Below are 52,680 nucleotides of genomic sequence, written 5' to 3' on the forward strand. Positions count from 1 at the left end.
CTCCCAGAACAGCGCTGGTTATCAAACTCACTCGCCCCTACGAACGTGGTCGTTTCTACTCACTTTTATTGATGCAAGACAGCGCCGGTGCTGTTATTGGTGCCCTAATTGGTAGCTGGCTGCTGCAATATGATTTCCACTATGTCTGCTGGGCTGGTGCCGCCGTATTTATCATTGCCGCTATCTGCAATGCATGGCTACTCCCCGCTTATCGGATCTCAACAGTGAGAACGCCAATCAAAGAGGGTATGAACCGCGTTTTAAAGGACAAACGGTTTGTCACCTATGTTGTCACCTTAGCGGGTTACTTTATGCTTTCCGTTCAAGTGATGTTGATGTTCCCAATTGTTGTCAATGAATTAGCGGGAACACCGACGGCGGTGAAATGGATGTATGCCATTGAAGCAGCTATTTCCCTCACCTTGCTTTACCCCATTGCACGCTGGAGTGAAAAACATTTTCGTCTCGAACAACGGTTGATGGCAGGCTTATTTTTAATGAGTTTAAGCATGTTCCCGATTGGGATGACAACCTCCCTGAATATGTTATTTGCGCTGATTTGCCTGTTCTACTTAGGCACCGTGACAGCTGACCCAGCAAGGGAAACACTCAGCGCATCACTTGCCGACCCTCGTGCACGTGGCAGTTATATGGGCTTTAGCCGCCTCGGCCTCGCCCTAGGTGGTGCCGTCGGTTATACCGGTGGCGGTTGGATGTACGACATTGGTCATCAATGGAATATGCCACAATTACCTTGGTTTTTATTGGGGATTATCGGTTTTATCACGCTGTGGGCATTGCATAAGCAATTTAACCGTAAAAAAATTGAAACAGTCATGTTGAGTGGGCAGTAATGCGCTAAACTAGCGGTATTACTGTAAAAGGAGTCATTATGAAAAAGTTTTTATTGGCCACAATGATTGGTTTCATCACTCTAATAACGGGCTGTAGTCAATTATCTGAATTCAGTATTAGTGAGTCACAAATCAATAGTTACCTTGCTAATAAAGTGAAGTATGACCACAAAGTTGGTATTTCTGGGCTTGCTGATGCTGATATCCAACTGGTGAATTTAAAATCTGAAATCGGCCGCAGTGAACCGGGGAAAATCGCCTTAAATGGGGACGCAACGGTTAAGTTAGACTCATTAATCGGCAAAGCTGAAGCACAAATTAGCTTAACCTTAACAGCTCGCCCTATTTTTGATGCTAAAACTGGGTCTATTTACTTAAAAGAGCTGAATATTAGCAACTATAAAGTCACTCCAGAAAATATGGATACCGCTATGTCAGCTGTGATCCCTTATCTGAATAGCTCCCTTGAAACTTTCTTCGAAACGCAACCAGTATATGTCCTCAATCCAGATAACGGCGCCGCTGAAGCGACCGCTAAAAAATTGGCCAAAGGACTAGAGATTAAACCGGGCAAACTGGTCATCCCATTAGTGGATTAATTTTCACCATAAATTTTTTCGATTAAGAAAAGCATTAAAGGCAACAGGGAAATCTGTTGCCTTTTTAATTCAATCAGAAATATTAATCGACACAGTTTATTACTGCATCAAAGCAAGCGTGACAGCATCACTTTTGTATTATCTACCTAACTTTCACATCAAATCCGTCTTTAACTCAGACTATTGATGAAATGATCCATCTGTACAACCGCTGCCTTGTGTTTTTCATCAATTAGCTCAGGCTGTGTTGCTACACCATCAATGGTTATTGTCGTCGTATCTGTGATGCCAATAAAATCGAGTAATGTGATTAAATAAGGTAGCGCAAAATCATTCTCCCCTGAGCGGTATACACCACCACTTGTATTAATGATAATGGCTTTCTTACCTTGAATAGCACCTACACGCCCTGTTTCTGTATAGGAAAAGGTTAACCCTGCTCGAATGATTAGATCAAAATAATTCTTTAGCTGATTAGGCAAAGAGAAATTATACATCGGCGCAGCAATGACGATAATATCACTGCTTTTTATTTCATCGATTAACGTATCCGATACCGCAATAGCCTCTATTTGCTTGCCGGTCATCTCATGAGCAGGAACTGTGTAATAGGCCGCAAAAATATCTTGATCCATGAGTGGCAAAGCATCTTGAGCGAGATTTCTTTCTTTTATTGTGTCCAATCTAAATTTTTTTGCCCATACATCTTTAATCACATCTGCAACACGGGAAGAATGGGATTGGTCACCATTTATCGATGATTTTAAAACTAATAACTTTTTCACTCAGAGCCCCTCTTATTCTACGGCTGAAACAACAATAATTAGCAATCTACATGATTAAACGGCTCTATATTATCTGGGAGAACTGACAGTTTTTGGCAGGAGTATGTTGAGATATTAAAAGAAGTTGGCAATCTTAGGTAAATCAGTGGCCTTAAAAGCCACTGATTATATGTTCATCATACTAACGAATTAATTTTCTTTAGTATCGGAGTCTAATTCATCTCGCAGTGCAATAACTGCATCACGGGCGATTTGGGCTAATGTGCGATAAAAAGCTGTCGTTGCATGGGCTTCAACTTTCCCTAAAAATGCGCCATACCAGCTAAGAATGTAGCTATCAAATAATTCTTCTTGCGCCGCGGTTTCATCTTCTGCGGCTTGGTCTTCTAACCAAGACGCCGCCAGCAATAACGCACCAAATGTGCTTACTGGCGCATCCGTTAAGGTCATTCCTCTCACCGTTAAAAACTCACGGATTTCGGCTTCAGTGACTTCTTCGTCATAATCATTGGCAAGCATGGATACTGTTGCATTTTCACCGACAAACATGGCTTGGTAGTCAGCGCTAAGCGCATTGATATCCATCCCTTTCGCCATACGTGCCCACAATTCATCCTGTTCCAGTGGCCAAGACGCTTTCAATTTATCCTGCGCTATCAATTCCATCAGTGGTTTGACGAGATCATCATTAGCGCTGCGTTGGAACAATGTCCCTAAAATACGGCAGACGATTGAGAATTCGTTCATATGAGTTTTCCTATTTAATATTCAGTTGCGGCTCAGCTCTTAAGCTAAGTATACCGAAAAAACAGGAAACGTATTAGAGAAGAAAAACACAAGGAAATTGCAAGCTAACAAAAAGCGGGTAGCTTGCAATCAATTTAGAGGTGATTAATAACCACGTTCCATATCAACCACTCCAGCAGGGGCTTCCCCCGCTTCAATGCGTTTGATATTACTGACAATCATATCCATAGCTTCTTTGGGTTGCGTAAATGCAGCCACATGTGGCGTAATCGCAATACGCGGATGCGTCCAAAACGGGTGCATTTGGGATAAAGGCTCGCTCGCAAATACATCTAACGCAGCACCCGCGATTTGCCCTGCATCCAGCGCAGAAAGTAAGTCTTGCTCAATTAAGTGCGCACCGCGGGCTAAGTTAATCACATAAGCACCTTGTTGCAATTGGTTGAACAGCTGTTGATTTAAAATCCCAACCGTTTCTGGTGTGCTCGGCAATAGGTTTATGACCACGCGCGTCCCCGAAAGGAATGCTGACAACTGGTCATTACCATAATAACTTTTTACGTCAGGGATTTGTTTCTCGGAGCGGCTCCACGTTCTGACATGAAAACCAAAGCTAACTAAGCGCTTCGCAACAGCTTGACCCAAAGCGCCAGCCCCCATCACACCAATCACAAACTCTTCGTGTTGATATGCTGGCAGTTGCTTCCATTGGCGCTGCGATTGCAATTGGCGGTATTCATCCATACGGCGAAAGTATGCAAGGGCCTTAGCACAGGCATATTCTTCCATTTGAATCGCCATCCCCGTGTCCTCCAAGCGCATGACAGGCACACCCGCTGGCAATGTTCCTGGCTTATCTTGTTCTTGCTTTAAGATAGCATCCACACCTGCACCTAATGCAAAAATACCTTTTAAATCATTGCGCCCTGCAAGGCATTCATAGGGTGGCAGCCACACCATGGCGTAATCTGCGCTTTGGTTGTCCCCTTTTTCCCATTGGCGAATATTAGCTTGTGGTAATCTAGCACGCATGCCTTCAATCCATTGTTCTGAATTAAAGAATGGATGGTAAAATAAAATATTCATGGCAACTCCTCTTAGGTTTCTAACAGAGTGTGCGCAATGGCGTTTATTTTCAAGTCCATACCGCAACCAAGATCACATTCATTGAGGATTTTGTTAACTGGCTAACGATTTTTATGATTAATACTTGCAGTTCTTATTAACATTAAAAAAATGATTTGCCTTAGCCAGCAACAATTAAGATTAGATATTAATCAAATTGATTTTTATTTAGCTAAACGGTAATAAAAGTAAGAAAAAGAATAAATAGGGAGTTGACGCAAGGCGCTATTTTCCCTATAGTAGCGCCCCGTTGCACAGCAGGATTTATCTCTGGTATGCAACGGATTTAGAAAAAACGGTGAGGTGTCCGAGAGGCTGAAGGAGCACGCCTGGAAAGTGTGTATACGGCAACGTATCGAGGGTTCGAATCCCTCCCTCACCGCCATTTTTTTTTCTAGTTTTCCTCTTCTTTTATCTGTAACTTCCCATTGTTTTGACCATTCTTTTGTTCAATACCGATGCCTTTCTCATGATACTCACGACTAATATCGTTCCATAACTCTGCATTTTCGACTCCAGCCACTTTTGGATCGAACACTGGATCTACACCTAATTTTTCCTGTCTTTCATAATCTCGTAGTGCTCTTAGTGCGGGTTTAGAAAGAAACACTATCGCGATTAGATTTAGGTAACTCATGCTGCCAAACCCAATATCGCCTAGACTCCACATCAAACTCACTGATTGCACGCTGCCCATAAAGACAATAATTAGGAAAACAAATTTAAGTACCAGTTTTAGTACGGGGTACGCTAATTTGCGGTCAAGGTAAACAATAGTGGTTTCAGCGATATAGTAATAAGCCATTAGTGTGGTGAATGCGAATAAGAACACGGCTATCGATACAAACCCTGAACCTGCAGAGGTAAATACGGTAGAAACTGCCATTTGTGTCCATGCCGTTCCCGCTGCAACACCCGGTATATACTCCACCAGCGCCGTTGCTGAACCATCAGGGAACACATTGTACATATTAGTGACGAGGATCATTAAGCCTGAGGCGGTACACACAACAACGGTATCGATATAGATTGAGAATGCTTGAATAAGCCCTTGTTTGACAGGATGACTCACTTCTGCGGCAGCCGAACTGAATGTTGCCTCACCCGCCCCCGCCACATTGGAAAATACCGCACGTCGAACACCCCACGATACCGCAGTTCCAACAATCCCACCAAAGACCGCATCCATACCTAATGCACTTTGGAAAATTAAATTAAACATCGCGGGTACTTTTTCATAGTGGCTGCCCAAAATAATCACCATCATCACCAGATAAGCTATCGCCATCAAGGGAACAATTTTATCCGCCGCACTCGCGATACGTTTTACGCCGCCAAAGATAAGCCATGCCATTAATACCGTGACAATCGCCCCTGTCGCCATAGGAGGAAGATTAAATGAAGTTTGGAAAGAATCCGCAATCGTATTAGCCTGAATACCCGGCACTAAGACACCATAAGATAAGCAAATCACAGCGGCAACAATAATGGCAAATGGCTTAAGCTTTAACCCTTTTTCAATATAATAAGGAGAACCACCGCGATATTGCCCATCTGAACGCTGTTTATAGATTTGGGCAAGTGTAGATTCAATAAAGGCACTCGCACCACCTAATAGCCCCATGACCACCATCCAAAAGATAGCCCCTGGGCCGCCGGCGGCAATTGCTGTTGCAACCCCTGCAATATTACCAACCCCAACACGGCCTGATAATGCTAAGCAGAAGGCTTGGAAGGATGATATTCCCTCTTTTGATGCTTTATTTTCCTTTAATAAACAAACCATTTTGATGAGATAGCGAAATTGCACGCCACGTGTTGCTAAAGTGAAGTAGAGTCCTACGCCCAGTGATAAGAACACCAGTGCATTACCCCAGATGTAACCAACGATGGTATTAACGATGGCTTCCATTTTGTACTCCTTCGTTATTGTAATTGTTTATTGTGTGTTTGCAGGGTAAAAAAAACCTGAGCTTTTTAGACTCAGGTCAACGTAATTTATTGATGAACAAACCAGATAACTTTGGTTTGGCTATACTGCTCAAAAGCCTCTAATCCATTGTCTTTCCCGCCAAAACCAGATTGACGAAAACCACCAAATGGTGTGGTAATATTGCCTTCACTAAAGCCATTAACCGAAACGGTTCCCGCATTGATTTGGCGAGCAACCCGCATGGCTCGGTGAATATTTTGGCTATAAAATGAAGCGGCTAATCCATATTGTGTATCATTTGCGAGCGAGATAGCCTCTTCTTCCGTTTCAAATGACGTCACTGCTAAGATAGGGCCGAAGACTTCCTGTTGAAACAACGTCATATCTGGCGTCACATTATCGAAAATAGTCGGTTCGATATACCAACCAGAACCTATCTCATGGTGAATTGTGCCCCCAATAACAACCTTTCCCCCCTCTTGTAGAGTGGTCGCTAAAAACGATTTCACTTTATCAAAGTGTGCTTTTTCGACCATTGGCCCGATTGATACATCAGACTGCCTCGGGTCTCCTACTTTCCATTCTTTTGCTGCAACTGCCAGTTTATCCAGCAGTGCTTGTTTAATATTTTCATGCACAATTAAGCGAGAACCACAGCTACAGTTTTCACTCATATTCCAAAAAGCGGCGGCCATGATATGGGGAACGGCCGCATCAAGGTTGGCATCCTCAAAGACAACCTGCGGGCTTTTCCCACCACATTCGAGGACAATTTCTTTTAAGTTGCTTTCCGCTGAATATTTTAAAAATAAGCGCCCCACTTCGGTTGACCCTGTGAATGACACCACATCCACATCAGGGTGACGACCCAATGCTTCACCCACTTTTTCGCCCAATCCGCAAACTAAACTTAATGCACCTTTAGGTACACCTGCTTCATAGGCCAGCTCAACCATTCGGTACGCGCTCAATGAGGTAAGCTCCGCAGGTTTAACAATTACTGAGTTGCCAATCGCAAGGGCAGGTGCAACTTTCCATGCAAACATTTGAGCAGGAAAATTCCATGGTAAAACCGCACCTACAACCCCAATGGGTTCCTTTACTATGAGCCCTAATTCTTGTTGGCTTGTTGGCGCTATTTTGCCAAACAGCTTATCAACAGCTTCGGCGTACCAATAAAAGGTTTCAACCGTTGCGGGCATATCGGTATTGATACACTCGGTAATGGGTTTACCCGCATCAACGCAATCGAGAGCAGCGAGTTCTTCACTGTGTTCAGAAATTAAATCAGCCCACTTGAGCATTATCTCTTTGCGTTCTTGGGGGGAAAGAGCACTCCATTCACCACTTTTAAACGCATCCCGCGCCACTTTCACAGCCGCATCAATATCTTGTGCCTCACCATCAGCGATATATCCGATAAGGCTATTATCAATTGGTGTGCGGTTTTCTAATTTAGCTTGAGAAGCCTTCACTCCATCAATTAAATTACCCGCCCACAACTTCCCTTGTTTGGCGAGGTCAAAAACCTGCTGTTGATTTAGTCTCATTTCATACCCTTACCGTTTGATTAATTTGACAAATTCATCTTTAGCTTCAGCAGCTAAATTGGTTAATGGCAAACGCACAGGGCCTGCGTTAAACGTGCCATTTAAACAACCTGCTTTGGCTTTTTGGTTATAATCACCGGATTCCATGGAATAAATTCCTGAGTATATTTCATTCATGATTTGTTTCGCTTCTTGCCAGTCTCCCTTTTGGGTTGCCTTAAAAATAGCGACTTGCTCGGCAGGGAACACATTACCCGCACCTGCTATCCAGCTTTTTGAACCCCAAAAAAAGAAATCAACGGGTTGGTCATCACAACCACAAATCACCTCAAAGTTGTTAAACGGTGTCTGTAATAGCCGTAAGGCACGGCTAAAATCTCCACTACTTTCTTTAATGGCAACGATGTTGTCGATTTCCGCCAGTTTAACCACTGTTTCATATTCAATTTCGATACCAATACGTGCAGGGAAGTTATACATAATGATCGGTAACGTTGTGGCCTCTGCGACTTTTTTATAATGGCCATACACCCCTTGTTGATCAGGTAAACTATACGGCGGTGGTGATAGCATTAAACCTTCATATCCAAGGTCTTTAGCTTGTTTTGCGCGGGCGATCGCACCTTCCGTTGATAAATCATTAATCCCTGCAATCAACGTTACGCGCCCCTTCGCAATTTTGCTCACGGTTGATAAAACGGTTTTGCGCTCCTCTTCATTTAACGCGTAGTATTCCCCTGTCGTGCCACAGACCACTAACCCCGTGACACCTCGCTCAATAAGTTTTTCAGTTAAATCAGCTAATGCACTAATATTTAATGAGTAATCATCATGAAAAGGGGTAACTAAAGGGACCAGAATGCCATGAAAATTCATTTGAATTCTCCTTAGAATTATAAAAATCGCTCAATGGAAAAAGGGGTGCAGTCGATAGCTGTCGGCTGCTCGTGAATAAAACTATTGACAAGATCAGCGGTGATTGCCGCCTGTGTGAGCCCTAAGTGTTGGTGACCAAAGGCAAAAATATATGGGCCTTTATTATCAATGACAGGCAATGAATCGGATGTTGACGGGCGAAACCCCATCCACGGTGACGATTGTGCGTCATTTAACGGAGCCTTTAACATGGGGGCCGCCAATGGCAAAAAGTGGCGAGCTCGCTGCATATTTGCAGGGCGCTTTAACCCTGCATATTCAACAGTACCAGCAAGGCGTAAACCGCCCGCCATTGGTGTCATAATGAAACGCCTGTCCATACTGGATACAGGAATGCTTAGCCGCCCTTGTTCTTGGGGTAGCATTAAATGGTAGCCTCGCTCTGTTTCAAGTGGCACATTAATACGGCTGACCATTTTGACTAATGACTTAGAAAATGCGCCGCCTGCGATAACCACTTTTTGCCCTATAAATTTCCCTTGGGTTGTGGTGATAGAGGCTTCTTTATTTGATGTCGAGGATATCGCAGTAACTTCACAGTCAGTCAGAATATCTCCACCCAACTCAACAAATGATTGAGCAAGTTTTGAGTGTAACTCTGCTAAATCAACCACATGCCCTGTATTGGGGAAAAATAGCCCCCCAAGTTGATTCGTCGCAAGTGCAGGTTCGCGCTCAAGCAACTCCGACTGATTGATGACTGAGTTGTGTACGTTAATTTTTTGTAAATACTCGCCATGCTGATGGAGCTTTTCAAGCGTTTCCTTTTTTTCAGCCACTAATAATGACCCCTTCATTTTAACGAGGTCATCAAGTTGCCATTTTTGAATGAATGCTTGCCATGAGCCAAAAGCCGCACTATTTAACGACATTAATGTTTGGTGAATATGGGTAAACGGCTTATGACGCATATTACCTAATAGCTTTAACATCCAAGGCGTGAGAGGCAATAAGTAACGCCAATCCAGACGCAATGGGCCAAGTGGATCGAACAACATTTTTGGAATCGATTTCAAAACAGAAGGGTCTGCAATGGGGAAAACTTGCTCTGTCGCAATGTGCCCTGCGTTACCAAACGATGCCCCTGAGCCAATGTCATTTTTATCCACCAGCAGTACGTCAGTACCATTCGCTTGAACGGTAAGCGCAATGCTTAGGCCAATCATTCCACCGCCGACAACAATCACTGAATATTGACGCTTCATCGCCATCCCCTTACGCAACCGAAATACCGAAACGGAATGGGTCTTGCTCATCAATAAGCAGAGTATTTTGCCCGCTAATGTAGGCATTTCCGCGAATGGTTGGGATAATGCCGTTTTCATCCGCAGGCTGGAAGCTCCCTTGAAACTCACTACCAATCACACTGGCCTGATGCCAAATTTCACCTGCTGCAAGTTTTTTATCCGCGGCTAAACAAGCTAATTTGGCACTGGTACCTGTGCCGCACGGAGAGCGGTCATAAGCACCACCGGGGCATAACACAAAGCTTTGGCTATTTGCTGTTGGGTGTGAACCAAATAATTCGATGTGATCAATTTCTTGCCCGTCTTTACCGAATATTCTTTGGTCAATAAGTGCTTGTTTAATTTTCAGGCTCACTTCCGTTAACGATTTAACCTCTTTAAAATCAATCTTAACGGGTGAATTCTCCACAAGGAAAAACCAATTCCCGCCCCACGCAATATCCCCTGTGACCATGCCAATATCAGGTACATCAACCTGCACCGCTTTACGGTAACGATATGAATACACGTTCTGGATGCTTACACTGCCATCTCTGTGCAGTTCCGCCGTGACCTCCCCTACAGGGGTTTCAATCAAATGCTTTCCGTATGAAATTTTCCCAAGAAAATGTAAAGAGGCGACTAAGCCTATCGTTCCATGTCCGCACATCCCAAGATAGCCTTCGTTATTAAAAAAAATCACGCCTGCCGCGGCTTGTGGGTTTTGTGGTTTACACAACAGTGCGCCGACCAATATGTCATTACCACGCGGCTCTAGAATGATTGTTCTTCGCCATTCATCATGCCTATCACGAAGTATCGCTAAGCGTGCTGCCATGCTTTCATCACCTAACGGTGGAAACCCAGCAATCACTAAGCGTGTTGGTTCCCCTGCGGTATGGGAATCTATTACTTCAATTTTAGAATATTTAGATTGCATTGATTAACACCCTATTAATTATAATTTGTTAATAGATTGCTTGATTTTTGTTAATCAATCTTGATATCTTTCCATCGAACTTATGCGTTTTTCTGCACAATCTAAAAATATTTAAGAAAATTAGTAACAATAATTTAATATTTGGGAGCGCAGCATGATCAATTTAAATAAGTTATTATTAATTAGTCAGGAAAACATGCTTTTTCCTGTTGATAACATTGACGTTTTACTCAACTATCTTGGTTTAGTCATGCCGCTAATTAATACTCTCCCCAATGTGACTTTTTTTGTGAAAGACCATAATGCACGGTACTTACTCGCCAATGATAATTTGGCAACCCGCTGTAAAATGAAGGGAATTAATGATGTGATTGGTAAAAGTGCAGAAGAGTTATTTCACGCAGAATTAGGGCAAAGCTATAGTTCACAAGATTACCTTGTGATGGAAAAGAAAATCAGTGTGATAAATAAGCTTGAGTTACATCTTTATAAAGCGGGGTTACTTGGTTGGTGTTTAACGACAAAAGTACCGATATTTAACACGCGCAATCAAGTGATTGGTGTAGCTGGGATTTCTGTCGATTTACAGGATATTAAATCCGTCAGTCCAAAACTGAATAACCAGCTCAACCTAGTCGAACGTTATATTAGTGATCATTTTGATACCGCAATTAAAATCACGGAACTTGCCGATATTTCAGGGCTTTCACTTTCACAATTAAATCGCCAATTTAAAGCTATTTTTTTAATTACCCCTCAACAATATATCCAGAAAAAACGCCTCGAACATGCCATTGAGTTATTAGAAGATGACTTTTCAATCACCGATATTTCGATAAAGTGTGCTTATACCGATCACAGCGCTTTTTGCCGAAAATTTAAAGAAATGACCACCATGACACCCAGTCAGTTTAAACGCATGCGTTCATCGATTGATAAACAAAAAATAATCGCGTGATCGGGCATCTTATTGTTCATTTACCATTTTTACTTAATATTAAACTTACTTGGTTTAAGTTTTGTTGATATATTATTTTTCTTTTTATTTCAATGTGTTAGGAGATAAAATCACCATTTTACCTTCGCTATATTCCTACGTGAAATATCTTAACTTAAGATAGCTCTTATTGCGGCTGTTGATGAATAGCGTATTGATATGTCACAAAGAAAAGCACTCTTGCATGGCATATAAAAGGAAAAAAAATGACCATTTATGATCTGAAACCAAAATTTCAAGATCTGCTTCGCCCGATAGTCAGTAAATTATTTAATGCTGGAGTCACGGCTAATCAGGTGACGTTGGCTGCACTAATACTCTCTGTGACTGTCGGATTAGTTTTGTTTTTCTTCCCAAACCCACATCTGTTTATTTTATTGCCATTTGTGTTGTTTATCCGTATGGCACTCAACGCGATTGATGGCATGCTAGCGCGAGAACATCACCAAAAAAGCCACTTAGGCGCGATACTCAATGAGTTAGGTGATGTCGTTTCTGATGTTGCGCTATACCTACCTTTCGCCATTATTTTCCCTCACGCAATGTGGCTAATTTTACTGATATTATTTCTTTCATTACTGACTGAGTTTATTGGCGTTACCGCACAAGCAATAGGCGCTTCTAGACGTTATGACGGCCCTATTGGGAAAAGTGACCGCGCCTTTATTTTTGGTGCCCTCGGTTTATTCGTGAGTATTTTCCCGCAGCTACTGCTTGCAGGCTGGGTAAACTATCTCTTTGTTATTCTATCTTTGTTGCTACTTTATACCTGCTATAACCGTATTCGCCGTGCATTGGATGAACTTCGCACGCTTTCGGATAATAATTAAGGAATAATTATGAACGCTCAGACAGATTATCTGACGCAACGCCCTGTTTTAGAATCACAATTTACGACCAGCGATCACACGCCGCTTTTTTATCGTCATTGGCCAACACAAGTGCCGACGGATAAAGCCATTATTCTATTCCATCGAGGTCATGAGCATTCGGGTCGTGTTGCTCATCTTGTTGATGAATTAAACCTTCCTGACTATGCCATGTTTGCTTGGGATGCGCGCGGTCATGGGCGAAATGAAGGCCCGAGGGGCTATAGCCCTTCCCTTGGCACATCGATACATGATGTGGATGAATTTGTTCGATATGTATCCTCCCAATATCACATCCCTTTAGAAAATATCATTGTCATTGGGCAAAGCGTAGGCGCCGTGTTAGTTTCAGCATGGGTACATGACTATGCGCCAAAAATTCGCGGAATGGTTCTGGCCTCACCAGCTTTTAAAGTTAAACTGTATGTTCCTTTTGCACGCACAGGGTTAGCTTTGATGCAAAAAGTGCGAGGCTTGTTCTATGTGAATTCTTATGTAAAAGCGAAGTTTTTAACCCATGATGAGCAGCGTATTGATTCGTTTAACCGCGACCCACTGATCACTCGTCCTATTGCCGTTAATATCTTACTCGAATTGTATAAAACGGCGGATAGAGTTGTTGCAGATGCCAGCGCAATTACCCTGCCAACTCAGTTGTTTATATCTGGCAGCGACCATGTTGTCCATCACCGTCCACAGCATCAATTTTTTGAGCGTTTAAATACACCAATCAAAGAAAAGCACGTCTTACCCGGCTTTTATCACGATACTTTAGGTGAGAAGGAGCGCCATATCCCTATCGAAAAAATACGTGATTTTATTGGTAAATTATTTAGTCTCCCTGTTTACCGACACGATTATCAGTATGAAGATACATGGAGCACTAGCGCAGAAAATTACCGCAAACTGGCGACGCCACTACCAAAATGGTGCCCAAAAAACCTTGCCTTCAATATTATGAGCAAATCAATGAGCACTTTGGGTAAAGCGTCTGAAGGAATTCGCATTGGCTACGATAAAGGTTTTGATTCAGGCTCAACCTTAGACTATGTTTATCGTGACAAGGCCGAAGGCAAAGGCCTATTCGGGCGCGTAATTGACAGGCAATACCTCAATAGCATAGGCTGGCAAGGGATCCGCCAGCGAAAAGTGAATATCGAAAATACCTTACGCCAAGCTATCCGCGACTTAACCGATAATAATATGCCAGTTCGAATTATGGATATTGCAGCGGGTCAAGGCCGCTATATCTTTGATGCAATTAACGATTATGGCAAAGTCGAATCTGTTCTCTTACGTGATTACAGCCCAATTAACGTAGAACAAGGCCGTTTACACATTAAAGAGCGCTTCCTCGAAGATAAAATTCGTTTTGTTGAAGGTAATGCCTTCGACGCTGATGATTTAGCCTCCGTGACACCAGCTCCTACGCTAGGTGTTGTGAGTGGTTTATATGAATTATTCCCAAGTAACCAATTAATTAAAGCTTCGTTAGATGGGTTATCCAGGGCAATACCTTCAGGTGGACTACTTATTTACACTTGCCAACCATGGCACCCCCAAGTGGAAATGATTGCCCGCGTTTTACCCAGCCACCAAGGCGGGCAAGCTTGGGTGATGCGTTGTCGCAGCCAAGGCGAAATGGATGCATTAGTCGACGAAGCGGGTTTCGAAAAACTAAACCAGTCTATTGATAACTGGGGAATATTCAGCGTATCAATAGCAAGACGTCGTTAATTTTTTAACCTACCATAGAGGTTGGTTGCCGTTAATGCAGCCAACCTCAAGCTTGCTAATATTGGCTATCTCTATTGCTTCTTTTTATCAAAGCCCCTATGTTGTCAGTTAAATAGATATTTTCTTTCTACAAACAAGTAATTGCAGTACACACGGTTTCCCCTTAGATGTCTTTTAAAGCACAAAGGAATATTGAAAAGGACAATGACAGCCCTTCAGCAACCCACTAAGCCATTATCTAAACGACAAATTCTGTTGTTTGGCCTATTGTGGCTGATATTTTTAGCGCCATTTTTCTTCCTCACTTATGGGCAAGTCAATAATTACACAGCTACCTTAACCAATGTGCCCTCCTTTGTGTATGCATGGGAAAAGCACATCCCATTTGTGCCTTGGACCATTATTCCCTATTGGAGTATTGACCTATTCTATGGGTTATCATTATTTATCTGTACAACGCGGCATGAGCAAACAATCCATGGGCTACGGTTAATTGCCGCTTCCGTTTGCGCCTGCGTTGGCTTTCTCTTATTTCCGCTTAAATTTAGTTTTCCACGTCCCACAACAGATGGCACTTTTGGCTGGATGTTTGACAGTTTGGAACTGTTTGACCTGCCATTTAACCAAGCCCCTTCATTACATATCATTTTGTTATGGCTCCTATGGTTACGTTTTCGTGCTCATACGCCAACACAATGGCGTTGGTTGCTCCACGGTTGGTCGATATTGATTTTAGTTTCTGTCCTCACTACATGGCAGCATCATTTTATTGATGTTATTACTGGCTTTGCGGTGGGTTTGCTTGTCAGTTACTTGTTACCTATTAATACATGCTGGCAATGGCACTACACTGGGTCGCCACGTAGTTTTAAAATGAGCAAAAATTACGGCCTTGGCTCAATTGCTTGTTTTGTAATCGCTTTTTTAATTCAGGGTGCTGCTTGGGTGTTGCTATGGCCCGCGATTGCTTTGTTGTTTATTACCTTCGGTTACTTAGGCGCTGGTGCCAGTGTTTTTCAAAAAACACCCGATGGCAAGATCTCCCCATCCGCCGCAATTTTATTGTTACCCTATCGCCTCATTGCTTGGGGAACCTATCATTACTTTGCTAAACATTGTCGGCAACCCAGTATCGTGAACCAACATATCGTTTTGGGAGGCCGCCCGCTTTATCCTTTGCAAACTGCGGGGGTTTTCGACATGACTTGCGAATGGCCTCGCAATTCTTTTAGCGAAGGGCTGAAATATTGTAGCCAGCCACAAATCGATTTGTTACCACTAAGCGCTGATGATATTGAGCAATCTGTGCATATGATGGATAGCTTGACCCAGCATGGTGCTGTCTATATTCATTGCAAGCTGGGCTATTCACGCAGTGCCACCGTTGCTGTTGCATGGTTAGTTCACCATGGTGATGCTCAAACAATAGATAAGGCCGTTGAAATGGTTGAGCACGCGAGGCCACAAGTTATTTTAAACCCAGCAACTAAAGCGCAATTGAATAATTGGTTTACGCACTATCATTCAAATAGGAAGCAAAAATGAACCAACTTACCGATAAAAACTGTGGCGAAGTCATTCAGACACTGACACGAAGTTGGTTCTATTTAGCGATGGGTTCTGTACTGAGTTTGATTTTTCAGTTCAGCCTTTTTTTAGGAATAAATAGCGGGAAATACTATTTATTTATCAGCATTATCTTATTTGTTATTAGCCATTATTATATTTATCGCTTGTGGCTTGATAACCATTTTTTCAAAATAATTTATCAGCAAGGAACGACTGAAACCTTTGATTATGCACTAAGTTTCTTTATGCCTAAAAAACTCTTGAACCGAACAATGGAACAGCGTTGGCAAGGTACAAAGACCTTATTTAACCGTGCTCTCTTGTCTGTTGTTATCCTTTGGGCATGGCTATTAGTGACTGTAATAGCAATATAATAACACTCGTCTAATATTAATTTTTAAATCTATAATTTAGTATTAAAATAAATAATAAATCGCGTTAATTTATTATTTACCAAACAGATTCCAGAGCAGCTTTAATATATATAAATTTATATTGATTTTATTTACCTCGTAAATTAGATGGCTTTTACTTTTGTTACTGAAAACGTTATGATAATTAGCGTTTCATTGATACATAACAGATTTTTTGAGCTTAGCTAAGCGTATCCTTATAGGTACATTTTCGTTTATTTTTCACCCTGTTATTTGGTAGGGTATAATGAGTACAAAAAATATTAATAGGTTGCGCCCTTTTAGCGCATTAATCGATTCATGTTGGAAAGAAAAATATACCGCAGCACGGTTTATAAAAGACCTAATTGCGGGTATAACCGTTGGGATTATCGCCATTCCATTAGCCATGGCCTTAGCGATCGCCAGTGGCGTTCCCCCTCAATATGGCCTCTATACCGCAGCGATTGCGGGTATTATTATCGCTATTACGGGTGGTTCGCGTTATAGCGTTTCAGGGCCTACCGCTGCGTTTGTGGTTATTTTATACCCTGTATCGCAACAGTTTGGCCTCAGTGGCTTATTAGTTGCCACGCTGATGTCGGGTGTTATTTTACTGGCGATGGGTTTTGCCCGCTTTGGTAAATTTATTGAATATATTCCCGTATCAGTGACTTTGGGCTTTACTTCAGGTATTGCCATCACTATTGCCACCATGCAAATCAAGGATTTCTTTGGCTTGCAGATGGAACACGTTCCTGAGAACTATGTTGATAAACTGATTGCCATTGGTAATACGTTCCCAACGTTTCAATACAGTGACACACTGATTGGTTTATCCACACTGCTTGTCTTAATTTTTTGGCCTAAGTTAAAGTTAAAATTCCCGGGTCACTTGCCTGCGCTTGTCGTCGGCACATTTGTCATGTGGGTGCTTTCATTATTTGGGATGGAAGTCGCCACGATTGGTTCTGAATTCAGTTATTTTCTACCTGATGGCACTGAAGGGAGTGGTATCCCCCCTATTTTGCCGCAATTTATTTTACCGTGGGAACTTCCTGGTAGTGCGCCAATTAGTTGGGCAATGATCACCGCGCTAATGCCTGCGGCATTTTCGATGGCCGTATTGGGCGCGATAGAGTCGCTACTGTGTGCCGTTGTACTTGATAATATGACAGGTAAAAAGCACCATTCAAATAGTGAGCTGATTGGCCAAGGCGTTGGTAATATTGCAGCACCATTTTTTGGTGGGATCACCGCAACGGCAGCAATTGCCCGCTCCGCAGCAAACGTCCGTGCGGGAGCCACATCCCCTATTTCTGCCATTATTCACTCAATTTTAGTGTTGCTGACCTTACTGGTGCTGGCACCAATGCTCTCTTACTTACCACTAGCGGCAATGTCAGCATTATTGTTGATTGTTGCGTGGAATATGAGTGCTGCTGGGAAAGTGGTTTATCTTATCAAACGTGCACCTAAAGATGACATTATCGTTCTTCTGTTATGTATGTCTTTAACTGTTCTATTCGATATGGTCATTGCCATTACTGTGGGTATCGTGTTGGCATCACTGCTATTTATGCGCCGTATTGCGAATATGACACGTTCAACACAACTTGCTGAAACGGATGAAGAAAATAGCCGATTAGTCGTGCGTATTAATGGCCCACTATTTTTCGCCGCCGCAGAACGTATTTTCGATGAGTTGCGCGTAAAAAGTGCAGGATATGAAACCATCATCATGCAATGGGATGCAGTACCCGTGCTGGATGCTGGGGGATTAGAAGCCTTTGAAAAATTCATTGATGCCGTGCGTAAAGACACCCATGTGATGGTTTGTGATATTCCATTCCAACCACTAAAAACCTTGGCTCGCGCTAAAGTAGCCCCCATAGATGGCGTATTGAGCTTCCATAACTCCATGGATAACGCATTAGAAGCGGTTAAAACCATTGAACAAAATAAGCAATCAAACGTTAGTCATGATGCTGAGATAGCATAATTGAATGTCCGCCTCGCCACCACAAAGCAATGTGGTGGCGAGTTACCCTTTATTTTTCTTTATTGTTCGCCCAAACAGAACATTTCATTACCTTCTTTTTTTCCTTTATCGCAGGCCAGAGCCCTTAATTTCTTTGCTTTTTGTTGATCAAGGGTCACGGCACCTGTGTTATCTTCAGCAAACTTAAAAGCCGCCATCCATTCTGCGTACCCTGCATATGTCATTGCATCGGCTTTATCAAACCATTGCTGTGCTTTTTGCTCATCCATGGGAACACCTTTTCCGTCAAGATAAATGATCCCAAGCATCAATGGAGCGGCAAAATAGTCTTGGTTATTAAGCTCAACCACCTCTTCCAGCAATTTAATGGATTGAAGGTAATCTGTATTACCAGCAATTGGGTTAATCAATGATTCCGCTAAACTGATTTTGCCTTTTACACTGCCTTGTTCAACGGCTTTTGTTGCAAATTCCCTTGCATTAACAAACTCTTGCTTAAAATAGCTATCACTTAGCAAACTAATTTCCGCTAATAAGGCATATCCTTCTGGATTGCCATTTTTAGCCGCTGCATTTGCCCATAAACGCGCACTGTTTAAGTTTTGTATTACACCCAAACCTGAGTAATACATTTGCGCTAATTGATATTGAGCCGAAGCGTCGTTATTCACTGCTTTTTCTTTTGTCTGCGAAAAAAGCCGTTTGTCTTCAGGGGTAAGGTCTAGCTGTGCAATAGTTTGAAAAGAAAGGATAAATAAGGAGATAGTTATAAGCGTTTTTTTAAGGGTAAGTTTCATGAATGCTCTCAATTAAGCGGCGATAATGCGGAACCTTGCCCGCCATGTTGTAAAAAATATTGGTATAAATTATTCATGCCAACCCAATGGTTTTCACACCACTGCGGTGCGAGTAAAGTCGGTTTTCTGGCACTGGCACTAATACGATGATAAACAATGTCTTTCGGTGTATAACGTACCATTTCCCCCGCAATAGCAGTGTACTCGTCTAACGATAATGTTGATAAACGCCCTGCTCGCCAGCTTTTTGCCATCACACTACCTTCAACTATATGCAAAGGATGTAGCTTGATACCATCTGTACCACATTCAAGCACCTTCTCTAAGGTTTGCATATTCATCTGAGCATTCTCACCGGGTAGGCCGCAGATTAAATGCGTACACACCTTTAAGCCAAGTTGACGCGCCTTTTGTGTTGTTTGTTGGTAGGCATCAAACCCATGACCGCGGTTAATCCGATGCAATGTTTTATCATGAGCACTTTGTAACCCAAGCTCGAGCCAAATTTCATAACCTTGTTGTTTATACTCACTTAATAGCGATAAAACGGACTCAGGCACACAATCAGGGCGTGTACCTACGCACAAGCCAATGATATCGGCTTGTTGCAATGCTTCTTCATACAACTGTTTGAGTAAATGCACTTCTGCATAGGTGCTGGTATAGGCTTGAAAATAAGCAAGATAGCGTTTAGCGCGGGAAATACGGGTGATTTGGTCTGATATTTGTTCACTAATGCTTTGGCTAGACTGACTCTCATCGGAAAAAGAGGCCACATTACAGAAGGTACAGCCCCCTCGACCAAGGGTGCCATCGCGGTTTGGGCAACTAAAGCCCCCGTGTAAGGTAATTTTATAAATTTTCTCGCCATATCGGCGCTGGAGGTCAGCGCCGAACATGGAAACGACTTCAGTGAGTTGCATTTACACCAAACTTAACGGCTAGTGTCTAACTCAGGGAACCCTTTCACCACATCATCAATAGCTTTCATTTGCTTGAGGAATGGTTCCAGTTTATCTAAAGGTAATGCTGATGGGCCATCACAACGTGCATTATCTGGGTCTGGATGTGCTTCAAGGAATAACCCTGCAATGCCTACTGCCATACCTGCTCTCGCTAATTCAGCAACTTGAGCGCGGCGACCACCTGATGCTGCACCGAATGGGTCACGACATTGTAATGCGTGGGTCACGTCAAAAATCACTGGGCAGCCTTTAGATGATTGCACCATGACATTAAACCCAAGCATATCAACAACTAAATTATCATAACCAAAGTTTGCACCGCGGTCACACAGAATAATTTTGTCATTACCGCCTTCGATAAACTTCTCAACAATATTTCCCATTTGGCCTGGGCTAATAAACTGTGGTTTTTTGATGTTAATGACAGCATCCGTTTTTGCCATCGCAGCAACAAGATCAGTCTGGCGTGCTAAAAATGCAGGTAATTGAATGACATCAACCACTTCAGCAACGGGTGCGGCTTGTGAAGGCTCATGCACATCGGTGATAATTTTTACACCAAAGGTTTGTTTCAGCTCTTGAAAAATTTTCATCCCTTCTTCAAGGCCTGGACCACGGTAAGAGTGGATAGATGAGCGATTCGCTTTATCAAATGACGCTTTAAACACATAAGGAATGCCCAATTTTTGTGTCACAGTGACATAGTGCTCACACACTTTCATTGCCATATCACGAGATTCAAGAACGTTCATTCCACCAAACAACACAAACGGCAAGTTGTTCGCGACATTGATATCACCAATATTGACTACTTTCTGTTGCATACTCTTACCTTTAAGATTAAGACAGGCTGCCTGTCATTGCGTTAATTAATGTAATACGATTGGATGGTTATCCAATGAATAAATTTGAATTTTGATCATTTCAGATACGGGGTCTTCTGGGCAGTGTTCAATAAAATAATTGAGGTCACTTAATGCCACATGATTGCAATCTAAATGCGCCAGTATCAGCCCGCGGTCACGAATCTCATAAGGGTCTTCAGGGTCTAGCGTAAGTAGCGTTTCGCAAACCTTTAACGCCATCTCCATTTTTTTCTCTTCCATCAAAGCCGCTTTTAACGTATCAAAAATTTTGCGAATAACGATACTATTCTCAGCAACATCGAGTTGGTCTTGGAAAAATTCAGAAAAAGGATCCACCGTGCCTTTTAGCCACATATTCAATGTATGTAGCGATAGCGACTCACCGTTAGCTGGATTAATAAACCACGGTTTTCCATCGCTTTTTTCAGTGATAATTAATAACTGAGTAGGGAAAATGGCAGGCCGAATATCAATATCTAAATGCTGAGCGATATACAACAAAATGGCGCCGAGAGTGACAGGCGTACCTTGTTTGGAGGTTAATACTTTATCAAGCCAAAGCATATCGGATAACGCATAGACACCCTGTGCAGGGCCAAATGACCATTGTTGATAAAACAATGAAATCAATTGTGCCACTTTAGTTTCATTATCCGCATGTAAATCGATGGTCGATTTTGCAGATACAACAAGGCTATCTAATTGAGCTTGGACCTTCATCAACGGGAAATCATGACGGATACATTGAGAAACGGTCATAATCCCTTCACTTAAGGGGAGCTGATTAAATTCAATATTCACTATGGTCTTCATTACATTCCCACTACTGTGCCCACTTAACCATTCCATTGACCGAGTGAAACTCTTTCTTGCCCACCATAATCGAGACACGTCTCAATTTGGGTGTACCCATGTTTTGCAAATAAATCACGCACAGCAGGACCTTGAGTCCAACCATGCTCAAGAAGCAACCAACCTTGATTTTTAAGATAGTTTTTTGATTTATCAATGATATATGCTAAATCAGCCAATCCTTCATTTTTTGCAATTAATGCGGTTGCTGGCTCAAATCGTACATCACCTTCACTTAAGTGGTTATCATTTTCATCAATATAAGGTGGATTACTCATAATCATATCAAATTGTTGAAATGATAGGGAAGCAAACCAATCACTTTGCATAAATTGGGCATTAGCAATATTCAAACGTTGTTGATTTCGTTGCGCTAATTTCACTGCTTCAGGATTGAAATCAATGCCAATAACGTGGCTGTTGGGCAACTCGGAGGCTAATGCCAAAGCAATCGCACCCGTCCCTGTGCCTAAATCCAATAAATGACAAGGTTGATTTGTTAAACGTTTTAATGCTTGTTCGACCAAACATTCTGTGTCTGGCCTTGGAATTAATGTGGCAGGTGAAACATAAAGTGGTAACGACCAAAACTCGCGCTCGCCGATAATATAGGCAATTGGCTCACCTTTCTCTCGGCGTTGTAATAGCTGTTCAGCTTGCTGCTGTTCTAACGCGCTAAGTTCAGTCTCACTAAAAGCAAAAAGGTAGGTACGGCTGCGACCCGTGGCATACTCAAGCAGGATTTCTGCATCCCGCTTTGCGCTATCGCTTGCAGACAGCCTGTTGACTGCCTGCTTTAGCCATTCGCTATACTGCATTATTCCTGCTCAGAAAGTGCAGAAAGTTGGTCTGCTTGGTATTCGTTAATGATAGGTTGGATTAAAGCATCCAATTTACCTTCCATCACTTCATCCAGACGGTATAACGTCAAGTTAATACGGTGATCGGTAACGCGACCTTGCGGGAAGTTATAGGTACGAATACGGTCTGAACGATCCCCTGAACCCAGCAAGTTACGACGCTCTGACGCTTCAGCCGCATGGCGCTTGTCCATTTCGGCTTGGCGAATACGCGCACCCAACACTGACATCGCTTTCGCTTTGTTTTTATGTTGTGAACGCTCGTCCTGGCACTCCACGACAATCCCAGTAGGAAGGTGAGTAATACGGATTGCCGAGTCGGTGGTGTTAACGTGCTGACCACCCGCACCTGATGAACGGAAAGTATCAATACGCAAATCCGCAGGGCTGATTTCAGGTAACTCAGCTTCTGGCAATTCAGGCAAAATCGCGATAGTACACGCAGAGGTATGAATACGGCCTTGAGATTCAGTCTCAGGAACACGCTGCACACGGTGCCCACCAGATTCAAACTTTAAGCGCCCATAGACGCTATCACCGGATATTTTCGCGATAACTTCTTTATAGCCGCCATGCTCACCATCACTGGTACTCATTAACTCAACACGCCAGCGGTTATTTTCTGCGTAACGGCTGTACATACGGAATAAGTCACCAGCAAAAATCGCTGCTTCATCCCCACCTGCGCCTGCGCGAATTTCCACGAAACAGTTATATTCGTCATCAGGGTCTTTTGGAAGTAACAACAATTGTAATTGTTGTTCGAGCTCTTCATTGCGCGCTTTGGCTTCTTTTAGCTCTTCTTGAGCCATTTCTTTCATTTCAGGATCGTCTAACAACATTTCTGCGGTTTCGATATCATCCTGAACAGTGCGCCATGCACTAAAGCATTTAGCCACATCCGATAATTGAGCATATTCTTTTGATAAAGCACGAAAACGGTCTTGATCGGCAATCACACCTGCATCTGCAAGGTGCGCTTCGATTTCTTCGTAGCGTTCTTGTAATGCTTCTAGTTTTGCGACAATAGAAGGCTTCATTCGTTATATAAGACCTATGATTAAAAAGTGGTTATTGATGGTCCAGCCCTAAGCTGTCCCTAAGTAGATTTAGACGCTCAACATCGCCATTTCCCGCTGCTTGTTGCAGCGATTTGGTCGGAGCGTGAATAAGGCGGTTGGTAAGTTGCTGCGATAACTGCATAATCACTTGCTCAGGGTCAGCGCCTTGCCGAACAGCCGCTAAAGCTTTTTCGGCCATATTAGCTCGGATTGCCTCAGCTTGCTCTCGGTAATCGCGAATTGTAGACACTGCGGCTTGTGAACGCAACCAATCCATAAAATGGCTGCTTTCTTGTTCAACAATAAACTCCGCTTCAACCGCTGCTGCTTTACGTTGCGCTAAATTTTGCGCAATGATGGACTCAAGGTCATCAACAGTATACAGGTACACATCGCGAAGTTTTTCAACATCTTGTTCGATATCGCGCGGTACAGCAATATCGATTAATAACATGGGCTTACTGCGGCGAATTTTCATTGCACGCTCAACCATGCCTTTACCAATAATTGGCAGCGGGCTGGCTGTCGAACTGATCACAATGTCAGCCTCTGCCAAGCGGCTATCAATATCCGCTAATGAAATCACTTGTGCGTTAACTTCATTGGCGAGCAGCTCCGCACGCTCACGTGTTCGGTTGGCTATCATCATCTTTTGCACACCATGCTCACGCAAATGGCGAGCCACGAGCTCGATAGTTTCCCCTGCTCCGACTAACAAAATATTCAAATGTTTGAGTGATTCAAAGATTTGACGAGCCAGAGTACAAGCTGCAAACGCAACAGACACTGCATTCGCACCAATATCCGTTTCGGTTCGCACACGTTTTGCGACAGAAAATGATTTTTGAAAAAGGCGTTCTAGTTCACTGGATAACGAATGGCTATCTTGTGAAAGTGCAAACGCTTTTTTCACTTGGCCTAAAATTTGCGGCTCACCTAATACCAAGGAATCCAAGCCACTTGCCACTCGCATTAAGTGGCTAACGGCGTGGTCATCTTGGTGCCAATACAGGCTAGGTTGTAAATCTTTGGGTGTAATTCCGTGAAAATCGCACAACCATTTAATCAGCTGTTCTTGCGCTTTGTCTTGCGACTCAAGGCTCAAATACAGCTCGGTTCTATTACATGTAGACAGCACAACGCCGCCATTCACTTGAGGTTGTTTAAGAAGGTCCTCAAGTGCATGGTCGATTTTTTCAGGACCAAAAGTCACCCGCTCACGCAGGGCGACTGGTGCTGTTTTATGATTGATGCCTAAGGCTAATAAGGTCATTGCGCTTTACGACTTGCTCACATTGCTTACATTGCTAATTATTTTTTCAGTAACGTTATACTCATTAATGAATAGAACATTACTGTTATTTATATTCGTCTATTGTAGATGATCCTCGCGACGCTTTCTACGCTTCACAAGGTTCTATCATTCAGAAAGATGACCCACCCCAAAAAATAAACGAAAAAAACATGTTTTAACGATTATTTTTCATGGTTGAAACCATCGCCTTACTGATTTTTATTGTGAGTAAATTATTAATCACAACGCTAACGACTACAATAACATGTATAAAGAATGCAATTATTTCGCACAGAAAGCAAATGGTGATGCCCTATTGCTTTAATCAACTTTAAGGTAAATAACCCTATTCTGATTGATTCGATCACCAGATTAGCGCACAATTTTAATTATCTATGCGCTACCTTATGTATAACCTAGCGTAATTCGCTTTAATTTATGCTGTTATCTGTGCCCTAAAACGTTGAGATTGACTATGCAATTAACCCAAGTTTTGTCGCTTACTTACCCTGTTAAAGGCTTTTTCCGCCTCTTGCCTCTCTCTTGCCTTCTATTAACCGCTTGTGTCACTACATCACAAAATACCACGAAAGGCACAGGGTCAGCGTCTGATGCACAATGGAAAGCCCACCAGCAGGAATTAAACCAACTGCGTGATTATCAAACTCGCGGGTCATTCGTTTATAATGGCGGTGAAACCAAAACCTACGCAAAATTTTTCTGGCAACAATATACACCAGAAAAATACCGTTTATTGCTGACGAATCCGCTGGGAAGCCGTGAATTAGAGCTTACCGTTGAGCCTGATTTGGCGCGTTTAACCACCAAAGATGGGCAAACTCACATGAGCGATATCCCTAGCGAGTTAATCTATCAACTGACTGGCATGGAAATTCCGCTGGATGATTTAACAGCTTGGTTAGTGGGGTCTCCGGGACGGGCGACGGATTTCACCTTAGATGAAAATCACTTATTGAAAAACGTGACGTTTGAACAAAACGGGGAAAAATGGGTGTTAAATTATATTTCTTACGACACCAAAACCTCGCCGATGCTGCCAAATTACCTTGAACTACGCCAAGGTGAACGTTTAATCAAACTAAAAATGGACAGCTGGACACTGAAAAAATGACATTAACTTGGCCTTCTCCTGCTAAATTAAATTTATTCTTATATATTACGGGCCAGCGCCCAGATGGCTATCATGAGCTACAAACACTGTTTCAATTTTTAGATTATGGCGATGAAATCACGATTACCACACGCCATGATGACCAACTGAATTTAGTGACTGAAATGGCAGGGGTTCCTCCCGAAAAGAACTTAATTTTGCGGGCAGCCACATTATTACAACGCTATTGCCGTGAAACGCTCAATTGGGCTTACCCCCTTGGTGCGGATATCGCGATTGATAAAATTCTCCCGATGGGTGGCGGAATTGGCGGTGGTTCATCGAATGCAGCAACCACATTGATTGCCCTCAATGAACACTGGGGTACACAAGTGTCCGATGCGGTTTTAGCAGAACTAGGCAAAACGCTCGGTGCTGATGTGCCCGTGTTTGTTCGTGGCCATGCAGCGTTCGCCGAAGGGATTGGTGAAATATTAACCAAAGCTTCCCCTAAAGAGAAATGGTATTTGGTCGCGCATCCCGGAATTGAAATATCAACCCCGACTATCTTCACAGATCCGCAATTAAATCGAAATTCTCCAAAACGCTCTCTAGCCGCATTATTACTGGCTCCGTACGCAAATGATTGCGAACCGATCGCAAGAAAACGTTTTCGTGAGGTTGAACAGCTTGTTTCTTGGCTGTTAGAATATGCTCCGTCTCGCCTAACAGGAACAGGCGCATGTGTTTTTTCTGAATTTGAAACACAAGCGGATGCCCTTAAGGTGTTAAATAAAGCCCCATCGTGGGTGCAAGGGTTCGTCGCTCAAGGCGTTAACGTATCCCCACTGCACAATTTCCGCGCTGGGATAACCCGTGTATTGCACCAATAAGTAATGAAACAACGCTCATTGCTATTGGTCAACAATATCTCTCTGGACGCAAGCCTGAGGTTTTTCTCGTGCCCGATATGAAGCTTTTTGCTGGTAACGCTACACCGGAACTAGCACAACGTGTTGCTAACCGCCTTTACACTAATCTTGGAGACGCGGCTGTTGGTCGTTTTAGCGACGGCGAAGTCAGTGTTCAAATTAATGAAAATGTTCGCGGTGGTGATATTTTTATCATCCAGTCAACTTGTGCACCAACTAATGACAACTTAATGGAACTGGTTGTTATGGTCGATGCCCTGCGCCGTGCATCTGCTGGTCGTATTACCGCTGTTATTCCTTACTTCGGTTATGCAAGACAGGATCGTCGCGTACGTTCTGCCCGTGTACCAATCACCGCTAAAGTTGTTGCCGATTTTCTGTCCAGTGTTGGCGTTGACCGTGTTCTCACCGTTGACCTTCACGCAGAGCAGATCCAGGGCTTCTTTGATGTTCCTGTTGATAATGTATTCGGTAGCCCAATTCTTCTGGAAGATATGCTTCAGAAAAACTTGGAAAACCCAATCGTTGTATCTCCAGACATCGGCGGCGTGGTACGTGCTAGAGCTATCGCAAAACTCCTGAATGACACCGACATGGCAATCATTGATAAACGTCGCCCTCGCGCAAACGTTTCTCAAGTCATGCACATTATTGGTGATGTTTCAGGTCGTGACTGCATCTTAGTTGACGATATGATTGATACCGGTGGTACGCTGTGTAAAGCGGCTGAAGCACTGAAAGAGCGTGGTGCTAAACGTGTGTTCGCATACGCAACTCACCCGATTTTCTCAGGCAATGCTGTAGACAACATCAAAAATTCAGTGATTGATGAAGTCATTGTTTGTGACACTATTCCACTGTCACCTGAAATCAAGGCGCTGCCTAACGTTCGCACCTTAACATTATCAGGCATGCTGGCTGAAGCTATTCGTCGCATTAGCAACGAAGAGTCAATCTCAGCAATGTTCGAGCACTAATTTCCCGTCGGGTTATTCATGTTCTTACAGTGATGGAATAAAATCACAGCCAAAAATTAAGCCCCTACAGTCATCTGTAGGGGCTTTATGTTTTTAGCGCGTATATACAATAGATACCTATTTCTATGGCTGTTTTTTATTCACTCAACCTCTACGCCATAAAAATAACCAACTTCTTTGTTGTGAATGCTTGAAAAAACAGACACAAAACCTATACAGCTAGGCGACCTTGACGTTAAAAACATCGACTATCACCCAGCTAACTATCACCTAACTATCACCCAAAATTATCGCTGACTTATTAATAAACTAAATAATTATGGGTAGCGGTGATTATCTTTACGACCGTAATGTTTTAATACCCAGTAACGGTCTGCAACTTTCTCACGTCCCCCGACTCTCGCACCAACTAGCCACACCATCGCACCCACGAAAATTCCGAAGAGTGAGCCGTTAGTAACAAGCTCTGATAGGCCAAAGTTGATCACATGGGAAAATAAGTTTACCCCAATGCTCCCAATCATCACGACCATTCCTAATCCCATGAGAACATTACCAATTAAATGAGCACTTTTCCGTTTCATATCTACCTCCAGTATCAGTGGACTGATAAGCAAGCATCTGTAAATTAATTCGGTGATTCTTTATATTTATGTAAGGATTATAGTGCATTAAGTAAAATTTTTTGCGATAGGCATCACAAGGTACGAAGTTGACCGTAATATCTACCCATAAAGTGCTTTTTATCAAAAAAACAGAAAAAACGAATAGTTTCTATCGCAATTATAATTGGCGTGATGTTTTTATCGGATTTTTGTACATCCTCCCCATCACAAGGTAAACTAGGCGATTAATTCCATAAACTGACAGTGAAATAGTCGCCGTGAGCAAAATTAAATTAATTGTTGGCCTTGCAAATCCGGGGGCTGAATATGCGCAAACCCGTCATAATGCAGGGGCATGGTATGTTGATTTGTTAGCTGAACGCCACAATCAACCCTTAAAAGAAGAACCGAAATTTTTCGGCTATACCGCACGCATTAACCTTGGTGGTAATGATATTCGCTTATTAGTACCGACCACCTTTATGAACCTCAGTGGGAAAGCCGTCGCGGCCATCGCAAATTTTTATCGTATTAACCTCGATGAAATTTTAGTTGCCCACGATGAGCTTGATATTCCACCGGGAGTGGCAAAAATGAAGCTTGGTGGCAGTAATGGCGGCCATAACGGGTTAAAAGACATTCAGAGCAAATTTGCCAATAACCCAAATTTTTACCGCTTACGCATTGGCATCGGTCATCCAGGCGATAAAAACAAAGTTGTCGGTTTCGTTTTAGGTAAGCCACCGATGTCTGAGCAAAAACTGATTGATGAGGCCATTGACGAAGCAGTAAGGTGCACTGACATTCTGTTATCTGATGGAATGGACAAAGCGATTAACCGTTTACATAGCTTTAAAGCGACTGCATAAGAGTTCATTTCATCAAAATCGACTTTTTGTGTATAATCAGCGCCAATTTCTAAACATTGGGTGCAGCACTCGCCTGCCCCTCGCTATTTAAGGTGAGAAACATATGGGTTTTAAATGCGGTATCGTTGGTCTGCCAAACGTGGGTAAATCCACATTATTTAATGCATTGACCAAAGCCGGCATCGAAGCAGCCAACTTCCCTTTCTGTACAATTGAACCAAACACGGGTGTTGTGCCAATGCCAGACCCACGTCTTGATCAATTAGCTGAAATCGTGAAGCCACAGCGTATTTTACCAACCACCATGGAATTCGTGGATATTGCAGGCTTGGTTAAAGGCGCATCAAAAGGTGAAGGTCTCGGTAACCAGTTCTTAACTAACATCCGTGAAACCGAAGCTATCGGCCACGTTGTACGTTGTTTTGAAGATGACAATATTATCCACGTTGCTGGCCAAGTTAACCCCGCTGAAGATATTGATGTTATCAATACTGAATTAGCCTTAGCTGACCTTGATACCTGTGAACGTGCTATTCACCGCGTACAAAAACGTGCTAAAGGTGGCGATAAAGACGCGAAAGCGGAATTAGAAGCGTTAGAAAAATGCCTGCCACATTTAGAGCAAGCAGGCATGCTGCGTACATTGGATTTAACCACTGAAGATAAAGCCGCAATCCGCTATTTAAGCTTTTTAACGTTAAAACCAACCATGTATATCGCGAACGTCAATGAAGATGGTTTTGAAAATAACCCATTCTTAGACAAAGTGTATGAAATTGCGCAAGCCGAAGGCTCTGTAGTTGTGCCAGTGTGTGCAGCTATCGAGTCTGACATCGCTGAGTTAGATGATGAAGAACGCGACGAATTTATGGCAGATTTAGGCATCGAAGAGCCAGGCTTAAACCGCGTTATTCGTGCTGGTTATGAGTTACTAAACCTGCAAACTTACTTCACCGCAGGTGTTAAAGAAGTTCGTGCATGGACAATCCCTGTCGGTGCAACTGCGCCACAAGCGGCTGGTAAAATCCATACTGACTTCGAAAAAGGTTTTATCCGTGCTCAAACCATCGCATTTGCGGATTTCATTCAGTACCGCGGTGAACAAGGTGCAAAAGAGGCAGGTAAAATGCGCGCAGAAGGAAAAGACTACATCGTTAAAGACGGTGATGTCCTGAACTTCTTGTTTAATGTGTAAGTCAATACTTTACTCCCATACTGTTTCATAAAGCATCATTTCATAATAAAACAGCATAAAATTCATAATATTAACTGGGTTTTATGCTGTTTTTTCCTCAAAGTATCCTGAAGATAATTATTGGCCCCCACACTAGATATACCTTGGCAGCATGGGTATTTAGTTATCTATCGTATTGGTATTTCCTCATATCGCACAAAAAAGCGACTCATGACGTACTCTACCTCAGATAAATCTCGTTCATCTCTCATTCATTAAATTTTTTCAATATTTAATTTGCTTTTAACCTTCTTAATCTGTTGGCGTAAGTCTAATTTTCATCACTATCACCAAAGTAACATTCAAAATATGACCTGCAATTAAAGGATAAATAATGAGTCAAGATGAAAAAAAGAGCATATTCAACACTGTTTTTGTGAGTTTGATGAGAAAAAACGAGTTGCTTGGGAGTGTACGACTGAACACAAGTCACTGAATGCCAAAGCTTACCTCTATGTCCCTGCCACCAAAGTGGTTCCTGTCATTTTTTTACCCGGTATTATGGGGTCTAACTTACGTAGTAAAAAGGATAAAAAATCAATCTGGAGAATTCGCAATAATAAATTTGGAATGGCAGTAGATGCGCTAGGTTGGCTTTTCACTTCAGGCAATAATCGAAAAAAGCTACTCGACCCAAAAGAAACAGAAACTGATCCACACAGAATGTCGATAACAATGATAAAGAGTCGACTTATTTTGCTAACTTTCGCCAACAACGTGGCTGGGAAAGCGTATTGCAATTTTCGTATGCAGAGCCTCTCGACAAATTACAAAAAGAATTGCTGATATGGGAAGATTATTATAACCAAGCGCGAAGTGATGGTATCGCCACTGTCGATGCAGCAACGGAGTATTTTAAAGGCACTGGCAAAGGTTCAGCGTCTATTTTTCAACATATTTTAGACAAGAAATTGTCACCTGATGATGAAAACCCGCTTTCGCTTCAAGAAGCGGCTAAATTTCGCAGCTTGCTGCTTCCGCTTCATGCTTTTGGTTATAACTGGCTGCAAGACAACGCACAGTCCGCACAAGAACTTGCCGATTATATCGATAACGTGTTGAAAATGTATAATTATGATACCAATGGGCGAGTCGGGCATGGACTGGCATTTGAAAAGGGGCATGAGAAAGTCATTCTGGTAACCCACTCAATGGGCGGGCTAGTGCTACGTTACGCCTCGGAATTATTAGCCACGCCATACAAAGATAAAATCCTCGGGATTGTACATGGTGTAATACCGGACTTGGGGTCACCCACTGCCTATAAAATGATGAAAATTGGTGAACATTCTATACCAATGGGGTTAGTGCTGGGTATGAGTGCTACGCGTTTGATGTCAGTATTAGCGCAATCCCCAGCGCCATTACAACTTTTACCATCAGCAAACTATAACCACGGAAAACCGTGGTTACGAATTGAAAAAAAGAGCACATTTTGTCAAACAGTAAGGTGGATAAGTTACAGCCTATCTGTTAGATGCGGTTTGAGTGTAAAAACATGACTCATCGCCCTGTTGGCTTGATGTTTTTCTCATTCAAGCCTATCACTCATTTTTGCTAATCAGCACATTCATTCATCTCTACCAGCCAACCGAGTTACTTATTCGCTTATCAAAGAAACTCACTGTATTTTTTCAAATTAACCCATTAAGTAAGTTTAAAATAGTCTTTATATATTTTTTTAGTATAGGTAGCTTATTCAACCAATCTAATATGTAACATAATTTATTATGTCAATAACTTTGGTCATTAGCTTTAAAATAACACCAATAGTGAGTAAATACTCTTTTATCTCTCGTTATTTTTTACACAAAAAATAAGTGAAATTATTTTTTGTTTAATTTTCACTCTAAAAAACAATATCAATTCTTATTATGTTTTTTCTTATTCGAAACACTTACCAATTTTCAATTAATAAGAGATATTTTCCAACGCATTCTCTTTTTACATAAATTATCCCACAAACACCCTTTATAAGAGTAAATTTATTAATCTATAATTCTAAAAATCATTTGAAATCTAATGTTACAAATTAATTAAAATATTTATTTGATAACTTTATTATATACCCAAAAAAAACTAACCATCTGTTAATTAACACTATTAATACTTTCATTTTAGCTATTCCTCTAAAAAAACCTTTTTTATCATTATCCAAATATTGATAAGAAAAGTTGATTTGTATTTTAAATCTCTATATAAGTACAAAAACGCACTAAGTTAAATTTACATTATTTAAACTCAACCATTTACCAATATTAAACAGATAATATACGTGAATCAGTAAAGGAATTTCTCTTATGTCAGACAGTTTTCAAAATGAAGTACCAAAAGCAAGGGTCAATATTAAATTAGATTTACACACGGGTGGAGCACAAAAGAAAGTTGAATTACCGCTAAAGTTATTAGCAGTTGGCGATTATAGCCACGGACAAGATACGCGCGCTTTATCTGAACGTGAAAAGGTAAATATCAATAAAAATAACTTCGATAGTGTATTGGCGGAACATAATCCAACCGTCAACCTCACGGTTAAAAATACACTTGCAGGGGATGGAACAGAAGAAAGTATCGCCCTCTCATTCAAAAATATGAAAGATTTTGAGCCTGAACAAGTGGCTCGCCAAATTCCTCAACTTCGCGCCATGTTGGCCATGCGTAACCTGTTACGTGACCTCAAATCCAATCTGCTCGATAACGTTACTTTCCGTCGTGAACTCGAAAACATCCTTAAAGACCCAACGTTAAGCGATGAATTACGCGAAGAACTGGCTCAACTGGCCCCGAAAAAAGACTAATTTGGATATAACACAGGATTATGCTGATGTCAGTGAATAACGAAACAACCTCAAATAACACCACAACTGTACTGGACGATACAACTAACCACGGTATCTACGCCTCTTTGTTTGAAAAAATCAACCTCACCCCTGTAACACAAATCAGTGATATCAATGCGTTCCAAGATAACGCAACACTCGCTGATACAACCGCAGATGAGCGCGTCACTGTTGCCGTTCAAGTGTTTCTTGACCGCTTAAAATCATCGGGTCAACAGGTTGAGCGCTTAGACCGCAACCTGCTCGACCACCATATTGCAGAGCTCGATAAACAAATTAGCCAGCAACTCGATGAAGTCATGCACCATACTGAATTTCAACAAGTTGAGTCCACATGGCGGGGCTTAAAATTCTTAGTGGATCGTACCGATTTTCGCCAAAATGTGAAAATTGAACTCCTTGATGTCTCAAAAGATGACTTACGTCAGGATTTTGAAGATAGCCCTGAGGTCATTCAAAGCGGTTTGTATCAGCACACTTACATTGCGGAATATGACACCCCAGGTGGTGAGCCAATCGCCGCGATGATTTCAAACTATGAGTTTGACAGAAGTGCGCAAGATATCGCCCTATTACGCAGTATTTCCAAAGTTTCAGCCTCTGCCCACATGCCTTTTATTGGCTCTGTTGGCCCGAAATTCTTCGGAAAAGACACCATGGAAGAAGTCGCGGCTATCAAAGATATTGGCAACTATTTTGACCGTGCAGAATACCTGAAATGGAAAGCGTTCCGTGACTCTGACGATGCGCGCTACATCGGCTTAACGATGCCGCGCGTGTTAGGCCGTCTACCTTATGGCCCAGACACTGTACCAGTTCGCAGTTTTAACTATGTTGAAGAAGTCAAAGGCCCTGATCACGAAAAATATTTGTGGACAAATGCAACCTTTGCTTTTGCTGCAAATATGGTCAAAAGCTTTGTTAACAATGGCTGGTGTGTGCAGATCCGTGGCCCACAAGCAGGCGGAGCGGTTAAAGACCTCCCTATTCATCTGTTTGATTTAGGCACTGGCAGTCAGGTAAAAATCCCCTCTGAGGTAATGATCCCTGAGACCCGTGAGTTTGAGTTCTCTAACCTCGGTTTTATTCCACTGTCTTACTATAAAAACCGTGATTACTCATGCTTTTTCTCTGCAAATTCAGCGCAAAAGCCTGCTCTTTACGATACTCCTGATGCCACTGCGAACAGCCGTATTAACTCGCGCTTACCGTATATCTTCTTGTTATCACGTATCGCCCATTACTTAAAATTAATTCAGCGCGAAAACATCGGTACTACCAAAGACCGCCGTTTACTCGAGCTTGAGTTAAACAATTGGGTACGTGGGCTAGTCACTGAAATGACTGACCCGAGTGATGATTTACAAGCATCTCACCCACTGCGTGATGCAAAAGTGGTTGTGGAAGACATTGAAGATAACCCTGGTTTCTTCCGTGTGAAACTGTACGCCGTTCCACACTTCCAAGTTGAAGGCATGGATGTTGATCTCTCTTTAGTTTCACAAATGCCAAAAGCAAAAGCGTAAGAGGACTGTCTGGTGAAAATCTACCGTCCTCTGTGGACTGATGGTGCGTTTTTGACACCTCAGCAATTTCAGCAGCAAGCCCGCTGGGATAGCCACATTACTGATGTTGTTGCCGGTATGACGATCGCCTCCCCTTGGGGGGTGATCAGCACCGAGTTCGACGAAAGTGCGTTAACCATTTCACGACTCAGTGCGCAGAAAATGGTAGTACGCCTACCAGATGGTACGCTGATTGACAGCACGCTTTCTGATAACCTTCCGCCTGTCGTCGATCTCAGTGAACATGCTGATAAACAAGTGTTAGATATTGTTATCGCGCTTCCCCTGTTACTGGCAAATGGCGGGAATTTGTTATCCGAGGCGAACGCAGATCGTCCTCGTCGTTTTGCACAAGAGTGGGTCAACGTTCAGGATTTAGTGGGCCACGAACAAACCGATATTGCGGTATTGCGCCATGCGGTCAGTCTACGATTTGCGCACGATGAAAACAGCCACTACATCACTTGCCCTGTCGCACGGTTAGTTCGCAATGCTCAAGGTGGCTGGGTGTTTGACACCACCTTCATTCCGCCGCTGTTAAGCTGCCAAGGTAACCAAGAACTCGTCGCCCTACTCACTGAATTTATGCATCGCTTAGTGGCAAAACGCCGCCGTTTAATGACATTACGCCGTGAAAGTAATGAAAAAATGGCGGATTTTGCGGTGGCTGATGTGTCTCTGTTTTGGTTGCTCAATGCGTTAAATAGCGCCGAGCCTGTGCTCAATGAGCTACGCTCATCGTTGAATCGCCACCCTGAGATGTTGTATCGGGAGCTGGTGCGTTTGGCGGGTGGGTTACTCACATTTTCCCTCGACCATCACATTGAGAGCATTCCTGAATACCAACATGCGAAACCAGAAGCGGTTTTTCCGCCGCTGTTCATGTTGCTCAATACCTTGTTAGAAGCCAGCTTGCCCTCACGCATCGTCACCATTGACCTTGTCAAAGAAGAACCTTTCTGGAGAGGCAAGCTGCATGATGGCCGCTTACGAGATAGCGCAGATTTCTATTTGTCCGTTCGTTCATCGCTACCAACACACGTATTAGCCACACAATTTCCATTGCTATGTAAGGCTGGGAGTGCTGATGACGTTGCAGATGTGGTGAACGTTGCGCTAAACGGTATTCCTCTGCGTGCATTAAGCCACGTCCCAACTGCTTTACCACTGCGACTCGAAAACCAATATTTTGCCCTTGATTTATCAAGCCCTGCGGGTATTGCCATGTTGGAGTCAGGAAATTGTTCGTTTTATGTCCCAAGTACGCTCGGGGATATCCAGCTTGAATTATTCGCGGTGGTTCATTCATGAGTAAAAACACAGCAACACAAATCCTCGACAATATTTTTGCCGATACATGGTTAATGGTATGCCAATTGCAGCACGGCGTGCAGATCAACAACGGTGATGACCTTTATCATCATGCCTGCCAACTTATTGATCATACACGTCAATTGCTTACTCAACATGGGTATGATGAGCGCACCATAGAGCATATGCTCTATGCCCAATGCGCCTTGCTTGATGAAAGCGTCTTGAAACGCAAAAAAGGTGACTTCGGTTACCAAGCATGGGTTCAATCACCTTTACAAGCACGTTATTTCAATACGTTAGATGCAGGCGAGCAAATTTGGGATCGCTTGCGAGGTCTACTCTCAGAAGCCGCGCCCAACCAAGCCGCCCTGACCTGTTTTTACCGTATTTTAACCTTAGGTTTTGTTGGGAAATTTCGCCGCCTCGACCACCCCGAGCGCGAGCAAATTGTGGTTCAGCTCAATGCCATGCTTCCTCGCTTTCAGTCCATATCTAAACTGCCTTTGGTCATAAAACCGAAACTGCGCTTTAGCCGCCGCCGTTTATATTGGCTTAGCTGGCTGGCGGGGGCGGTAGTGATCTTCGCTATGTGGTGGGGTTTCTCAACCTCACTCGAGCATTTACTGCAACAATGGATGCCTCAAGGACAGTAATGCAAAACTCGATTAAATTCGTGGTCATCTTACTGGCAACCCTGCTTTTTTTGTGGTTAGTCTGGGGATTCTGGCCGTTAGGAAACACCGTTTCCCTGTTTCTCAGCGCGTTGGCTATTGTCATCGCAGGCGTTGCATGGTATTGGCGTTTTAAACAGCAACAACACTCCAAAAGCCTTGAAAAACAAGTTAGTACGATGTTACCACCTGCGTCATACCAACAAGCTATTGTACTGGTGTGTGGGCAATCAGAGGCTTTGTTTCCTAACGGGTTAACCCACCGTGAAACGTCCCAAGCGTGGTATGTGTCTATCACCTCTCCCGTCATGTTACTTGATGTGACACAAACCGTGGTTGAAACCTCGCCAGTCCAGCTTGGGCAACTCTCCGTGTTATTTGCGGTATTGCCTGAACAACTTGTTTTACAAGAAACATTGACCCAAGAGATGCTTAATTGGCGACGTGCCATTAGCGAAAGTCGCAGCAAAGCGGGTGTTCATCTGCCATTTTGGGTTTCGCTATATTTGTCCCCCATTCAGCAGACGGATCCTTATGCAAAATACCGACATGAGGAGCGCCCTTGGCTGACCTTACTCAATCACCAGCGTGAGTTTCAAGTCGAGCAAAATGGCAGTTTAGTTCAACCTTTATCCGAGTGGGTTCAGCAATTTTTTACCAGCGAGCATCAACAACTTCACACCATGTTAGGCTTTGATTTCTTGCTGGATTGGTTGCAACAAGTATTTACCCCGCAACTAACCGTGGAACAAGCCGGCGTGCGTAAGCTAGTGCCTTCCGCTTGGGCGATACAATTCATTCCCATTACCAGCGTGGAAAATAATTCATGGCAGCAATTTATTACGCGAAGAACAGGCTTAGCACCACTCACATCGACGCAAAATGTGCCACTTTTACCCCTGCCCGATATTTTACTCACACGCTTACACCACGATATCAGCCTGAACCGCTATGAACGTTTAATGGGTGCCGTTGGGATTATCTGCGGTCTGTTTTTAGTGGGCGCCTTAAGTGGCAGTTACCACAATAACCGCCAATTAGTTCGCCATGTTGGTGAAGACACCGCGCGGTTTATTCAACTTTCGGATACGCCGCTAGCACCAAAGCTAGTGACTTATCAACAACTTCAAACCGATGCCGTTCAGCTATCCCATTGGCAACGTGAAGGTGTGCCCGCGGGATATTCACTAGCCTTATACCAAGGTGGTTATTTATTACCACACTTGCATGCTTTACTAAGCAGTTGGGCACCTCCCGCCCCACCTGCCCCCGTCATTGTGCAAGAAGCCCCTGAGATGGTAAGCCTCGACAGCCTATCGCTGTTCGATGTCGGCCAATACACCTTAAAACCGAGCGCAACCAAAGTGTTAATCGATGCGCTGATCCACATCCGCGCAAAATCCGGTTGGCTAATTGTGGTCTCGGGCTATACCGACAACACAGGTAACCCAGTAAACAATCAAAAACTATCACTGCAACGCGCCGAATCTGTGCGTGATTGGATGATACAAACCAGCGACATAGCACCTTCGTGTTTTGCGGTACAAGGCAACGGGCAAGCTAATCCTATTGCCAGCAACAACACCGCAGAAGGACGCGCGAAAAATCGCCGGGTCGAAATTCGTTTAATGCCCCAAGTGGATGCTTGTCAGGCATCGAATGAGTAAAAACGTGTCCCTGAAGGACAGGGACACACATTTCACTATTATGGAGAAGTAATTTATGGCTATTCCTATTTACCTATGGCTTAAAGATGATGGCGGTGCGGACATCAAAGGTTCTGTCAATGTACAAGACCGTGAAGGCAGTATCGAAATCGTGGCTCAAGACCATAACTTGTATATCCCAACGGATAACAACACTGGTAAGTTAACCGGCACGCGTATTCATACGCCTTTCATTTTCGTTAAAGAAATTGATTCCTCTACGCCTTACTTATACAAAGCGGTCACCACTGGCCAAACGCTGAAAAAAGCCGAGTTCAAATGGTACCGCATTGATGATGCAGGCCAAGAAGTTGAATATTTCAACACCACCCTTGAAAACGTCAAAGTCGTCAAAGTCGCGCCAAAAATGCACGACGTTAAAGAGCCAAGTAAAGAAAAACATAACCACCTCGAAGAAATCGAGCTGCGTTATGAAAAAATTACGTGGACCTTTAAAGACGGCAACATCATTCATTCTGATTCTTGGAATGAGAGATCAACCGCTTAATTTTCGCATTGCAGGCGCTTGTCGCCTGCTTTTTTTATTTTTCCCACACACAAACCCAATAACACAAATGCTTATGCCCCTATGCGAAAGGGAAAGGGCGGTAGCGTACCTCGGCCCCCCTTTTCACGGTAAATATCAAATAGCCAATTTGTAGGAAGAAGAGAACATGGAAAACTCCCCCGTTATGCTGTTACGTCGTTTAAACCCTTTTTGTGCCAACGCATTAGAAGCTGCGGCTTCCTTATGCCAAACCCGTGCGCATGCAGAAATAACGATTGAGCATTGGCTACTTAAACTCCTCGAACTTGGTGAAAGCGATATTATGGTGTTAGCACGTCGCTATGAGTGGGACATGACCGCATTATGGCAAAGCTTATTGGATAGCATTGAGCAGCTCCCCCGCTCTGTACATAGCCGACCACAACTTGCCAAGCCCTTATTAACGTTGATCCAACAAGCGTGGATTAATGCCTCTTTAGATGAAGATGTGGAACATATTCGCAGCGTCCATTTATTAGCCGCAATCATCAAACAGCCAGCATTGTTACCTAACGAAAACTTATGGCCACTGATGACCTTGAGTGCCACCCAATTACAGCGATTACGCCCTTTACTGGATGCGCAGTCCGATGAACGACCTGAAGTACAGCAATTGGCGGTGCATAACAGCCCTACCCATGCAGAGCCTGCCAACCAAACCGATAACAACCCGCAGGCCGCATCTGGCGTGGCAGGTACACCACTCAATGACGCCTTACTTGCCGTTTTAAACAAATTTACCCTTGATGTGACCGAAAAAGCCCGTGAGGGTGCCATCGACCCCGTGTTTGGTCGTGATGACGAAATTCGCCAGATGGTGGATATTCTCTCCCGCCGCCGTAAAAACAACCCTATTTTAGTGGGTGAACCGGGTGTCGGGAAAACCGCATTGGTCGAAGGGCTGGCCTTGCGTATTGCTCAGGGTAACGTCCCTGTTAGCCTGCAAACCACCGCATTGCGCACCCTCGATTTAGGCTTATTGCAAGCGGGCGCAGGGGTTAAAGGGGAATTTGAACAGCGCCTTAAAAACGTGATTGAAGCCGTGCAGCAATCCCCAATCCCTATTTTGCTGTTTATTGATGAAGCCCACACCATCATTGGCGCAGGCAACCAAGCTGGTGGTGCCGATGCAGCCAACTTGCTTAAACCTGCCTTAGCCCGTGGCGAATTGCGCACTATTGCCGCCACAACATGGTCTGAGTATAAACAGTATTTTGAGCGCGATGCCGCATTAGAACGCCGTTTTCAAGTGGTCAAAGTGGACGAGCCTGACGACGAAAAAGCCTGCCTAATGTTGCGTGGCTTAAAGTCCCGCTACGCCAAATACCATGGTGTGCATATTACGGATAATGCAGTCAAAGCAGCCGTGACGTTGTCACGTCGCTACCTCACTGGCCGCCAACTGCCCGATAAAGCCGTCGATTTGCTGGATACCGCCAGTGCCCGTATTCGCATGAGTTTAGACACGTTACCCGAAGAACTCACCCGCTTAACATCACGCCAACAAGCGCTATCACTGGAGCAGCAAGCTATTAATGACGATATCGCCATTGGTAACACTGCCAGCCAACCCGCCCTTGATAAACTGGCTGCAGAAGAACAAGACATTGAACAGCAACTGGCGGATATCAAACACCGTTTTGAGCAAGAAAAAAGCTTAATTAGCCAATTAATGACTTTACGAAGCGAAGAAAAAGACGTCACTGAGGTACAAGGGCAATTAGACCATTTGCAACAAGGTAAACCGCTGATTTGCTCTGATGTGGACGTGCGCACTGTCGCAACGGTGATAGCAGACTGGACTGGCGTGCCCCTTTCAAGCCTGCTCAAAGATGAACAAACGGGCTTACTTGAACTCGAAAATAACTTAGCCCAGCGTGTGGTGGGGCAAGAAAGTGCCCTTATCGCCTTAGGGCAGCGGCTACGTGCCGCTCGAACAGGCTTAGCCTCTGAAAATGGGCCACAAGGCGTGTTCTTATTGGTCGGCCCAAGCGGTGTTGGGAAAACAGAAACCGCGTTGGCACTGGCAGACCAACTCTTTGGCGGTGAAAAAGCCCTCGTCACCATTAATATGTCGGAATACCAAGAAGCCCACACGGTCAGCCAACTTAAAGGTTCCCCACCAGGTTACGTGGGTTACGGGCAAGGCGGCGTGCTAACCGAGGCCGTCCGCAAGCGCCCTTACAGCGTGGTATTACTTGATGAAGTGGAAAAAGCCCACCGCGACGTGATCAACCTGTTCTACCAAGTGTTTGACCGCGGTTTTATGCGTGATGGTGAAGGGCGTGAAATCGATTTTCGCAACACGGTGATTTTAATGACCGCCAATTTAGGCAGTGATTTGTTGATGCAACAACTTGAAGAATTCCCTGAGTCCAGCGACAGCGAGTTGCATGAATTACTGCGCCCCACACTGCGCGACCATTTCCAACCTGCCTTATTAGCCCGTTTCCAAACCCTGATTTACCGCCCATTAGGGCCAACTGCCCTGCGCACCATTGTTGAAATGAAGCTAGGTAGTGTCATCAAACGCCTGCAACTGCATTACGGTTTAACGGGGTACGTCGAAGAAGCGCTGTACGACACGTTAGTCAGTGCCTGTCTGCTACCCGATACTGGCGCCCGTAATATTGACAGCCTACTCAACCAGCAAATTTTGCCCGTCCTTAGCCAGCAGTTACTGATGCGCCAATCCACGCAGCAGAACGCTCAATCCATCACTCTCGGTTATGATGAAGAAGAAGGTATAACCCTGAGTTTTGACGATCAGGGAGTCACATTATGAGTATAACTGAAATTGCCGAAGCCCTGTTACCCGGGCAAAACCGCTACCAACTTGACGTGCAAGGCTACCAAGGCTTGTTGGACGTGGAGCACTTCACCGGGGATGAAGCCGTTAGCGACACCTATCGCTACGAAATCACCTTTACCAGTACCAATAAAGACCTGCAACCCGAGCAACTGCTGCGCCGCTATACTACGTTGACCTTTAACGCCCCCGCTACCACCATGTTAGGCGTGCCAACGCGCACCGTCACCAAGCGGGTGCACGGCACCGTAACGGATTTCCAGCGCTTATCGGGCTCTGCGGACGAAGCGCGCTACCAACTGGTTATCGAGCCATTTTTCGCCCTGCTGCGCCACCAATTTCGCACCCACCGCTTTTTTATCAACCAATCAATCCCCCAAGTGGTAGAGCAAGTCCTGCGTGATCACAACTTTAAAGGCTGGCAATTTGAATTTACCCTGAAACAAAAATACCCCAAGCGCCTGCAAATCAACCAAATTAACGAAAATGACAAGCAGTTTATTGAGCGTTTGCTTAGCGAGGTGGGGATTTTTTATCACTTTACGTTGCAACCCGACACCCAAACCGAGGTGATTAACTTTACCGACAGCCAGCGCGGCTATATTTACGGCAAATCCCTGCCATTAAACAGCCCATCGGGGCTCAGTGATAACCACGCCGACAGCGTTTGGGGCTTAGCATTGCGCCACCAAGTGGTTGAAAACAGTGTTTTTACCAAAGATTACAACCCGCTGATTGCCGATGACCCACTGGTTTCCAGAGTGGTGGATAGAAGCCACGGGGAAAATGAGACGCCGAGATACGGTGACGTCTACCACTACAAAGCGCGCCACCTCACTCGCGGGGACAAATATCAGCCCGAGCCTGAAACCGCGAACTTTTGGGCACACTTAGACCTCGAGCGCTTTCTGGCATGCCAAACCTTATTGAACGGGAAAACCACCGCCCCCGATGTGGTACCGTTGATGGTGTTAGAAATCACTGATAATTCGCCGATTTCCACCCTGCCGACGGTATTTCAATCCCCCGTGTTATTAACCCGTTTGCACTTTGCTGCCAGCCGCGCCAATGCGCTCATCGTGACATTTGATGGCGTGCCGTACACGGAAGCCATCTGCTGGCGCCCTGAGCTAAAACCCCGCCCAGTGATTTCAGGCACCTTAACCGCTCGTGTCACCAGCCCGATTGAGAGCGACATCTACGCCCGCCAAAACGAAAACGGCCATTATTGGGTTAAGTTTGACGCCGACCGTGACGACAAACCCGCGGGGTTTGAGAGCATGCCCGTGCGCCTTGCCAAGCCTTACGCGGGCAGAACTTATGGGATGCATTTTCCGTTAATTCAAGGCACCGAAGTGGCGATTGCCTTCCACGAGGGTGACCCCGACAGGCCGTATATCGCCCACGCCCTGCACGATTCCGTCCACCCCGACCATATTACGGAGCTCAATCGCACCCGCAACGTTATTCGCACCCCTGCCAATAACAAACTGCGCATGGAAGACCGCCGCGACGAAGAGCACATTAAAGTCAGCACCGAATACGGCGGTAAAACCCAGCTCAATTTGGGGCATTTGGTGGATAGTGAGCGGAAAAAACGTGGCGATGGCTTTGAGCTGCGCACCGACAGCTGGGGCGCCATTCGGGCGGGTAAAGGGCTGTTACTGACCGCCCAAGAACAAATAAAGGCCAATGACCAGCAACTCAACATCGATGAGATCAAACAACAACTGTCCGATGCATTAACTATGGCAGAATCGCTCTCCAGCCTTTTAGACAAAGCCCAAATAGAACCACTAGACAACCAAACACAAGAGGCATTTTTACAAGGGAATATTGAGCAGCTACAAGAGCCCGTAATTCTCGCAGGTGCCCCTGGGGGTATTGCAGTTTCCACTCCCAAACATATTCAACACAGCAGTAACGGTAACCAAATCTACACAGCCGCAGGCAATACCGAGATTTCATCATTAAAACGCATCGTTTTATTTGCTAAGAAAAAAGTGGTGTTATTTGCTCATGAGCTGGGCATGAAGCTAGTTAGTGCAGCGGGAAAAGTTGAAATACAGGCCCAAACAGATGCCATCGACATCATTGCCAATAAAGGACTGCATATTACAAGTACCGATGATGAAATTATTATCAGTGCAAAGAAAAAAATAACCTTACAAAGTGGTGGGTCTTATTTCACGCTTGAAGGCAGCAAACTTGAACACGGAACCAGCGGTGATTTTATCGTTAAAAGCACTAACCTTAACTACATTGGCGCTGCAACCCTCAATATCCCTTACCCTAATTTTACTGTTTGTGAATCTGTGGCTTCTGAGGCTGCACACAATGGTTCAGCCATCGTCCCATTAGGTTAAGGAAAACAAGATGCCATTATACCAACCACAACATCAGGCTTTAGGGGAACACCAATATGCCATTTTTGACAAACTGTCGTCATCGGAACTTATTGACCAATACCCCACGTTAGACATTGTTTCAGCGCATTTACAACCACAAGCACACTTATACCCTGCGCTTCTGGGAGTACATGAACTGCCATCTGAGGACTGGAACCGATTTACCACAGACATCACTCAAAATGAATTGCTCTCGACCCCACCTAGCTGTCAGCTTTTTATCAAAAGTGAGTTGCCCGCAAAAGCGTTGTGCGATGAATTAGCTCGTGCACTATTGATAACGGATAAAGAGCAGCGAAATTATGTATTACGTTATTATGACCCACGCGTTTTATTTCACCTATCTTGGATGCTAACGCCTTGGCAACTGCAAACTGTATTAAAAGCCCATGCTGCGCCTACGTGGACTTATTGGTTAGAAGAACAATGGCACACATTGCATTTTTCAGACTATTTCCATTATCAAAAAAATGATCCCATTGATTTACCTGTAGATAAAATTAATCGAATTGGGTTAATTAATCAGTTGCTTAGTAAACTTCCGCGGTTCCATTCATTAGAAGAACGGGTGGCAACAAGCCAAAACATGGATGCCTTACTACAACAAGCGGAAAATTGTGGACTAGTTGATGCTCAAGATGTACAGGCCTTTGTGTGGCATGCCTTAACCTACAATTGTCTGTTTTGGAAGCATCACGATATTCAAATGTTATTGTATAAAGCGAAGCTCAACCCTGGCTATTACTGCCGTGTGACCCGCGGTTGGGATAAACAACACTGGCAAAAAATTCAATCTACGACGCCACAATGGGTATCAAACAAAGGAATGCATTTATGAGCCAAATGAACAAACGCCAAGGCTGTAAATTTTGTACCCGTACTGGCCTCCCGATTTTGCCTGTTCGCCCTGCAATTATGTCGCAGCACGATATCTTACCCCTGTTACCCGATAACATTCACGTGCCCGTTCCCGCGCAAGGGGAAACCGCCTACACCTTACGGCTAATGCGTTCGGGGTACCTCAATATTTGGGATGAATTTGGCAAGGCGTGGATTAACTACTTTGTCACCGAGGGCGGTTTTTACTACCCACTTCCTGAAAATGGCGATGTGCCCGATGACGTCGCATCAGGTAAAATCAAGCCTTGCATTGACCAACCTGCTGAATTAGCAAAAGCCTCCCTAGTCACCTTACCGATGATGCCCCAAGGCATGAAAAATGGGCTGTTTTGGTTTGCTTGGTCAGAAGTGAAGTGGACACCTGCGGTTCGCAAGCAGTTCGAACAACAAACCCACCGTGAACAATATATGCAGCCCTTTGATATGGACACGTGGCTCAATAGCCAACAAGCTAGCCAATCGTTACCCTTGGAACAACTTGAGAATACGGTGGCGGAATACCATCAACATGCCAGAAAAAGCCAAATGCGCGGCTGGTCAACCACGTTATCATCCCGTGCAGTGGACGGCCTTATCACGTTGTCTTACCAGTTGGCGTCACGATTAACCCCGACCGCTTCTGGGCAACAAATCGAAACAACCGCAAACCAAGAATTACACCCTAATGGTGCCATGATAGTGCTGCAAGACCCGACAGGGATTTTGAAAGACCTCTCCACATTGATTGAATTTGAACTTAATAAAAATGTGTATAAGCGGCCTGATATTGAACGGCAAGTGATGTTATATGCATCAATTGACAGCTTAGAAAAAGGAATGAAAAGGCAGTTTAAGCTAAACTATGACTCAAACACCCAACTTGGTGAAAAATATATACAGAATGATCCAAGAACATTACTTTTTACGTTAAAAGAACCCGCCCAAAGAACATGGTATAGTGAATTACGAGAAGATCAGCTTGAGAATAAAACACAAGAATTTTGGGCTGATTATCAAAAGTACTATGATACGAATAAGCTTGAAGCATTTAAGACTACATTCAATGATATATTGAAAGAATATGATTCACGAATTGTATCACCGCGCACTGAACTCTATCTTAACTGGTTTCGCTCACCGATATTCACGCATTACTTTACTACACATTTTGATTCCAATGATTTATTCAGTTGCCTTGCATACACCTCAACCATAAATTATTGCATTACTAATATGCTAAATAAAAAAGGCACATTGGATTTTTTCAATGAATCATTATTCAAGCCTTTAACGGATACAAGTAATATTCTAGGACGCGCACTGGCTATTAATCATGAACAATTAATACAAAAAATTAATACCTCAACGAGCCAATCTATAGATTATATTTCTTTACCTTGGAACGGGCTTGTTGACGCAGTTAATGAAGTCATTGAAAAATCGAACCCAGCAGCCCAGTCTGTCATTGGGCTTTACCTTGCCAATATTTCTGCAGCTATTACAGGAAGTATTAATAAAACACTCACATCAAAAAAAGTTTTTGATTTTATTGTTGCACTTGGTATCTTTCAAAATCGTGCATTAATACCCGTGACTCAGCATGCAGAAGATAAATACTTTATAAAAGCGATTGTGAAAGTCTTGATGTCAATAAATAGCAGTGGAGTAAAACCTAATAAAGATAGTATTGAAAACGAAGTAAAAAAAATATTAAGCCGCCGAAAAAAACTGGGTTTTTCTGATGATGAAAAGCGGATATTAACTTATTTTATCGATACTGACCCCAAGAATTTAGAAAAGATTAATCAACTATCTGCCAAAGAAAAGGCTCAAGAATTATCTAAACTCATGCTATCTAGCACCGAAGCCAAAGCCCATAGCCTAGATAAATGGCAAACAAAAATAACAAGTGGTACAGGAAAAAACATCACATTAATGGGCGGTGGAATATTGTCAGTAATTCTACAATCAGCTGCAGTTTTAACCGCGGCTGATTTTGGAAACAAAAAGACACTCAGTGATGAACAACTGGAAGAGAATAGCAAATTTTATGGTGGAGTAGCAGGTATTATATCGGGGTTATTTAGTGTTGTTGAAACTGGTGTACAAGGCTTTTTACAACAAAATAGTGTATTGAATACTTCTGTATTAAAAAGATTAAAAGGTGCTGAAGCCTTTTCGAACCTTGCTAAAAAAGGGCTTGGCCTTATGGCAGGGGTGGTTGCAGTAGCTTTTGATGCTTATCATACCTTTGATTCATGGAATAAAGACCATACTGGGTTAATGTTTGCTTATGGAATATCAACATTAGCTGATATGTGGCTTATTTATGTGATCTTTGCTGCCACACTAGGACCTGTTGGGTTGGCTATCACGCTATTTGCTGTTATTGCCGCAATAGGTACGGCGATTTATATTGCCGTTGAAGGGCAGGATAATCTTCAAAAATGGTTAGAACGCTGCCTATGGCGCTATGAACCAAAAGAGCGACCGAAAAGTACACTCCCTGAAATTTATCCAACGATGGAAATGGAATTAAATGAATTAAAACGGGCATTAGGATAAGGATAACATTATGGATATCTACGGGTTACACCCCAAATTTAAGCTTAACCGCCCTCTTACTGAACAAGAACGTGAAGGGCATCTTGAGCAAAATAGGCGCCTTACGCTGACTAACGAGGAAGTCATTCCTGACTTGACGGTCATTCAAATTAATTCAAATTATTTAGAATTAGTGGATAAATTTTATTCCGGCCGTGGTTATATGAGTTTTCTATCTCTATGCTGTTCATCTATTTGTTTTGGCGGTGTTTTTTGGTTAATTATACAAACCTTTCTATTGCATGATTATTCTTTTGAAAGAATATTTGCTATTTTATTTATTTCTTTAATTCTACTTCCTCTGAGTGGATTCATGGTGTATTTACTGAAAACCGAATGGTTTGCGTGGACACATTATCCCATTCGATTTGACCGTAAAAATCAATTAGTTCACGTAACTCGGACTAATGGCTCTGTATTTACCATACCTTGGCAAGATATCTTTTTTACGACTGGCTTAAATTATACCAAATCCATTCGTAATGATTATTATATTAGCGGTCATATCCTTGCAGACGATGGTATTACAATTGTCGATACTTTCTGTCTACCGTTATCTCACCCTAAATTACACGCTGTTATCTCTCATTGGGAGTTTATCCGTCGCTATATGGAAGAAGGCCCTAAAAACCTTATTCCACAAATTGATTTTTGCTTACCCATTGCGAATAGAAAAGAGCCCTATCGTTTTACTTTCTTTTATTTAATGTCCTTATATAAAGGTGCGCCGATTGTCTTATTGCCTCTCCTTGTACCACTGGCGTTTTTATTTAGCATTCCCCGCTATATTGGCATTCTGACCAGTCGCCGCGCTGTCTGGCCTGAGTCTATTCAAGCACTGTGCTCCGTCGATAAAGACGACCCGTATCGTTTAGATGCGTCCACCAATCCCAAAAGCTTGTGGGGAGCCTTTTTTTAACGATGGAACTGGAAAACCGTACATTGGCATTAGGACAAGATTAAGATGGATATTTACGGGCTACACCCCAAATTTAAGCTTAACCGCCCTCTTACTGAACAAGAACGTGAAGGGCATCTTGAGCAAAATAGGCGCCTTACGCTGACTAACGAGGAAGTCATTCCTGACTTGACGGTCATTCAAATTAATTCAAATTATTTAGAATTAGTGGATAAATTTTATTCCGGCCGTGGTTATATGAGTTTTCTATCTCTATGCTGTTCATCTATTTGTTTTGGCGGTGTTTTTTGGTTAATTATACAAACCTTTCTATTGCATGATTATTCTTTTGAAAGAATATTTGCTATTTTATTTATTTCTTTAATTCTACTTCCTCTGAGTGGATTCATGGTGTATTTACTGAAAACCGAATGGTTTGCGTGGACACATTATCCCATTCGATTTGACCGTAAAAATCAATTAGTTCACGTAACTCGGACTAATGGCTCTGTATTTACCATACCTTGGCAAGATATCTTTTTTACGACTGGCTTAAATTATACCAAATCCATTCGTAATGATTATTATATTAGCGGTCATATCCTTGCAGACGATGGTATTACAATTGTCGATACTTTCTGTCTACCGTTATCTCACCCTAAATTACACGCTGTTATCTCTCATTGGGAGTTTATCCGTCGCTATATGGAAGAAGGCCCTAAAAACCTTATTCCACAAATTGATTTTTGCTTACCCATTGCGAATAGAAAAGAGCCCTATCGTTTTACTTTCTTTTATTTAATGTCCTTATATAAAGGTGCGCCGATTGTCTTATTGCCTCTCCTTGTACCACTGGCGTTTTTATTTAGCATTCCCCGCTATATTGGCATTCTGACCAGTCGCCGCCCTGTCTGGCCTGAGTCTATTCAAGCGCTGTGCCCTGTCGATAAAGACGACCTTTATCGCTTAGATGCCTCGATGAACCCTAAAAGCTTGTGGGGAGCCTTTTTTTAAGGTTCATCAGAGATAAAAACAAAATAGTTTTAATTTAAATATAGAGATGCATTTATGAGCCAAATAAACAAACGCCAAGGCTGTAAATTTTGTACCCGTACTGGCCTCCCGATTTTGCCTGTTCGCCCTGCAATTATGTCGCAGCACGATATCTTACCCCTGTTACCCGATAACATTCACGTGCCCGTTCCCGCGCAAGGGGAAACCGCCTACACCTTACGGCTAATGCGTTCGGGGTACCTCAATATTTGGGATGAATTTGGCAAGGCGTGGATTAACTACTTTGTCACCGAGGGCGGTTTTTACTACCCACTTCCTGAAAATGGCGATGTGCCCGATGACGTCGCATCAGGTAAAATCAAGCCTTGCATTGACCAACCTGCTGAATTAGCAAAAGCCTCCCTAGTCACCTTACCGATGATGCCCCAAGGCATGAAAAATGGGCTGTTTTGGTTTGCTTGGTCAGAAGTGAAGTGGACACCTGCGGTTCGCAAGCAGTTCGAACAACAAACCCACCGTGAACAATATATGCAGCCCTTTGATATGGACACGTGGCTCAATAGCCAACAAGCTAGCCAATCGTTACCCTTGGAACAACTTGAGAATACGGTGGCGGAATACCATCAACATGCCAGAAAAAGCCAAATGCGCGGCTGGTCAACCACGTTATCATCCCGTGCAGTGGACGGCCTTATCACGTTGTCTTACCAGTTGGCGTCACGATTAACCCCGACCGCTTCTGGGCAACAAATCGAAACAACCGCAAACCAAGAATTACACCCTAATGGTGCCATGATAGTGCTGCAAGACCCGACAGGGATTTTGAAAGATTTACCAACATTAATACAGTATGAGCTGGATAAACATGTGTATAAACGCCCTGATATTGAACGGCAAGTGATGCTTTATGGGGCAATAACCAGTTTAAAAGCCGGCATTCGAACTGACTTTGAAAGAGTCTATACTGCCACCACACAGCATAATGATAGATTAGTGAAGGGGATCCATGAGTATATTTTTTCAGCGAATGAGCCCGTAACAGAAACCATCTATACACCAGGTCGAGATAGTCGAATGGCGACAGAAGCCGATGCCAACTGGGCAAAGTACCAACTGTATTATGATGAAGATGCCGTGAATGACTTTGGACTTGAATTTCAACAAATTTTGGCAAAATACAATGAGCGTGTTGTCAGTCCCCGCACGAAACTGTATTTAGATTGGTTTCAATCCCCTATATTACTGCACTATTTTCAGCAACATTTTGACGCTGAAGATTTACTCAGCGGGATTGCCTATACTGCAATCGTTAGTTATTGCATTACCAACATGTCAGATAAAAAAGGGAGCTTGGATTTTTTTGCGAGCGCCTTGACTCACCCGCTTTCTGATACATCTAACCTCTTAGGACGTGCTTTGGTACTGAACCAAAATACATTAGCACAACAAATTGATGCCGCCACGGAACAACAAAAGATTGAAATTTTGCCGTTACCATGGGCCAAAATCGTCCAAGATTTAGCGGTTAATAAAATAACATTACCATGGGCTGGGTTAGCCGATACATTTGCCCAAGTCATTGAGCCTCAACGTTTAGCCTCAGAGTCTGTGATCATTATTTACCTTAGTCGACTCGCTACCGCGACAATGAAAACATTCGATAATGTCATGGGCTCTCAAAAAATGTATGCCTTTGCTGTTGCTATGGGCGCCTTTCAAAATAAAGAGATTATACGTGTCAGTGTTAAAGCCAAATTTAGTCACTTTGCTAAGGATGTCTCGGAGAATCTAATTCGACTCAGTGACCACAATGGAAATCTCAATGAATCAGAAATTCGCAGGTTAGTTCATAGTGAGCTTAAACGCTTAAAGGTGTCTGGATTACCAATGGAGCGTAATCATATATTAAATTATTGTGTTGATATCGATATCAAAGAGATGGAACGCGTAAGGCAGCTGCCAACAGGCAAACAAGAAAGAGCACTAAGCAAGCTATTAAGGCTCCCCAGCGATACTGAAAGTGCAAATTTAGCTCGCTGGCGAACGAGTATCACCACTGGCGCTGGGAAATCAACCCTTGTTGTTGGCGCAGGTGGGTTGTCTATAATTTTACAAAGTTTAGCCTTATTACATTCGGCTGATTTAGGTGATAAAAAAACATTATCTGATGACCAACTAGAAGCTCAGAGCCGTTTTTGGTCTGGTGTTGTGGCAGTTGTTAGTAGCTCAGTAAGTGTATTTGACCAAGCTGCACAACGGTTTGCGCTGTTACCGCGGCTTCAAACCCTGCCAACGTATAAAACGCTGACAATGGTAGGGGTTTATTTGGGGGCTGGGGCAGGAATCGTGGCTGTCGCATTTGATATTTTTCATGCAATTGATGAATATGATAAGAATAATTACGGTTTAGTTGCTGCATATACATTATCAGCATTAAGTGGAGTATGGCTTATTGCCGCTATATTATCGAGTACAGTTCCAATTTTCGGAACAGTTATTGCAGTGCTTATTGCCTTAGGCACTGCAATTTTCATTGCCTACCAAGGGCAAGACAACCTGCAAAAATGGTTAGAACGCTGTTTATGGCGGCGTGTGCCACAACATATCCCTATTGAAAAATGGCCAGAGGTTTACCCCACAATGTGGATGGAAATGGACGAATTTAACCGCGCATTAGGACAGTAAATATGGATTATTACGGCTTATTCCCTAAGTTTCAATTAAACCGCCCCTTGAACGAC

The 52,680-nt window shown here is 43.3% G+C and carries 44 protein-coding genes and 1 tRNA gene (1 of these 45 running past the window's edge); 28 read left to right on the forward strand and 17 right to left on the reverse strand.

All coding sequences use genetic code 11. The features are described 5' to 3' along the window. On the forward strand, window positions 1-854 hold the 3' portion of the coding sequence (gene mdtH / locus ABWP91_RS02360) for a multidrug efflux MFS transporter MdtH (RefSeq protein ID WP_353241840.1). Its footprint begins 352 nt before the window's first position; 854 of the gene's 1,206 nt are visible here — the last part of the coding sequence; its start codon lies off the left edge, out of view; the stop codon is at window positions 852-854. Between the two features lie 38 nt (window positions 855-892). Beyond that, on the forward strand, window positions 893-1,453 hold the full coding sequence (locus ABWP91_RS02365) for a lipoprotein (RefSeq protein ID WP_353241841.1): 561 nt from the start codon (window positions 893-895) through the stop codon (window positions 1,451-1,453). A gap of 170 nt (window positions 1,454-1,623) precedes the next feature. Here the strand turns inward: ABWP91_RS02365 and ABWP91_RS02370 are convergent, their stop codons facing one another. The 3 genes from ABWP91_RS02370 to ghrA all read right to left on the reverse strand — a co-directional run bounded on the left by ABWP91_RS02370 (window position 1,624) and on the right by ghrA (window position 4,071). After that, entirely contained in the window at window positions 1,624-2,238 is a 615-nt protein-coding gene (locus tag ABWP91_RS02370) for an FMN-dependent NADH-azoreductase (protein WP_353241842.1), read from the reverse strand. 189 nt (window positions 2,239-2,427) lie between these two features. Then, window positions 2,428-2,985 carry a TorD/DmsD family molecular chaperone gene (locus tag ABWP91_RS02375; RefSeq protein WP_353241843.1) on the reverse strand — a complete coding sequence of 186 codons (558 nt, stop codon included), beginning with the start codon at window positions 2,983-2,985 and terminating at the stop codon, window positions 2,428-2,430. 144 nt (window positions 2,986-3,129) lie between these two features. Beyond that, entirely contained in the window at window positions 3,130-4,071 is a 942-nt protein-coding gene (gene ghrA / locus ABWP91_RS02380; protein ID WP_353241844.1) for a glyoxylate/hydroxypyruvate reductase GhrA, read from the reverse strand. 336 nt (window positions 4,072-4,407) lie between these two features. On the opposite strand from ghrA, the gene ABWP91_RS02385 reads away from it, so the two are divergent. Next, window positions 4,408-4,495, forward strand: a tRNA-Ser gene (locus ABWP91_RS02385). Window positions 4,496-4,504: 9 nt separating this feature from the next. Here the strand turns inward: ABWP91_RS02385 and ABWP91_RS02390 are convergent. From ABWP91_RS02390 to ABWP91_RS02410, 5 genes are all read right to left on the reverse strand, one after another. Beyond that, window positions 4,505-6,022 carry an alanine/glycine:cation symporter family protein gene (locus ABWP91_RS02390; RefSeq protein WP_353241845.1) on the reverse strand — a complete coding sequence of 506 codons (1,518 nt, stop codon included), beginning with the start codon at window positions 6,020-6,022 and terminating at the stop codon, window positions 4,505-4,507. A gap of 86 nt (window positions 6,023-6,108) precedes the next feature. Continuing rightward, on the reverse strand, window positions 6,109-7,593 hold the full coding sequence (locus tag ABWP91_RS02395; RefSeq protein ID WP_353241846.1) for an aldehyde dehydrogenase: 1,485 nt from the start codon (window positions 7,591-7,593) through the stop codon (window positions 6,109-6,111). A 9-nt stretch (window positions 7,594-7,602) separates the two neighbouring features. Next, entirely contained in the window at window positions 7,603-8,469 is an 867-nt protein-coding gene (dapA, locus tag ABWP91_RS02400) for a 4-hydroxy-tetrahydrodipicolinate synthase (protein ID WP_353241847.1), read from the reverse strand. Between the two features lie 17 nt (window positions 8,470-8,486). Then, on the reverse strand, window positions 8,487-9,734 hold the full coding sequence (locus ABWP91_RS02405) for an NAD(P)/FAD-dependent oxidoreductase (protein ID WP_353241848.1): 1,248 nt from the start codon (window positions 9,732-9,734) through the stop codon (window positions 8,487-8,489). A 10-nt stretch (window positions 9,735-9,744) separates the two neighbouring features. After that, window positions 9,745-10,695, reverse strand: coding sequence for a 4-hydroxyproline epimerase (locus tag ABWP91_RS02410; RefSeq protein WP_353241849.1), 951 nt, complete (start codon window positions 10,693-10,695; stop codon window positions 9,745-9,747). Between the two features lie 154 nt (window positions 10,696-10,849). Between ABWP91_RS02410 and ABWP91_RS02415 the strand changes: the two genes are divergently transcribed. The 6 genes from ABWP91_RS02415 (at window position 10,850) to dauA (ending at window position 18,261) form a co-directional block, all read left to right on the forward strand. Continuing rightward, window positions 10,850-11,653, forward strand: a complete 804-nt coding sequence (locus tag ABWP91_RS02415) for a helix-turn-helix domain-containing protein (RefSeq protein ID WP_353241850.1) — start codon at window positions 10,850-10,852, stop codon at window positions 11,651-11,653. Window positions 11,654-11,898: 245 nt separating this feature from the next. After that, the gene (locus ABWP91_RS02420) at window positions 11,899-12,522 is read left to right on the forward strand and encodes a CDP-alcohol phosphatidyltransferase family protein (protein WP_353241851.1); all 624 of its coding nucleotides are present in this window, start codon (window positions 11,899-11,901) and stop codon (window positions 12,520-12,522) included. Window positions 12,523-12,531: 9 nt separating this feature from the next. Further along, window positions 12,532-14,298: a bifunctional alpha/beta hydrolase/class I SAM-dependent methyltransferase gene (locus tag ABWP91_RS02425; RefSeq protein ID WP_353241852.1), complete on the forward strand. Its 1,767-nt coding sequence runs from the start codon at window positions 12,532-12,534 to the stop codon at window positions 14,296-14,298. Window positions 14,299-14,502: 204 nt separating this feature from the next. Continuing rightward, window positions 14,503-15,843, forward strand: coding sequence for a phosphatase PAP2/dual specificity phosphatase family protein (locus ABWP91_RS02430; RefSeq protein WP_353241853.1), 1,341 nt, complete (start codon window positions 14,503-14,505; stop codon window positions 15,841-15,843). Then, window positions 15,840-16,241 carry a hypothetical protein gene (locus ABWP91_RS02435; RefSeq protein ID WP_353241854.1) on the forward strand — a complete coding sequence of 134 codons (402 nt, stop codon included), beginning with the start codon at window positions 15,840-15,842 and terminating at the stop codon, window positions 16,239-16,241. Before ABWP91_RS02430 ends, ABWP91_RS02435 begins: the two co-directional genes overlap by 4 nt. A gap of 286 nt (window positions 16,242-16,527) precedes the next feature. Then, a complete protein-coding gene (dauA, locus tag ABWP91_RS02440) occupies window positions 16,528-18,261 on the forward strand; it encodes a C4-dicarboxylic acid transporter DauA (RefSeq protein WP_353241855.1) in 1,734 nt (577 codons plus the stop codon). Between the two features lie 59 nt (window positions 18,262-18,320). Here the strand turns inward: dauA and ABWP91_RS02445 are convergent, their stop codons facing one another. The 7 genes from ABWP91_RS02445 to hemA are packed head-to-tail and all read right to left on the reverse strand — an operon-like array spanning window position 18,321 to window position 24,935. After that, the gene (locus ABWP91_RS02445; protein ID WP_353241856.1) at window positions 18,321-19,058 is read right to left on the reverse strand and encodes a tetratricopeptide repeat protein; all 738 of its coding nucleotides are present in this window, start codon (window positions 19,056-19,058) and stop codon (window positions 18,321-18,323) included. Between the two features lie 8 nt (window positions 19,059-19,066). Next, a complete protein-coding gene (gene mnmL, locus ABWP91_RS02450) occupies window positions 19,067-19,981 on the reverse strand; it encodes a tRNA modification radical SAM protein MnmL/YtqA (protein WP_353241857.1) in 915 nt (304 codons plus the stop codon). Window positions 19,982-19,992: 11 nt separating this feature from the next. Next, window positions 19,993-20,847, reverse strand: coding sequence for a 3-deoxy-8-phosphooctulonate synthase (gene kdsA / locus ABWP91_RS02455; protein ID WP_219248439.1), 855 nt, complete (start codon window positions 20,845-20,847; stop codon window positions 19,993-19,995). A 45-nt stretch (window positions 20,848-20,892) separates the two neighbouring features. After that, a complete protein-coding gene (gene sirB1, locus ABWP91_RS02460; protein WP_353241858.1) occupies window positions 20,893-21,702 on the reverse strand; it encodes an invasion regulator SirB1 in 810 nt (269 codons plus the stop codon). A 23-nt stretch (window positions 21,703-21,725) separates the two neighbouring features. Next, window positions 21,726-22,559 (reverse strand): peptide chain release factor N(5)-glutamine methyltransferase, encoded by an 834-nt coding sequence (gene prmC, locus ABWP91_RS02465; protein WP_353241859.1) that lies wholly within the window; start codon window positions 22,557-22,559, stop codon window positions 21,726-21,728. Beyond that, entirely contained in the window at window positions 22,559-23,641 is a 1,083-nt protein-coding gene (prfA, locus tag ABWP91_RS02470; RefSeq protein ID WP_219248445.1) for a peptide chain release factor 1, read from the reverse strand. The genes prmC and prfA overlap by 1 nt, the downstream gene beginning before the upstream one ends. A gap of 31 nt (window positions 23,642-23,672) precedes the next feature. Next, a complete protein-coding gene (gene hemA / locus ABWP91_RS02475; protein ID WP_353241860.1) occupies window positions 23,673-24,935 on the reverse strand; it encodes a glutamyl-tRNA reductase in 1,263 nt (420 codons plus the stop codon). Window positions 24,936-25,431: 496 nt separating this feature from the next. On the opposite strand from hemA, the gene lolB reads away from it, so the two are divergent. From lolB to prs, 3 genes are all read left to right on the forward strand, one after another. Continuing rightward, window positions 25,432-26,088 carry a lipoprotein insertase outer membrane protein LolB gene (gene lolB, locus ABWP91_RS02480; RefSeq protein ID WP_353241861.1) on the forward strand — a complete coding sequence of 219 codons (657 nt, stop codon included), beginning with the start codon at window positions 25,432-25,434 and terminating at the stop codon, window positions 26,086-26,088. After that, complete coding sequence (ispE, locus tag ABWP91_RS02485) at window positions 26,085-26,960, forward strand: 4-(cytidine 5'-diphospho)-2-C-methyl-D-erythritol kinase (RefSeq protein WP_353241862.1); 876 nt, start codon at window positions 26,085-26,087, stop codon at window positions 26,958-26,960. The genes lolB and ispE overlap by 4 nt, the downstream gene beginning before the upstream one ends. A 68-nt stretch (window positions 26,961-27,028) precedes the next feature. Then, window positions 27,029-27,976 (forward strand): ribose-phosphate diphosphokinase, encoded by a 948-nt coding sequence (prs, locus tag ABWP91_RS02490; RefSeq protein ID WP_219248451.1) that lies wholly within the window; start codon window positions 27,029-27,031, stop codon window positions 27,974-27,976. A 317-nt stretch (window positions 27,977-28,293) separates the two neighbouring features. Here prs and ychH read toward each other — a convergent pair whose 3' ends face one another. Then, window positions 28,294-28,560 carry a stress-induced protein YchH gene (gene ychH / locus ABWP91_RS02495; protein WP_353241863.1) on the reverse strand — a complete coding sequence of 89 codons (267 nt, stop codon included), beginning with the start codon at window positions 28,558-28,560 and terminating at the stop codon, window positions 28,294-28,296. Between the two features lie 299 nt (window positions 28,561-28,859). On the opposite strand from ychH, the gene pth reads away from it, so the two are divergent. Together pth and ychF are read left to right on the forward strand one after the other, a co-directional pair. After that, a complete protein-coding gene (pth, locus tag ABWP91_RS02500) occupies window positions 28,860-29,450 on the forward strand; it encodes an aminoacyl-tRNA hydrolase (RefSeq protein ID WP_353241864.1) in 591 nt (196 codons plus the stop codon). A gap of 103 nt (window positions 29,451-29,553) precedes the next feature. Continuing rightward, entirely contained in the window at window positions 29,554-30,645 is a 1,092-nt protein-coding gene (gene ychF, locus ABWP91_RS02505) for a redox-regulated ATPase YchF (RefSeq protein ID WP_219248458.1), read from the forward strand. 491 nt (window positions 30,646-31,136) lie between these two features. Here ychF and ABWP91_RS02510 read toward each other — a convergent pair whose 3' ends face one another. Beyond that, on the reverse strand, window positions 31,137-31,424 hold the full coding sequence (locus ABWP91_RS02510; protein ID WP_353241865.1) for a hypothetical protein: 288 nt from the start codon (window positions 31,422-31,424) through the stop codon (window positions 31,137-31,139). Between ABWP91_RS02510 and ABWP91_RS02515 the strand changes: the two genes are divergently transcribed. From ABWP91_RS02515 to ABWP91_RS02580, 14 genes are all read left to right on the forward strand, one after another. Continuing rightward, window positions 31,419-32,186, forward strand: coding sequence for a lipase family alpha/beta hydrolase (locus ABWP91_RS02515; protein ID WP_353241866.1), 768 nt, complete (start codon window positions 31,419-31,421; stop codon window positions 32,184-32,186). The genes ABWP91_RS02510 and ABWP91_RS02515 overlap by 6 nt on opposite strands. Before the next feature lie 798 nt (window positions 32,187-32,984). After that, on the forward strand, window positions 32,985-33,482 hold the full coding sequence (tssB, locus tag ABWP91_RS02520) for a type VI secretion system contractile sheath small subunit (protein WP_219248501.1): 498 nt from the start codon (window positions 32,985-32,987) through the stop codon (window positions 33,480-33,482). A 20-nt stretch (window positions 33,483-33,502) separates the two neighbouring features. After that, window positions 33,503-35,050 carry a type VI secretion system contractile sheath large subunit gene (tssC, locus tag ABWP91_RS02525; protein WP_353241867.1) on the forward strand — a complete coding sequence of 516 codons (1,548 nt, stop codon included), beginning with the start codon at window positions 33,503-33,505 and terminating at the stop codon, window positions 35,048-35,050. A 12-nt stretch (window positions 35,051-35,062) separates the two neighbouring features. Further along, complete coding sequence (gene tssK, locus ABWP91_RS02530) at window positions 35,063-36,400, forward strand: type VI secretion system baseplate subunit TssK (RefSeq protein WP_353241868.1); 1,338 nt, start codon at window positions 35,063-35,065, stop codon at window positions 36,398-36,400. Beyond that, entirely contained in the window at window positions 36,397-37,056 is a 660-nt protein-coding gene (gene tssL, locus ABWP91_RS02535) for a type VI secretion system protein TssL, short form (RefSeq protein ID WP_353241869.1), read from the forward strand. The genes tssK and tssL overlap by 4 nt, the downstream gene beginning before the upstream one ends. After that, window positions 37,056-38,741, forward strand: a complete 1,686-nt coding sequence (locus ABWP91_RS02540; RefSeq protein WP_353241870.1) for an OmpA family protein — start codon at window positions 37,056-37,058, stop codon at window positions 38,739-38,741. Before tssL ends, ABWP91_RS02540 begins: the two co-directional genes overlap by 1 nt. Window positions 38,742-38,796: 55 nt before the next feature. Then, entirely contained in the window at window positions 38,797-39,288 is a 492-nt protein-coding gene (locus ABWP91_RS02545; protein ID WP_219248511.1) for an Hcp family type VI secretion system effector, read from the forward strand. 166 nt (window positions 39,289-39,454) lie between these two features. Further along, the gene (tssH, locus tag ABWP91_RS02550) at window positions 39,455-42,112 is read left to right on the forward strand and encodes a type VI secretion system ATPase TssH (protein ID WP_353241871.1); all 2,658 of its coding nucleotides are present in this window, start codon (window positions 39,455-39,457) and stop codon (window positions 42,110-42,112) included. Then, window positions 42,109-44,502: a type VI secretion system Vgr family protein gene (locus tag ABWP91_RS02555; RefSeq protein WP_353241872.1), complete on the forward strand. Its 2,394-nt coding sequence runs from the start codon at window positions 42,109-42,111 to the stop codon at window positions 44,500-44,502. The genes tssH and ABWP91_RS02555 overlap by 4 nt, the downstream gene beginning before the upstream one ends. Window positions 44,503-44,512: 10 nt before the next feature. Next, entirely contained in the window at window positions 44,513-45,382 is an 870-nt protein-coding gene (locus tag ABWP91_RS02560; RefSeq protein ID WP_353241873.1) for a DUF4123 domain-containing protein, read from the forward strand. Continuing rightward, window positions 45,379-47,988 (forward strand): T6SS effector BTH_I2691 family protein, encoded by a 2,610-nt coding sequence (locus tag ABWP91_RS02565; RefSeq protein WP_353241874.1) that lies wholly within the window; start codon window positions 45,379-45,381, stop codon window positions 47,986-47,988. The genes ABWP91_RS02560 and ABWP91_RS02565 overlap by 4 nt, the downstream gene beginning before the upstream one ends. 10 nt (window positions 47,989-47,998) lie before the next feature. After that, on the forward strand, window positions 47,999-48,946 hold the full coding sequence (locus ABWP91_RS02570) for a DUF6708 domain-containing protein (RefSeq protein ID WP_353241875.1): 948 nt from the start codon (window positions 47,999-48,001) through the stop codon (window positions 48,944-48,946). 45 nt (window positions 48,947-48,991) lie between these two features. Then, entirely contained in the window at window positions 48,992-49,939 is a 948-nt protein-coding gene (locus ABWP91_RS02575; RefSeq protein ID WP_353241876.1) for a DUF6708 domain-containing protein, read from the forward strand. Window positions 49,940-49,993: 54 nt separating this feature from the next. Beyond that, window positions 49,994-52,624, forward strand: coding sequence for a T6SS effector BTH_I2691 family protein (locus ABWP91_RS02580; protein WP_353241877.1), 2,631 nt, complete (start codon window positions 49,994-49,996; stop codon window positions 52,622-52,624). The last annotated feature ends 56 nt before the right edge of the window (window positions 52,625-52,680 follow it).

This window comes from Providencia sp., assembly GCF_040396775.1.
Taxonomy (GTDB): domain Bacteria; phylum Pseudomonadota; class Gammaproteobacteria; order Enterobacterales; family Enterobacteriaceae; genus Providencia.

Bases quoted from the DNA above. Each gene is read 5' to 3' on its own strand.
- ABWP91_RS02425 (WP_353241852.1), top strand. From the start codon at position 12,532: ATGAACGCTCAGACAGATTATCTGACGCAACGCCCTGTTTTAGAATCA.
- ABWP91_RS02545 (WP_219248511.1), top strand. From the start codon at position 38,797: ATGGCTATTCCTATTTACCTATGGCTTAAAGATGATGGCGGTGCGGAC.
- tssB (WP_219248501.1), top strand. From the start codon at position 32,985: ATGTCAGACAGTTTTCAAAATGAAGTACCAAAAGCAAGGGTCAATATT.
- ABWP91_RS02375 (WP_353241843.1), bottom strand. From the start codon at position 2,985: ATGAACGAATTCTCAATCGTCTGCCGTATTTTAGGGACATTGTTCCAA.
- lolB (WP_353241861.1), top strand. From the start codon at position 25,432: ATGCAATTAACCCAAGTTTTGTCGCTTACTTACCCTGTTAAAGGCTTT.
- sirB1 (WP_353241858.1), bottom strand. From the start codon at position 21,702: ATGAAGACCATAGTGAATATTGAATTTAATCAGCTCCCCTTAAGTGAA.
- ABWP91_RS02395 (WP_353241846.1), bottom strand. From the start codon at position 7,593: ATGAGACTAAATCAACAGCAGGTTTTTGACCTCGCCAAACAAGGGAAG.
- ABWP91_RS02565 (WP_353241874.1), top strand. From the start codon at position 45,379: ATGAGCCAAATGAACAAACGCCAAGGCTGTAAATTTTGTACCCGTACT.
- ABWP91_RS02410 (WP_353241849.1), bottom strand. From the start codon at position 10,695: ATGCAATCTAAATATTCTAAAATTGAAGTAATAGATTCCCATACCGCA.
- ABWP91_RS02570 (WP_353241875.1), top strand. From the start codon at position 47,999: ATGGATATCTACGGGTTACACCCCAAATTTAAGCTTAACCGCCCTCTT.
- ghrA (WP_353241844.1), bottom strand. From the start codon at position 4,071: ATGAATATTTTATTTTACCATCCATTCTTTAATTCAGAACAATGGATT.
- ABWP91_RS02365 (WP_353241841.1), top strand. From the start codon at position 893: ATGAAAAAGTTTTTATTGGCCACAATGATTGGTTTCATCACTCTAATA.
- ychH (WP_353241863.1), bottom strand. From the start codon at position 28,560: ATGAAACGGAAAAGTGCTCATTTAATTGGTAATGTTCTCATGGGATTA.
- ABWP91_RS02445 (WP_353241856.1), bottom strand. From the start codon at position 19,058: ATGAAACTTACCCTTAAAAAAACGCTTATAACTATCTCCTTATTTATC.
- ABWP91_RS02580 (WP_353241877.1), top strand. From the start codon at position 49,994: ATGAGCCAAATAAACAAACGCCAAGGCTGTAAATTTTGTACCCGTACT.
- ABWP91_RS02435 (WP_353241854.1), top strand. From the start codon at position 15,840: ATGAACCAACTTACCGATAAAAACTGTGGCGAAGTCATTCAGACACTG.
- ABWP91_RS02390 (WP_353241845.1), bottom strand. From the start codon at position 6,022: ATGGAAGCCATCGTTAATACCATCGTTGGTTACATCTGGGGTAATGCA.
- tssL (WP_353241869.1), top strand. From the start codon at position 36,397: ATGAGTAAAAACACAGCAACACAAATCCTCGACAATATTTTTGCCGAT.
- prfA (WP_219248445.1), bottom strand. From the start codon at position 23,641: ATGAAGCCTTCTATTGTCGCAAAACTAGAAGCATTACAAGAACGCTAC.
- dauA (WP_353241855.1), top strand. From the start codon at position 16,528: ATGAGTACAAAAAATATTAATAGGTTGCGCCCTTTTAGCGCATTAATC.
- ABWP91_RS02430 (WP_353241853.1), top strand. From the start codon at position 14,503: ATGACAGCCCTTCAGCAACCCACTAAGCCATTATCTAAACGACAAATT.
- ABWP91_RS02420 (WP_353241851.1), top strand. From the start codon at position 11,899: ATGACCATTTATGATCTGAAACCAAAATTTCAAGATCTGCTTCGCCCG.
- ychF (WP_219248458.1), top strand. From the start codon at position 29,554: ATGGGTTTTAAATGCGGTATCGTTGGTCTGCCAAACGTGGGTAAATCC.
- ABWP91_RS02405 (WP_353241848.1), bottom strand. From the start codon at position 9,734: ATGAAGCGTCAATATTCAGTGATTGTTGTCGGCGGTGGAATGATTGGC.
- dapA (WP_353241847.1), bottom strand. From the start codon at position 8,469: ATGAATTTTCATGGCATTCTGGTCCCTTTAGTTACCCCTTTTCATGAT.
- prmC (WP_353241859.1), bottom strand. From the start codon at position 22,559: ATGCAGTATAGCGAATGGCTAAAGCAGGCAGTCAACAGGCTGTCTGCA.
- kdsA (WP_219248439.1), bottom strand. From the start codon at position 20,847: ATGCAACAGAAAGTAGTCAATATTGGTGATATCAATGTCGCGAACAAC.
- hemA (WP_353241860.1), bottom strand. From the start codon at position 24,935: ATGACCTTATTAGCCTTAGGCATCAATCATAAAACAGCACCAGTCGCC.
- ispE (WP_353241862.1), top strand. From the start codon at position 26,085: ATGACATTAACTTGGCCTTCTCCTGCTAAATTAAATTTATTCTTATAT.
- mnmL (WP_353241857.1), bottom strand. From the start codon at position 19,981: ATGCAACTCACTGAAGTCGTTTCCATGTTCGGCGCTGACCTCCAGCGC.
- ABWP91_RS02415 (WP_353241850.1), top strand. From the start codon at position 10,850: ATGATCAATTTAAATAAGTTATTATTAATTAGTCAGGAAAACATGCTT.
- tssC (WP_353241867.1), top strand. From the start codon at position 33,503: ATGCTGATGTCAGTGAATAACGAAACAACCTCAAATAACACCACAACT.
- ABWP91_RS02560 (WP_353241873.1), top strand. From the start codon at position 44,513: ATGCCATTATACCAACCACAACATCAGGCTTTAGGGGAACACCAATAT.
- ABWP91_RS02555 (WP_353241872.1), top strand. From the start codon at position 42,109: ATGAGTATAACTGAAATTGCCGAAGCCCTGTTACCCGGGCAAAACCGC.
- ABWP91_RS02575 (WP_353241876.1), top strand. From the start codon at position 48,992: ATGGATATTTACGGGCTACACCCCAAATTTAAGCTTAACCGCCCTCTT.
- ABWP91_RS02540 (WP_353241870.1), top strand. From the start codon at position 37,056: ATGCAAAACTCGATTAAATTCGTGGTCATCTTACTGGCAACCCTGCTT.
- tssH (WP_353241871.1), top strand. From the start codon at position 39,455: ATGGAAAACTCCCCCGTTATGCTGTTACGTCGTTTAAACCCTTTTTGT.